This window comes from Paracoccus sp. (in: a-proteobacteria) (genome assembly GCF_039808215.1).
Taxonomy (GTDB): domain Bacteria; phylum Pseudomonadota; class Alphaproteobacteria; order Rhodobacterales; family Rhodobacteraceae; genus Paracoccus.
The window spans coordinates 1-57,671 of the sequence record NZ_JBDHSP010000017.1 but is presented as its reverse complement, the minus strand read 5'-3'; the positions used below and the strand labels follow the sequence as shown (position 1 = coordinate 57,671).

Genomic DNA, 57,671 nt, shown 5'->3' with positions numbered 1-57,671 from the left:
GCCGGAGAATCTTGCCGAAAGGTAAGCGAATCGTCGCCGGAACCGGCCCCGGCGGCGGCTTTTTCGCGATGATTTGTCACAAATGCCCGCGATCTTGCCAGGTGGGGCTGGCCGGGGGCGCGACAGGGCCCGTTTGCGCCGCGCCTGCCACGTTGAACTGGCCGCAGAAGCGGGGCAAGCTTGATTCCCGAGCCGCAGTTACGGGCATGAGATGCACCGATGCACAGACGACATCTTGCCGCAGCCCTGCTTGTCGCCTGTCCCATGACCGGGCCGGCATGGCCCAGCGCAGCAAGCGTCGCCCTGCATTGCCCGGCAGATGCCGGCCCCCAGGTCGCGCAGCTGTGTGAGGACCTGACCGAGGCGCTGCGCCGCGCGGGCTATCAGCCGGCCGGCGGCGATGCCGGGCTGCGCATTGCACTTGCGGCGCATAGCCCGCGGCCCGACACCCTGATCGCGCGGCTGACGGTCGAGGACCGCCAGGGCCGCCGCGAGGGCGAGCTGGCCGAACTTTCGGTCATGGATCGCCCGAGCATCCCCCGGGCGCGCATCAGGGCATTTGCCGGCTTCCTGCTGCAGCAGGCCGGCATTGCCGCCCCGGACAGATAGATAGATCGGAAAGGATTGCCCATGACCCTTGCCTTTTCTGGTTTCAGCGCGCCGCTGCGCGAGGCGATGCCCTCGGGCGGTGCCGAGCGCGCGCTTCGCCGCGAGGGAGCGGATGCGCCGGCCGGCACCGGCACCGGCTACAGCATCGGCGTCGGCGACCAGTTCGACGGCAAGCTGTCGCGTGCCGGTGACGCCGACTGGCTGCGGGTCGATCTGCAGCCGGGCACCTATGTCGTCGCGCTGAAATCGCGCGGCAGCGCCGGCGTCGCCGATCCCTATCTGCGTGTGCTGGATGCCAATGGCGCCACGCTGCTTTACAATGACGACGACGGCAGCAGCCGCAATTCGCGCATCACCCTGACGGTGACGCAGCCGGCCACCTATTACCTCGAGGCCGGCAGCTATGCCGATTACTATGCCGGAGATTACAGCCTGACTCTGGCCAGCCGTGCGCCGCTGCGCAATTTCACCATGCCCCAGATCGCGGCGCAGCTGACCGATGGCTACTGGCAGGATTCAGGGCGCGAGCGGCGCGCCTTCGACGCCGGGCCGGGGGATGTGCTGAACGTCGACCTCTCGGGGCTGACCGCCGAGGGCCGCCAGCTTGCCGCCATGGCGCTGGCCGCCTGGGAGGCGGCGACCGGGCTGCGCTTCGACCTCGCCCCCGCGGCCTCGGCGCCGGTGCATGTTTCGTTCGACGATGTCGACAGCGGCGCCTATTCGACCTCGACGATCAGCGGCGCCCATATCGTCAGTTCGCAGGTGAATGTCGGGCTGGACTGGCTGGCCGACGGCGCAGGCTTCAACAGCTACGCCTATCAGACCTATATCCACGAGATCGGCCATGCCCTGGGCCTGGGCCATGCCGGCAATTACAATGGCCTGGCCACCTACGGCCAGGACAACCTCTATCTGAACGACAGCTGGCAGGCCACGGTGATGTCCTATTTCAGCCAGGAGCAGAACACCTCGGTCAATGCCAGCGAGGCCTTCATCGCCTCACCGATGATCGCCGACATCCTGGCGATGCGCACGCTTTACGGGCCGACATCCCTGCGCACCGGCAACAACACCTATGGCGAGACCACCAATGCCGGCGCAAGCTACGCTGCGATCGCCGGGGTGCTGCGCAATGTCGAGACGCGCGACGACATCGCCTTCACCGTCTTCGATCAGGGCGGCATCGACCTGCTGGACCTCAGCCGGGACAGCCATGACCAGGTGATCACCCTGGTGCCGGGCCGCCACTCCAGCGCCTATGGGCTGGTCGGCAATATCTCCATCGCCTTCGGTACGGTGATCGAACAGGTGCTCAGCGGGCGCGGCAACGATCTGGTCACCGGCAATTCCGCCAACAACCTGCTCTCCACCGGGCTGGGCAACGACACATTGCGCGGCTACGCCGGCAACGACCTGCTTTACGGAGCCGCCGGCCGTGACCGCATGGAGGGCGGGGCGGGCAACGACACCTATGTGACCGACGGCCAGGATCAGATCGTCGAGGCGGCCGGCGGCGGCGTCGACACGGTGAAATCCTATGCCTCGCTGGCGCTGGGCGCCAATCTCGAGAACCTGGTGCTGGTCTCGAATGCGGTGCAGCATGGGTCCGGCAACGGGCTGGCGAACCGGCTGACCGGCAATGCCCATGCCAATATCCTGAACGGCTATGGCGGCAATGACACGCTTTACGGCGGCGGCGGCGCGGATGTCTTCGTGTTCCGCTCCGGCCGCGACGTGGTGCTGGATTTTCGCGACAATGTGGACACGCTGCGCATCGATGATGCGCTTTGGGGTGGCGGAAGTCGCAGCGTGGCACAGGTGTTGCAGGGTGCCGAGCTGCAGGGCGGCAGCACGGTGCTGAGCTTTGCCAATGGCCACAGCCTGACGCTGGCGGGTTTTACCAATATCGCGGCGCTGCAGGACGATCTTGTGATCATCTGACGCGGCGGGCAGGTCTGGACGCGGCGGCGCAAATCGTGACACAAGCGCGGCCGCAAGGCGCGGGCCGGCGGCATGTTTTGCCACCTGCGCCGATGGAACGACCGAAAGGCCCCCCGATGCCGCTTGATCTGGCGCGTCCGCCGCTGAGCGTGTTTCACATGCCGGGCGTGCACCCCGGACTAAGCTATCTGCCGCCGCGCCCCGGCTGGGTGCTGCGCCCGGCCAGGGGTGCCCGCGTCCGCCTGTTCGCCGAAAGCGACGACGAGACGCTGCGCGCGGCGCAGCAGGCCGGTGTCGAAGGTCAGCAACGCCGCCTGCTGACCACGGTCATGGAGATCGGCTCGGCGCCCGTGGTGCTGCGAAACGCGCAGTTTCGCAACTCTTTCGCCATGATCGACGGCCGGATCTGGCTGAACGGCGCCGCCGGCAGCCGCATGCGGCAGCGCTTTGACGCCGAGAATGCCGCCGACTGGCGCCAGAGCCGGCTGACGCATGCCTTCCACCGCATGCGGCAAAGGGCCGAGGTGCCGCTGCCGGTATGGCAGGGACCGGCCACGGACATGCCGGTGGCGATCGAGCTGAAGAACGGCTTCAACTACTATCACTTCACCACCGAGACCCTGGGCAGTCTGGCGCATTTCGCCGCCGATGACAGCGGCCAGCCGATCCGGCTGCACCTGCCCGGCGGCGAGGCGCGGGCCTTTGTCCGGGGCTTTGTCGGCGCGGTGTTCCCCGCGCTTGCCGATCGGCTGGAACTGGTCAGCGCGGGCACGCGCTATGACCGCGTGCGCTCGGTCTATCACCACCAGCATTATCTCTATCAGGTCGAGGACGCACGCGTGGCCGAGATCGTCGGTGCGGCCGGCACCGACCCGCGTTGGGCGGCGCTGCGCCCAGCGGGCAACCAGCGCAAGGCGGTGGCGATGGCGTCATTCGGCTCCAGCCTGCGGCTTTTGCGCGAACATGCGTTGCGGCAGGTTCCGGCGCGCATGGTGGCGCAGATGCCGCGCCTGGTCTGGATGGGGCGCGACGAGGCCGGGGCGGCGCGGGCGCGCGGCGTCACCGGGCATGAGGCGCTGCTGGCCGGGCTGGACGCGCGCGGCTTTGCCCGCGTCGCCTTCGAGCATCTGTCGCCGCTTGAGCCGATCGCCCAGATGCAGGCGGCCGAGATCGTCATCGCGCCGCATGGCGCCGGGCTTGCGAACATGGTCTATGCCCGGCCCGGCGCGCTGGTGATCGAGATCGGCACCCGCCAGACGCAGCGGTATCGCTGGGGAGATTTCCTGCCCTGCGCCCATGTCTCGGGCTGCTGCTATGACACGGTGTTCGCCGATATTTCCCGCGTGGCCCCCGGCGCGGTGCCGCCGATCTCGGCCGGGCTGCTGGGCGTGCATATCGGCCAGCGCGCCACCCACCGCATCCTGTCGCTGGTGGACGCGGCGCTGGCCGTGGCCTGATCGCCCTAGTCCGGCGCCGCCAGCATCGCGCTGAGTTCATAGACCAGATCCAGCGCCTCGCGGGCGCTGATCGTGTCGGGATTCAGCCCGCGCAGGCGTTCCTCGACCGCTGAGGGCGCGGGCCGCGGCGCGGGCGCGGGCTGGCTGCGAAACAGCGGCAGCTCGTCCAGCGCCGCCGTGGGCCGGCCGGCGCCGCTGCGCTCGCCGCTTTCCAGCTGGTGCAGGATGTCGCGGGCGCGCTCGACCACGGCGGCGGGCAGCCCGGCCAGCCGGGCCACCTGCACGCCATAGCTGCGGTCGGCGGCGCCCTTTCGGACCTCATGCAGAAAGATCACCTCGCCTTCCCATTCGCGCACGGCGACGGTGGCGTTCTCGACCCCCTCCAGGCGGGCGGAAAGCGCCGTCATCTCGTGGTAATGGGTGGCAAACAGCGCCCGGCAGCGGTTCTTTGCGTGCAGATGCTCCATCACCGCCCAGGCGATGGACAGCCCGTCCCAGGTGGCGGTGCCGCGGCCGATCTCGTCAAGGATCACCAGTGCGTGGTCGTCGGCCTGGTTGAGGATCGCCGCGGTTTCCACCATCTCGACCATGAAGGTCGAGCGGCCGCGCGCCAGATCGTCGGCCGCGCCCACGCGGCTGAACAGCTGGCTGACCAGCCCGACATGGGCGGCGCGCGCCGGAACAAAGGCCCCGGCCTGGGCCAGGATGGCGATCAGCGCGTTCTGGCGCAGGAAGGTGGATTTCCCGGCCATGTTCGGCCCGGTCAGCAGCCAGATCGCCGGCGTCGCGCCCTGGGTCAGGGCGCAGTCATTGGCGACAAAGGCCTCGCCCTTGCGCCTGAGCGCGCGTTCGACCACCGGATGGCGCCCGGCCTCGATCACGAAGGCGCGGCTCGCGTCCACCTGCGGGCGCACCCAGCCCTCGCCGCCGGCAAGATCGGCGAAGGCGGCGCTGAGGTCGATCTCGGCCAGGGCGCGCGCCGCCAGGCCGATGGCGCCGGCGCGATCCAGCACCGCGCGGGCAAGGCTGGCAAAGATCGCCCGCTCGATCTCCAGCGCGCGGTCGCGGGCGTTCAGGATCCGCGTTTCCAGTTCCGACAGCTCGACCGTGGTAAAGCGGATCTGGTTTGCCGTGGTCTGGCGGTGGATGAAGCGCGCGTTCAGCGGCGGCGCCAGCATGCGTTCGGCATGGGTCGAGGTGGTCTCGATGAAATAGCCCAGCACGTTGTTGTGCTTGATCTTCAGGCTGGGAATGCCGGTCTGGGTGATGAATTCCGCCTGCATGGCGGCGATGACGCCGCGGCCCTCGTCGCGCAGCCGCCGCGTCTCGTCCAGTTCCGCGTCATGGCCCGCGGCGACAAAGCCGCCGTCGCGCGCCAGCAAGGGCGGCTCGGCCACCAGCGCATCGTCAAGCAGACGGGTCAGCGCCTCGTGTCCGGTCAGGTCGCGCGCCGCCCCGGCCAGCACGGCGGGCTCGGTCCCCGACAGGCGCAGGGCGATGGCGGCGCCCTGTGCCAGCCCGGCGCGGATCGCCGCCAGATCGCGCGGCCCGCCGCGATCCAGCGCCAGCCGCGACAGCGCCCGGTCCATGTCGGGCACGCGCGCCAGCGCCTCGCGCAGATCGGCGGCAAGGCGCGGCGCATCCGCCAGATGCGCCACTGCCGCCTGCCGGGCGTGGATCTGGGCCAGATCGCGCGAGGGGGCGCCGATGCGCCGTTCCAGCAGCCGCGCGCCGCCTGCCGTCACCGTGCGGTCGATGGCGGCCAGCAGGCTGCCCTCGCGCCCGCCCGACAGCGCCTGGGTCAGTTCCAGGTTGCGCCGCGTCGCCGCGTCGATCTGCATGGCGCCGCCCGGGGATTCGCGCGCCGGCGCGCGCAGCAGGGGCATGCGGCCCTTCTGCGTCAGCGCCAGATAATCGGCGATCGCCCCCATTGCCGCCAGTTCGGCGCGCGGGAACTGGCCAAAGCCGTCCAGCGTCTCGACGCCGAACAGCGCACACAGCCGGCGGATCGCGGCATTGCTGTCGAAACTGCCGGCGGGCAGTTCGGTCAGGGCGCAGCCGGCCTCGGCCGCCAGTTCGGCCAGGCGCGTGCCTTCGGGGACCAGCAGCTCGCGCGGGGCGTGGCGGGCCAGTTCCGGCGCCAGCCGCGCCGCCGAACAGGGCATGACGCGGAACTCGCCGGTCGAGATGTCCACCCAGGCCAGGGCGGATTCGTCGCGCAGGCTGGCAAAGCTGGCGAGGAAATTGTGCCGCCGCGCCTCGAGCAGCGATTCCTCGGTCAGCGTGCCGGGGGTGACGAGGCGTACCACCTCGCGGGCGACGACGGATTTTGCGCCGCGCTTTCGCGCCTCGGCCGGGTCCTCCATCTGCTCGGCGATGGCGACGCGAAAGCCCTTGCGGATCAGCGCCAGCAGATAGCTTTCCGACGCCTGCACCGGCACGCCGCACATCGGGATCGGCTGGCCCATATGCGTGCCGCGCTTGGTCAGCGCAATGTCCAGCGCCGCGGCTGCGGCCACGGCGTCGTCAAAGAACATCTCGTAGAAATCGCCCATGCGATAGAACAGCAGCGCCCCGGGATTGGCCTCGCGGATCGCCAGGTACTGCGCCATCATCGGGGTCGGTTGCTCGCTCATGTCCTGCCCTGTCGCCTGCGGTGCCGATCTTCTAGGGGATGTGGGGCGCGATGCAAACAGCCGCGGCAGTTTTGCGGTGACAGCCGCGCCGGCATGCGGCATCGTCGGGCAAAGTCATGGCGCGAGGCATTCCCATGAAACCCCTGATCGCGACGATCGCGGCCCTGACGCTGGCCGGCGCGGCCCAGGCGGCCTGTCCGGACGTGTCATTGATGCAGAACGCGGCGCGCGGCTGGATCGCCGGCCAGCGCCTGCCCGATCCTCTGGTGCGCAGCATGGCCGACGGCGCCTGCGCCTATGCCGCCTTCCGCGGCGTGCTGCAATCCGAGATGGGGCCGCCGGTCGGGGTCAAGGTCGGCCTGACCTCGCCGCAGATGCAGCAGCGCTTTGGCACCGACCAGCCGGTTTCGGGGGCGCTGTTCGCGCCCATGCTGGTCCCGGACGGCACGAGGCTGAGCCTGAAGGGCAGCCGCGCGCCGTTCTTCGAGGCGGATCTGGCGGTGACCGTCGGCGACGGCGCCATCATGCAGGCGCGCACGCGCGAGGAGGTGGCGGCGGCGCTGAAGGATGTGCGGCCCTTCATCGAACTGCCCGACATCGCCCTGCGCGAGGGGGTCAGGCCCACGGCGCCGCTGATCGCCGCCTATGGCGCCACGCCCTGGCGCGGCGTGTTGGGCCGCGGCATCGCCATCGCCGATCTGACCGATCCCGTCGCCGATCTGGCGGCGCTGAGCGTCGATCTGCGCCTGGACGGCAAAAGCATCGACAGCGGCAGCGGCGAGATGCTGCTGGGGCATCCGCTGGACGTGGTGCTGTGGCTGGTGCGCCAGGGAAACTACGACCTGAAGCCCGGCTCGGTGATCTCGCTGGGCTCGCTGGGCGGCATGCATCCGGCACTGCCCGGCCAGCGCATCGAGGCCGATTACCGCATCGGCGGCAAGGCGATGAAGGTCGGCGCAACCCTGCTGCCCTGACCCGGGTTTGCCTGCTATCCCTTTAGACAGGTTTGAAAAAAACCTTTGCCTTGCGACGGCCGCTGTCGCAACAATGTCACCCGGGGCTGACAGGTTGCAGCCAACCGCCAATCTGGCGCGTTCTGGAACGGAGTTGACGACATGACGATTCACAAGACTGCGGCGGGTGTGGCCGCCCTGATCGCGCTGGCGGGTTCGGGGGCGGCGACGGCGCAGGATCTGGCGGCGCTGGAAGCGGCTGCCAAGGCCGAAGGCATGCTGACCACCATCGCGCTGCCGCATGACTGGTGCAATTACGGCGGCATCATCGAGGGCTTCAAGAAGAAATACCCGGAAATCAAGGTCAATGAGCTGAACCCCGATGCCGGTTCCGCCGACGAACTCGAGGCGATCCGCGCCAACAAGGACAACAAGGGCCCGCAGGCGCCCGACGTGATCGACGTGGGCCTGTCCTTTGGCCCGCAGGCCAAGACCGAGGGGCTGATCCAGCCCTACAAGGTCGCCACCTGGGACAGCATTCCCGACGCCACCAAGGACGCCGACGGCCATTGGTATGGCGACTATTACGGGGTCATGGCCTTTGGCGTGAACACCGATCTGGTCGATGCCGCGCCCAAGACCTGGAAGGACCTGACCAAGCCCGAATATGCCAATGCCTTTGCGCTGGCCGGCGATCCGCGCGCCTCGGCGCAGGCGATCCTGTCGGTGATGGCGGCGGGCATCGCGAATGGCGGCGAGCCGGGCGAGGCATCGGGGCAAAAGGGCATGGAGCTGATGGCCGAGATCAACAAGGCCGGCAATTTCGTGCCGGTGATCGGCAAGTCGGCGACCATCGCCCAGGGCGCGACGCCGATCGTCACCGCCTGGGACTACAATCTGCTGTCGTGGCGCGACGGGCTGAACGGCAACCCCCCGGTCGAGGTCATCATCCCCGAGGATGGCGTGGTCGCGGGCGTCTATGTGCAGGCGATCTCGGCCTTCGCGCCCCATCCCAATGCCGCGAAACTGTGGATGGAATATCTTTACTCGGACGAGGGGCAGCTGACCTGGCTCAAGGGCTATTGCCACCCGATCCGCTTCAACGACCTGGCCAAGGCCGGCAAGATCCCGCAGGATCTGCTGGACGCGCTGCCGCCGGCGGCCGCCTATGAAAAGGCGATCTTCCCGACGCTCGAACAGCAGGAGGCCAACAAGAAGGTGGTGACCGAGGGCTGGGACAAGGTCGTAGGCGCCGCGGTCAAGGAATAGGCAGCAGCGGCCCCGCGGCATCGTCGCGGGGCCGGGCCTGACGGGGACGGGACCTCACATGCGACAGATCGGCTGGAACTGGCTGGGCGTCCTGCCCTTTTTCGCCTTTGCGGCCCTGTTTCTGGTGCTGCCGACGATGAACATCGTCATCGGCGCCTTTCGCAACCCCGCGGGCGAGTTCACCCTGGCCAATCTGGCCGGGCTGGCCTCGCCGCGGATCGTCGACAGTTTCATCATCTCGATCAAGGTCTCGCTGGCGACGGCGGTGCTGGGCTGCCTGATCGGCTTTGCCATGGCCTGGGCGGTGGTCATGGGCGGGCTGCCTGGCTGGGTGCGCGCGCCGCTGATCACATTCTCCGGCGTGGCCTCGAATTTTGCCGGGGTGCCGCTGGCCTTCGCCTTCATCGCCACGCTGGGGCGGGTCGGGCTGGTCACGCTGCTGCTGCGCCAATGGTTCGGCATCAACATCTATGCGATGGGCTTCAACCTGCTGTCGTTCTGGGGGCTGGCGCTGACCTATCTGTTCTTCCAGATCCCGCTGATGATCCTGATCATCACCCCGGCGCTGGACGGGCTCAGGCGCGAATGGCGCGAGGCTGCCGAGGTGCTGGGCGCCTCGAGCGCGCAATACTGGCGCATGGTGGCGCTGCCGATCCTGATGCCGTCGCTGCTGGGCACATTCGCGTTGCTGTTTGCCAACAGCTTTGGCGCGGTGGCCACGGCCTATGCGCTGACGGGATCCACGCTGTCGATCGTGCCGATCATGCTGTTCGCGCAGATCCGAGGCGATGTGCTGCAGGACCCGCATCTGGGCTATGCCATGGCCTTCGGCATGATCGTCATCACCGGCCTGGCCAATCTGGCCTATGTCATCATGCGCGCCCGCGCCGAGAGGTGGATGCGATGAAACGGCTCTGGGCCTGGGCGGCGCTGCTGGCGGGGGGCTTGTATTTCCTGCTGCCGCTGATCGGCACCATCGAATTCTCGCTCAGGATGCGGCGCGGGGTCTATTCGCTGGACGCCTATCGCTCGGTGCTGGCGGATCCGAATTTCCGCGCCACATTCAGCTATTCGGTGGTGATGGCGCTGCTGACCATCGTGCTGGGGGTGCTGGTGGTGGTGCCGACCGCCTATTGGGTGCGGCTGCGCCTGCCGCGTTTGAAGCCGGTGATCGAGTTCATCACCCTGCTGCCGCTGGTGATCCCGGCCATCGTCGTGGTCTTTGGTTATATCCGGCTTTACAACACCAGTTCGCTTTTGCCGCTGACCGGCAGCGCCACGGGCACGAATGTCCTGCTGCTGTGCGGCTATGCCACGCTGGCGCTGCCCTATATGTATCGCGCCGTCGACACCGGGCTTTCCACGCTCGACGTGAAAAGCCTGACCGAGGCGGCGCAATCGCTGGGCGCCGGCTGGACGCGCATCATCGCCGGGCTGATTCTGCCCAATGTGCTGGCGGCGGTGATGTCGGGGGCGTTCCTGAGCTTTGCCATCGTCATCGGCGAATTCACCATGGCGGCGCTGCTGAACCGGCCCGCCTTTGGCCCCTACATGCAGCTTCTGGGTGCGAACCGTGCCTATGAACCGGCGGCGCTGGCGGTGATCGCCTTTGCCGTGACCTGGGGCTGCATGGGCCTGATGCAACTGACATCGCGCCTGTTCGGCGTGCGAAGGACCACGGCATGAGCTTTCTGACCCTTGACCATCTGCAGAAATCCTTCGGCGCCACCCGGGTCGTGCAGGATTTCGACCTGCAGGTGGAAAAGGGCGAGTTCATCTCGTTTCTCGGGCCCTCGGGCTGCGGCAAGACCACGGTGCTGCGCATGGTCGCCGGCTTTGAGACCCCCAGCACCGGCCGCATCCTGATCGATGGTCAGGAGGTGACGCGGCTGCGCCCGAACCAGCGCCAGATCGGCATGGTCTTTCAGTCCTATGCGCTGTTTCCCAACCTGACCGTGGCCGAGAACGTGGGCTTTGGCCTGCGCGTCGCCGGCGTGGCGCGGGCCGATCGCGGCGCGCGCGTGGCCGAGATGCTGGCGCTGATCGGCCTGCCGGAACTGGGCGGGCGCTATCCCTGGCAGCTGTCGGGCGGCCAGCAGCAGCGCGTGGCGCTGGCCCGCGCCCTGGCGCCGCGGCCGCGGGTGCTGCTGCTCGACGAGCCGCTGTCGGCGCTGGACGCCAAGATCCGGGTCTCGCTGCGCAACCAGATCCGCGAGATCCAGCAGCAGCTGGGCATCACCACCATCTTCGTCACCCATGACCAGGAGGAGGCGCTGTCGATCTCGGACCGGGTGGTGGTCATGCACCGCGGCGTGGCCGAACAGACCGACAGCCCAAGCCAGATCTACAACCGGCCGGCCACCGGCTTTGTCGCGGGTTTCGTCGGCACGCTGAACCGGTTCGAGGCCGATGTGGTCGACCCCGCCACCGGCCATGTCCGCATCGGCGGCGCCGACATCCGCCTGGATCGGCCGCTGCCGCCGGGCCGGGTGACGCTGGCCGCCCGCCCCGAGAACCTGCAGCTGGCCGCCCATGGCATCCCGGCCCAGATCATCGGGGTCGAATTCCTCGGTTCGGTGCAGCGCCTGCGCGCCAGCGTCGCCGGGCAGGAGGTGGTCCTCGACCGCTTCAACGCCCCGGGCAGCGCGCTGCCGCGCAGCGGTGACCGGGTGTTTCTGGCCGTGACGCCGGCCGGCTGGCTGCTGCTGCCGGAGTGAATTGCACGGCACCTGACGAAAAAAACAGGTGAAACTTTCCCCCGGAAGGGTCTTATATCGGCATGAATCTGCCGATTCGACCGCCCGACCGGGCGGAGTTTTGCAAGTTTTTGCGTGAAGATTTTTTGGGGAGGCGATTGATGGCCACGATTGTTGGCACTGCGGGTGACGATTCTCTGCTGGGGACGGGGGGCGCCGATTCCATCTCGGGGCTTGAGGGCAACGACAGCCTGGACGGCGCCGCGGGCAGCGACACGCTGGATGGCGGCCTGGGCCGCGACATCCTCTACTGGGACCAGGACGCCGGCAGCAGCGGCGGGCATGATGTCTATCACGGCGGCACCGGCGGCGAGGATTTCGACCCCAACCCCTATTCTCACAACGGCGGCGACACGCTGAGCCTGGGCGACGGCGGTTTCAACGTCACCTATACCAGCGCCAGTTCCGGCACGGCTGCGGACGCGCATGGCAATACGCTGGAATTCGACGGCACAGAGCGGAGCTTTTTCGGCGCCGGCGGCGATTCCATCGACGCCTCGGGGGCGGTGACACAGGATGATGTCGGAGTGCGGCTTTACACCGGCGCCGGCAATGACACGGTGATCGGCAGTTCCGCCACCGATTTCGTCCGCCTGGGCGATGGCGACGACCTGTTTCATGGCGGCGACGGCAACGATGTCGCCGAGGGCGGCGCCGGCAATGACACGCTCTATGGCGAGGGCGGCAATGACGGCTATCGCTGGGGCGACGGCAATTACGACGGGCAGATCGGCACGGATTACTATTACGGCGGCTCGGGCTACAACACGCTGAACGCCTGGCAGAATGCCAGCGACGGCAGCGGCACGCATGTCGTGCTGGACAGTTCCGACAGCGGTACGGTCACGGCCGCAGGGCAGGGCGTCCTGCATTACCAGGAGTTCCAGAACCTGCTGACCGGCGGCGGCAATGACACCATCGACGCCTCGGGGGCGGGGGTGAACGGGTTTCGGGTCTATGCCAACTGGGGCGACGATTCGATCATCGGCAGCCATGGCAACGACGAGATCGAGGGCGGCTATGGCGCCGACACCATCGACGCCGGCGCCGGCAACGACTGGGTCTCGATGACCTCGGACCTGTTCCGGGGCGGCGAGGCCGAAAAGGATACCGAAGTCGACACGCTGGTGCTGCGCGACGGCTTTGGTCAGGATACCGTGCGTGCCTTCTCGATCACTGCGGGGCAGGATCAGTGGGGCAATGCGGTGCCGGCGGACCGGCTGGATGTCAGCAACCTGCATGACGCCGACGGCAATCCGCTGCGGCTGTCGGATGTGACCGTCGGCAGCTTTACCGACAATCAGGGCACGCATGCGCAGCTGACCTTCCCCAATGGCGAGACGCTGGTGTTCTATCACGTCGACCCCGAGGACCTGACCCCCGAAAAGCTGAACCAGATCGGCATCCCCTGCTTTTGTCAGGGCACGTTGATCCGCACGGATCGCGGCGAAATCGCGGTTGAACAACTTGCGGTCGGCGATCTTGTGGTCACGCGCGATCATGGGTTGCAGCCGGTGCGCTGGATCGGCAGCCGGCATCTGGATGCGATCGACCTGGCGCTGGCGCGCCGGCTGCGCCCGGTCCGCATCCGTGCCGGGGCGCTGGGCCCGAACCGGCCGGCGCAGGATCTGCTGGTCTCGCCGCAGCACCGGGTTCTGGTGCGCTCGTACATCGCGCAGCGCATGTTCGGCTGCGATGAGGTGCTGATCGCGGCCAAGCAGCTGTTGGCGATCAACGGTATCGAGCAGATCGATGTCGAGGCGATCGCCTATTTCCACATCCTGTTCGACCGCCACGAGATCGTCATCTCGAACGGGGCCGAAACCGAGTCGCTGTTCACCGGCGATGAGGCGATGAAGTCGCTTGGCGCGGCGGCCCGCGACGAGATCCGCAGCCTGTTCCCCGAGATCTGCTCCAACCCGGCTGAGGCGGCGCGGCCGTTTGTTCCCGGTGCCCGCGCGCGTCAACTCGCGCAGCGCCATGCGCGGAACGGAAAGGCCCTGTCACGCTGAAAATACAATCATAACGCGAAAATACCTGATTGAACTCACCGTTTCCTGCCTGAAAGGGCAGGTAACGCTGCAAAATGCATTTCTCTCTAATCCGCGCCGATCAGATCGATTCGGGCGGAGCGGCTTGTTGTGCCCGTCGGTTCTGGACTGTCAGGAACTGAACAGAGGGCTACATGGCCGTAATCAACGGAGGCGCGGGCAACAACACCCTGCGCGGAACGACGGGCGCCGACACCATCGGCGGCCATCTTGGCAATGACGTGCTGAATGGCGGGCGCGGCAACGATCGCGTCGATGGCGGCGCCGGTGCCGACATCCTGGTCTGGGATCAGGATCCGCTGTCGCGCGGCCGGCTGGATGTCTATCTGGGCGGCGCGACCGAAGAGCGCTACGATTCCAACATCTACAGCGCGCTCAGCGGCGGCGACCGGCTGGTGCTGAACGGCAGCGGCGCCTTTCGCGTCGGCTTCACCAGCACCGAGAACGGCACCGCCCATGACGCCTGGGGCAACCAGCTGAATTTCGTCGGCATCGAGCGGCTGCAGACCGGGGCGGGCAACGACCGCATTATCGCCTCGAATGCGGTGCTGAACCCCGGCCGCGGCTCGGGCGACAGCCATACGCCGACGCATGGCATCACGGTCAATTCCGGCGCCGGCCGGGATTACATCGTCGGCAGCCGCGGCTCGGACGTGCTGGACCCCGGCGCGGGCAATGACACCGTCTATGGCGGGGGCGGGCTGGACCTGCTGATGCCCTCCGAGGGCAATGACTATGGCCATGCCGGCGCCGGCGACGACAATGTGCGCTGGGGCAACAACGGCAGCATGGGGGTGATCCGCAACATCGGCCATGACACGCTGGTGGGCGGCGACGGCTTTGACCTGCTGAACGTCTGGACCAAGGTCAGCGGCGACAACAGCACCGGCGGCACCGTGGTCTTCACCTCGACCAGCGCCGGCCGCGCCAGCTTTCCGCAGGGCAATGGCACGCTGGTCTTCAGCCAGTTCGAGCAGTTCTGGACCCATGAGGGCAAGGACACCATCGCCGGCGGCAATGCCGTGGTCGGCGCCGATGGCAAGGGCCTGCATGTCAACACCCGCTGGGGCGACGACATGATCACCGCCACCCGCGGCCATGACACGATCGAGGGCGGTGTCGGCGCCGACACCATCGACGGCCGCCAGGGCAATGACATCATCTCGATGTGCGACGGCGTGTTCGAGGGCCGCAACGCCCAGCCCGACGCCGAGCGCGACGTGCTGATCATCCGCGATGGCTCGGGCTCGGACCGCATTCTGGCCTTCCAGGCGGGCGACGCGCGCGGCGCCGGCGGCAGCATCACCCGCCACAGCGACGCGCTGAACGTCAGCGCCCTGCACGATGCCCAGGGCAATCGCGTCGATGTGAACGATGTCCGCGTCACTTCGCAGAACGGCGATGCCGTGCTGACCTTCCCCAATGGTGAGCGCATCGTGCTGGAGGGTGTCGATGCCGGGATCATGGACCGCGCCATGCTGATCAAGCTGGGCATCCCCGCCGCCGGTGCGGCTGCCGGCCGCATGGCCGCGCCCGAGACCGCCGAGCCCGCCGCTGCCGCCGCGCCTGCGTCGCGCGCCCTGCCCGCCGCCGAGGCGGACGAGTTCAACTGGACCGCTGCGTCGCCGGGCGCCACCGGGGAACTGCGCGAACTGGTCGCGACGCATGACGACCAGGCGGCGCGGGATCTGGCGCCGGACGCCGGCGCGGCGCCGGTGAATGATTTCGACTGGGGCTGATCGCCGCCGGTTTGACAGCCGGGCGTCCGCGGGTTGCGGGCGCCCTCAGTCCTGCGCCTTGTGGCGCAGCGCCAGGGCCTGGCGCAGGTGGCCGGGCAGGATGGCAAAGCCCCTGGCATAGCGGGCAAGCAGCCGGCGCGGATTGGACAGCATCCGCCACAGCCATTCCAACTTGATCCGCCGCACCAGTCGCGGTGCGCGCCGCTGGTGGCCCGAAAGAAAGTCCAGTCCGGCCCCGATCGAGGCAAAGCCCACATCGCCCAGCGCGTCGCGGGCCCGGATGGCAAAGATTTCCTGCCGCGGCGCGCCAAGCGCCAGAAAGCACAGCCTTGCCCCCGAGTCGCGGATGCGGGCGATGATGTCCGCGGCTTCTGCGCCCATCGGGTCGAAGGGAAAGCCCGGCGCGACCGTCAGCGCGATCCGCAGCCCCGGCAGGCGGCGCTGCATCTCTTGCGCCGCCAGCGCCAGCGAGTCCTCGCTGCTGCCGATCAGCGCCACGCCCTGGCCGGCGTGCGCCGCCTCGGCCGCCAGCGGCAGCACCAGGTCCGAGCCCGGCGCCAGCGCCACCGGCCGCCGCGCGATGCGCGACAGCCAGACGATGGGATTGCCGTCGGCGCAGACCAGGTCATGCGCGCCATAGGCGCGGCGAAAGGCGCCATCCTCGCCCAGGCGTTGCAGGTGGTCGACATTCAGCGTGGCGATGGCAAAACCCTGCCCGTCCTGCAGGCGCTGGCGCACCGCGGCCAATAGCGCAGCGGAATCGTGACAATTGATCCTGACGGCATTGCCGTCGGGAAAGCTGAAATGCATGATGTGCCTCGGTCCGGTCGGAACTTGCGGCAGGATGGGTCGGGGGCGGCGCGAATGCAACGCCCTTGGCGATGGAATTCAGTGCCGCGGCGCCAGGAGACAGGGCCATGCCCGCTTTCGCCCTGATGATGCTCTTGTCCTGGCCGGTGGTGGTCGGGCTGCTGTTCTCGCGCCTGGACCGGCAGCGGGCGCTGATCTGGTCGCTGTTTGCGGGCTATCTGCTGCTGCCGATGCTGGTGACCATCGACCTGCCGGTGTTCCCGGGCCTGGACAAGTCGGTGATTCCGGCGATCTCGGCCGCGCTCATGGTCTGGTTTTTCATGCGCGACCGCGAGCGCGACGCGCCCAGGGCGCCGCCGATGGGCGGGCCGGTCGTGGTGCTGCTGGCGATGTGCTATCTTTCACCGCTGCTGACCGCGCTGACCAATCCCGATCCGCTGATCGACGGGGTCAACTATCGCCCGCCCATGTCGATCAGCCAGGGGGTGGCGAACCTGATGCTGCAGTTCTTTCAGCTGCTGCCCTTCCTGATGGGCTACAAGCTCTTGTGGAACGCGCGCGGGGCCGAGCTGTGGCTGCGCGCCCTGGTTCTGGGGGTGCTGTGGTATACCATTCCCATGCTGGTTGAGTTGCGCATGAGTCCGCAGATCCACGTCTGGGTCTATGGGTTTTTCCAGCACGATTTCATCCAGACCGTGCGCTATGGCGGCTATCGCCCGATCGTGTTCCTGCAGCATCCGCTGTGGGTGGCGCTGCTGGCGATGACCGCCTTTCTGGCGGCGATCGCCGTCGCCCGTAACCACCCGACCCGGCGCAACCTGCTGATCGCCGTCTATCTTGGGGTGATCGTGTTCCTGTGCAAATCGGCGGGGGCCTTGATGCAGGCGATGATGGCGGCGCCGCTGGTGGCCTTTACGCGGCCGCGCACGATGATGCTGGCGGCGGCGGTGGTTGGCAGCGTGGCCTTCGCCTATCCGACGCTGCGCACCACCTCGTGGATGCCGCTGCAGGGCATCGTCAACCTTGCCATGTCGATCTCGCCCGAGCGCGGCCGCTCGCTCGAGTTCCGGCTGATGAACGAGGAGATGCTGCTCGAACGCGCGATGGAGCGGCCGGCCTTCGGCTGGGGCAGCTGGGGGCGGTCGCTGTTTTACGACCCCTACAGCGGGCTTCTGTCCTCGGTGCCGGACGGGATGTGGGTGATCGTGATCGGCGCCAGCGGCATCTTTGGCTATGTGGCGCTGTTCTTGCTGCTGCTGACGCCGATCTATGCCATGCTGCGCGCCCTGCCGCGCGACCCCCGCCCCGAGCAGCAGCCCGAACTGGTGTTTCTGGGCGCGCTGTCGCTGATCCTGGCGATGAACCTGCTGGACCTGATCCCCAATGCCACGCTGACCCCGCTGACCTGGCTGACGGCGGGGGCGCTGCTGGGCAATGCCAATCGCCTGCGCCAGGGTGTGGACCAGGGGGCGGATCTGGGGGTGGCCCTGCCGGTCCGCCCGCGGATTCTGCCTAAAAAGGCAGGCATCCAGACGGTTTTATAGGTTGGTTGCAGGCGCGGAATTCGCTATTCCGGATACACTTCCGGTTGTTTGAACCATTACGGCCCGCAGGGGCGTTACCAAAGTTGAAAGAGGCGCGCCCATGGCCTTCGACACACCCGCCGTTGGGGAAACGGACATTGCGATCATCGGCATGGCGGCGCAGCTGCCCGGCGCTGCCGGCGTCGCGGAATACTGGGACAACCTGTGCCGCGGCGTCGAATCGATCCGCCCGCTGACCGAGGCCGAGCTGATCGCCCGGGGCGAGGCGCGGGCGCGCCTGTCCGATCCGAATTACGTCGCCTCGGCCGCCATCCTCGAGCATTTCGACGAGTTCGACGCCGAATTCTTTGGCCTGTCGCCGAAAGAGGCGGCGATCATGGACCCGCAGCACCGCAAGTTCCTGGAAACCTGCTGGCATGCGCTTGAGGATGCGGCGCAGGTGCCCGAGCGCTTCAAGGGCAATATCGGCATCTGGGCCGGCTGCGGCATGGGCAGCTATTTTTACTGGAACGTGTGCTCGAACCGCGATCTGGTGGATGGCGTCGGGCATTTCCTGCTGCGCCACACCGGCAATGACAAGGATTTCCTGTCCACGCGCGCCAGCCACGTCTTCGACCTCAAGGGGCCCAGCGTCAATGTGCAGACGGCCTGCTCGACCTCGCTGGTGGCGATCCACATGGCCTGCCAGTCGCTCAACTCGGGCGAGTGCGACATGGCCCTGGCCGGCGGCGTCACCATCGAGATGCCGCACGGGCTGGGCTATATCTACAAGGAAAACGAGATCCTGTCGCCGGATGGGCACTGCCATGCCTTCGACCACCGCGCCCAGGGCACGGTATTCGGCAGCGGCGCGGCGGTGGTGGCGCTGCGCCGGCTTGGCGATGCGCTGGCGGATGGCGACCACATCTGGGCGGTGATCCGGGGCAGCGCCATCAACAACGACGGCGCCGCCAAGGCCGGCTATCTGGCGCCCAGCGTCGAGGGCCAGGCCCAGGCCGTGGCCGAGGCGCTGGTGATGTCGGGCGTGACCTCGGACGGCATCGGCTATGTCGAATGCCATGGCACCGGCACGGCACTGGGCGACCCGATCGAGGTGGCGGCGCTCAACCAGGCCTATGCGCGGGTCTCGGACGGCACGCGGCAGGGGCCCTGCCACATCGGCTCGGTCAAGACCAATATCGGGCATCTGGACACGGCTGCGGGCAGCGCCGGGCTGATCAAGTCGGCGCTGGCCGTGCATCACGGCACGATCCCGGCCAGCCTGGGGTTTCAGCGCCCGAACCCGGCCATCGACTTCGAGGGCGGGCCGTTTCGGGTGAACGACCGGCTGTCGGACTGGCCGCTGCCGGGGGTGCGGCTGGCGGGGGTGAACTCGCTTGGCGTGGGCGGCACCAATGCCCATGTCATCCTGCAGCAGCCGCCCGAGCCTGCGGCCTCGGGTGAATGCGACTGGCCGTTTCACATCATCGCGGTCTCGGGGCGCAGCAAGGCGGCGCTCGATGCCAACAGCGCGGCGCTGGCGGGCTGGCTGGCGGCCAATCCCGGCGTGAACATGGCGGATCTGTCATTCACCCTGACGCAGGGCCGGCGGCAGTTCGACCGCCGCCGGGTGCTGGTCGCGCATGACGCGGCCGAGGCGGCGGCGCTGCTGGGCGGCGCCGATCCGCATCTGGTCTTCGACCATCAGCCGCTGGGCGATCCGGCGCAGGCGGTGTTCATGCTGCCCGGCGGCGGCGCGCAATATGCCGGCATGGCGCGCGACCTATACCAGACCGAGCCGGTGTTTCGCGACTGGATGGACCGCGGGCTTGACCACATGGCGCAGGCGCATGGCGTGGACCTGCGCGCGCTGTGGCTGCCCGAGCCGGGGGCCGAGGCCGAGGCCGATCGCCGGCTGCTGCAACCCTCGCTGCAACTGCCGCTCTTGATGATCACCGAATATGCGCTGGCGCAGCTGTGGATCGGCTGGGGCGTCCAGCCCGCGGCGCTGATCGGCCATTCCATGGGCGAGAATACCGCCGCCTGCATCGCCGGCGTGATCGGTTTCGAGGACTGCATCGGCCTTGTGCGGCTGCGCGGCCTGCTGATGGACCGGGTGCCGGCGGGCGGCATGCTGTCGGTGCCGCTGGAGCCGCAGGATTTCGCCGCGGAACTGGCGGAACTGGGGCTGGATCTGGCGGCGGTGAACGGGCCGGCGATGGCGGTGGTCTCGGGGCCCGATGCGGCGCTGGAGCGCTTCGCCGCCGCCATGGCCGCGCGCGAGATCGAATGCCAGCGCATCGCCATCTCGATCGCCGCGCATTCGCGGCTGCTGGACCCGGTGCTGGAGGAATTCCGCGCCTATCTGGCCGGGATCGCCCTGCAGGCGCCAAAGATCCCGATCATCTCGAACCGCTCGGGCCTGCCGCTGAGCGCCGAAGAGGCGACAAGCCCCGATTACTGGGTCCGCCACCTGCGCGGCACCGTGCATTTTGCCCAAGGTATCGCGCATCTGGCCCAGGAACCGGGGCGGGTGTTTCTTGAGGTCGGGCCGGGCCGCGCCATGCAGGCCATGGCCAAGGCCCATCCGGCGGTCGGCGCGCAGCAGGTGATCTCGACCCTGCGCCACCGCGACCAGGCGGCGGGCGACGACAGCTATTTCATGGCGGCGCTGGCGCGGTTCTGGGCCTGCGGCGGCCAGATCGACTGGGACCAGGTCTGGGGCGAGGGTCGCCGCCAGCGCCTGTCGCTGCCGGTCTATGCCTTCCAGCGCAAGCGCTATTTCATCGAACGCTCGACCAGCCTGGCGCCCGAGGCGGCCGAGGGTCTGGCCCGCATCGAGGAACCCGCGCAATGGGGCTGGCGCCCGGCCTGGCGCCTGGCCGCCCCCGCGGTCGAGATCGGGCCGCAGGGCCCGGTGCTGCCGGGCCGGCAGAACTGGCTGGTGCTGGCCGACGACCTGGGGCTGGCCGATCAGCTTGTCGCACGGCTGCAGGCGGGCGGGCAGCGCGTCGCCGTGGTCCGCCCGGGGGATACCTTTGCCGACAAGGGCGAGGGCCGCTTTACCCTGCCGGTCGAATCCGACCGCGAGGGCTATGAGATGCTGCTGGCGGCGCTGGTGGCGCAGGATCTGGCGCCGGATCGCATCCTGCATCTGTGGTCGGTGACGCAGGGCGTGCAGTTCCGCCCGGGTTCCAGCCTGCTCAACAGCCAGCTCGAGCGCGGCTTCTTCGGCCTCACCCATCTGGCGCAGGCCATCGGCGCGGAACTGCCCGATGCGCGCATCGAGCTGATCGCCTTTTGCAACGATGCCCTGCGGGTGGCGGACGAACCCGCCCCGGTGCCCGAAAAGGCCACGGCGCTGGGCCCGATCCGGGTCATCCCGCGCGAGATGCCCAATGTCTCGGCGCGGCTGGTGGACATCCGCCTGCCCAGGGGCCGGTCTGATGCGCTGATCGCCAACCTGCTGGAGGAGGCGCTGGCCCCCTCGGGCGCGCCGGTGGCGGCCTGGCGCGACGGCCGCCGCTTTGAACAGGGGCTCGAGCGCGTGGCGCTGGCCGATGACGGCATGGCCGGCATCCCACCGGGCGCGACCTGCCTGATCACCGGCGGCTTCGGCGGGCTGGGGCAGGCGATCGGCCGCGAACTGGCGGCGCGCGGCGGCGCAAGGCTGGCGCTGACCACCCGCGGGCGCGTCGATACCCCCGCGGTGCAGGCGGCGGTGCGGCATCTGCAATCGCTTGGCGCCGAGGTGCTGGCGATCCGCGCCGATGTCACCAGCCCCGAGGACATGGCCCGCGCCTGCGCCGAGACGCGGGCGCGCTTTGGCAGTCTCGACGTGGTGCTGCACGCGGCGGGGGTGATCCGCGACAATCTGATCGCCGCCAAGACCGACGACGACGCCTGGGACGTGCTGGCGCCCAAGCTTCTGGGCACGCGGGCGCTGGTGCAGGCGCTGTCGGATCAGCCAGCGGGGCTGACAGTGCTGTTCGCCTCGACCTCCTCGGCGATCGCGCCGGCGGGGCAGGTGGATTACGTCGCCGCCAACGAATATCTGAACGCGCTGGCACGTTCGGCGCCAGCGGCGCTGGGGCGCGTGGTGGCGGTGAACTGGGGCGTCTGGGCCGATGCCGGCATGGCGGCGCGAGCCATGGGGCTGGACAGTGCCTCGGCCGTGACCGCGCCCGAGGGCAGGCCGCTGCTGGAGGCCAGCCTGCCGATGCCCGGCGGGCGCGAGTTCCGCAGCACCCTGGACATCGGGGACTGGATCATCGGCGGCCATCGCACCGCCGCGGGCCAGGCGCTGATGCCGGGCACCGGCTGGATCGAACTGGTGGCCGAGGCAGCGCTGGAATGCGGCCTTGCCCTGCCGCTGGCGATTCGCGAGCTGGAATTCCGCCGCCCGGTGCTGGTCACCGACCGGGCGCTGGTCACCACCCGCGTCCAGCCCGAGGGCGACGTCATGCGCATCGACATCCTCGACGACCCGCAGGGCGAACCGAATGTGACGGCGCTGGTCGCCGCCCTGCACGAGGCCGCGCCGCAGCCGCTGCAGGTGACGGGCGGCTGGGACCGTGACGGGCAGGGGGCGGCGATGCCCTCGGCGCAAGAGGGGCAGATGGATTTCGGCCCGCGCTGGCAGGTGTTGCGCCGTTATCGCGTTGCGGAGGGCGAGGGCGTGGCGGAACTGTCGCTGGCGCCGGAATTCGCCGGCGATCTGGCGCAGGGCTGGCTTGCGCATCCGGCGCTGCTGGACATCGCCACCGGCTGGGCCATGGCGCTGATCAAGGGCTGGAGCCCATCGCATCTGTGGGTGCCCATGGGCTATGACGCCGTCCGCCTTTACCACCCGCTGCCGGCGCAGTTGATCAGCCGCATCCGCAACGCCGGCGAGAACAGCGATGCCCAGGGCCTGGCGCAGTTCGACATCACCCTGGCGGCGCCCGACGGCACGATCTGCGCCGAGATCCGCGGCTTTGCCCTGCGCAAGCTGGCGACGGCGATCTCGGCTGCGGCGCCGGCGCGCGGGCGGGTGGCGCGCAGCCTCTCGCCGGCCGAGCGGCGGCTGCAGCACAATATCGGCCAGGGCATCCCGGCAGCCATCGGTCCCGCCATGCTGAGCCGGGCGATCTCGACCGGGCTGGCGCAGGTCTATGTCTCGTCGCTGGACCTGCCGGCGCTGGTGGCCGAGGCTGGAGTGGCCGAGGACGCAGCGCCCGCCGAGGGCGGCTTTGAACGCCCGGATCTGGACAGCGATTTCGTCGCCCCCGCGCCCGGCACCCAGGCGGAACTGGCGGCGATCTGGTCGGAACTGCTGGGCATCGCCCAGGTGGGGGCCGCGGACAGCTTCTTCGATCTGGGCGGGCACTCGCTGATCGCGGTGCGCATGTTCGGGCAGTTGCGCAAGAAATACGGCGTGGACCTGCCGATCTCGACCCTGTTCGAGGCGCCGACCATCGCCGGGCTTGCGGCGCTGGTCGAGGAACGCACAGGCCCGCGCGAACTGGTCTCGCCCGACAATGTGCGCGCGCTGCCGGTCTCGGCGCAGCCGAAATACCGCTTCCTCGTCGACATGGGCGGGCGCGGCGAAGGTACGCCCTTTTTCATGGTCGCCGGCATGTTCGGCAATATCATGAACCTGCGGCAACTGGCGCAGCGCATGGGCGTGGACCGCCGCTTCTGGGGCATCCAGGCGCGCGGGCTCTTGGGCGACGACAAGCCGCATGAGAGTTTTACCGAGGCCGCCCGCGACTATATCGCCGAATTGCGCCAGGTGCAGCCCGAGGGGCCCTATCTGCTGGGCGGATTCTCGGGCGGCGGGCTGACCGCCTATGAGATGGCGCGGCAATTGCGCGACGCCGGCGAGGAGGTGGCGATGCTGGTGCTGCTGGACACGCCGCTGCCGCTGCGCGAGCCGGTCAGCCAGAAGGACCGGCTGATGATCCGCCTGGGCGAATTGCGCGAGGGCGGGCCGGGATTTGCCTGGAAATGGCTGCGCGACCGCGTCGCCTATGAGGTCTTCCGCCGCCGCAAGGCGCGCGCGGCCGAGGCCGAGGCGGGGGCCGAGGTCTCGGGTGCCTTCCATGACCTGGCGATCGAGGCGGCCTTTCTGGCGGCGCTGCCGGGGCTGCAGCTGTCGGTCTGGGAGGGGCCGGTGGCGATGCTGCGCCCGCCCCTGGACCGGCGCTGGAAGGCCACGGGCGGGCGCTGGATCACCTCGGGGCGCGATTATGTGGTGGCGGACAATGGCTGGACGCCCTGGATGCCCGGTCTGCGGGTGATCGAGGTGCCGGGCGACCATGATTCCATGGTGCTGGAACCCAATGTGCGGCGCATGGCCACGGTCCTGCGCGAGATCCTGCAAGGCGCGGATGCCGGGGCAACGGTCCGCGCCACCGCGGCGGAGTGAGAAAGATGTCCGCAACTGCTCCCAGCGTCCATGTCATCGTGCTGAACTGGCGCACCGCCGGGATGTCCCTGCAGGCCGCCGAGACCGCCCTGCAGGAACTGCAGGGCATCGACGGCGGACTGACCATCGTCGACAACAATTCCGGCGACGGCTCGTTCGAGCGCATGCAGGCCGAGGCGCAGGCGCGCGGCTGGCTGGAATCGGGGCGGGTCGCGGTGGTGCAGTCGGGCTGGAACGGCGGCTTTGGCGCCGGCAACAACCATGGCATCCGCCAGGGCCTGCCGGACGGGCGCCGCGCCGATTTCGTCTATCTGCTGAACTCGGATGCGCTGCCGCAGCCGGGCGCGATCCGGGCGCTGCTCGCGCATCTGCGCGCCCATCCCGAGGCCGGCATCGCCTGTTCGCGCCTGCGCGGCACCGATGACGTGCCCCATACCACCGCCTTCCGCTTTCCCAGCGCCGCAGCCGAATTCGAGGACGCCAGCCGCACCGGCCCGATCACCCGGCTGCTGCGCAACCGCATGGTCACCCTGCCGCAGCCTGCGACATCGTGCCGCGTCGACTGGTCTGCGGGCGCCTCCATGATGATCCGCATGGAGGTGCTGGACCGGATCGGTCTCTTCGATGAGGGCTTCTTTCTCTACTACGAGGAAACCGACCTCTGCCGCCGGGCGGCCGAGGCGGGCTGGCAGACCCATTACGTCGTCGAAAGCCTGGTGCTGCATATCGGATCGGTCAGCACCGGCATGAAGGAATGGAAGCGCGCGCCGGACTACTGGTACGATTCACGCCGGCGCTACTACGAAAAGCATCATGGGCGGCTGGGCGCGCTTTGGGCCACTGCCGCACATCTGGGGGGCGCGGGCATATTCAACCTGCGCTGCCTGTTGTCGGGGCGCAAGCCGGACCAGCCCAGCGGGCATCTGGCACATCTGACGCGCCACGCACTTCGTTCAGGACCAAAGCCTGTGCATGTTGAAAAGGGTAAGCCATGACGCAATTTTCCGCGATTCTGGTTGGTAACGAATCACTTCTGCGCCACGCAGCCGAAACGCTGCTGGCGCGCGGGCACCGCATCATCGCGGTGGTGACGCGCAATCCCGAGCTGCGCGACTGGGCCGCGGGCGCGGGCCTTGCGGTCGAGGACCAGGACGCGCCGCTTTCGGCCACCGCGCCTGCCGCCGACTGGCTGCTGAGCGTGTCGAACCTGTCGATTCTTTCGCCCGAGATGCTGGCCCGCGGCCGGCTGGGCGCGATCAATTTCCATGACGGACCGCTGCCGAAACTGGCCGGGCTGAATGCGCCGGTCTGGGCGATCATCGGCCGTGAGCCGCGGCACGGCATCACCTGGCACCTGATCGAGGGCGGCGTGGACAAGGGTGACATCCTTGCGCAGCGCCTGTTCGACATCGACCCCGAGGATACCGCCCTGACGCTGAACGCGCGCTGCTTTGCCCGCGGCGCGGAAAGCTTTGCCGATGTCGTGGCGCAGCTCGAAGGGGCGGGGCCGCAGCGCACCCCCCAGGACCTGAGCCAGCGCAGCTATGTCGGCCGCGACAAGCGCCCCGAGGCCGCCGCGATGCTGGATTTCGCCCAGCCGGCGGAAAGCATCGGCGCGCTGGTGCGGGCGCTTGACCATGGCGGCTACTGGAACCCGCTGGCCATGCCCAAGCTGCGGCTCGGGGATCGCGTGCTGCTGGTCTCGGGCTTTGACGGCATCGAGCCAAGCCTTGCCGCGCCGGGCACGGTGCTGTCCCAAGACGGCGACACAGCGCTGATCGCGGCTGCGGACGGGGCAGTCAGGCTGCAGTTCGCCGGCGAAAAGCCCGCGGTGGGCGAGGTGATCGCGCCGCTGACCGTCGATGAGCGCGACCGGCTGACCGCGATCGCCGCGCAGGCCGCGAAACACGATGGCTGGTGGCGGGCGCGGCTGGCACGGATGAGCCCGGCAGTGCTGCCCGGCGCGGCCTCGGGGCACAGCCAGCGCGTGCAGCTGCTGCCCGGCGCCGGGCCCGAGCGCATTGCCCTGGCGGCGGCGCTGCTGGCGCGGCTGGCGGGCCAGAACAGCGTCGATCTGGCGCTGCGGACGGCGGATCTGCCCGAGGCGGCGGGAATCGCCGCCGGCTGGCAGCCGCTGGCGGTCGATGCCCAGCCCGGCGACACGCTGGCAGAACTGGCCGAGGCGCTTTCGGCGCGCATCGCCGAACAGGCCCGGCACGGCGGCTTCCTGCTGGACCTGCTGCAGCGCGCCCCCGAATTGCGCGACGTGGCGGTGCCGGAACTGGCGATCAGCCTCGATGGTCGCGGCCCTGTCGCCGGCGCGGCGCTGAGCGTGGTGCTGGACGGTGGCGGCGCCTGCTGGCTGGACCATGATCCGGCGCGCATCTCGGCGGTGCAGGCGCAGCGGTTGGCGCGGGTGCTGGATGCGGGGCTGGCGCTGCCGGCCACCACGGCGCTGCGCGACATCCCGCTGATGGACGCGGCCGAGCGCGAGGATCTGCTGGTCGGGCGCAACGCCACCCAGGCCGAGGTGCGCCTGGCCTGCATCCACGAGTTGATCGCCGAGATGGCCTCGGCCGATCCCGACGCCGTGGCCCTGAGTTTCGAGGACCGCAGCCTGACCCGCGGTCAGCTGGACCGCGCCGCCTCGGCGCTGGCGGCGAAACTGGCGCAGCTGGGCGTCGGGCCGGACCAGCCGGTGGGGCTGTTTGCCAAGCGCTCGCCGGAACTGGTGATCGGCGCGCTGGCGATCTGGAAGGCCGGCGGCGCCTATGTGCCGCTGGACCCCGACTATCCCGCCGACCGCATCGCGCTTTACCTCGAGGACAGCGCCGCGCGGGTGGTGCTGGTGCAGGAGGGTCTTGCCGAACGGCTGCCGGCGCATCAGGCGCAGATGCTGGCCATCCCCTCGGAACTGCCGCATGGCATGGTGGCCGAGCCGGTCAGCCATGTCGGGCCCGAAGATCTGGCCTATCTGATCTATACCTCGGGTTCGACCGGCCGGCCTAAGGGCGTCATGGTCGAACATCGCAACGTGGCGAACTTTCTGGCCGGCATGGATGCGGTCGTGCCGCATCAGCCCGGCGACGCCTGGCTGGCGGTTACCAGCCTGTCCTTCGACATCTCGGTGCTCGAGATCTTCTGGTCGCTGGCGCGCGGCCTGCGCCTGGTGATCGCCGGCGAGGAATCGCGCCTCGCGGTGTCCTCGGGCCCGGTGCCGGTCGGTGCGGCGCGCCGCGACGTGCAGGGCGGCATGGATTTCAGCCTGTTCTACTGGGGCAATGACGACGGGCCGGGGCCGAAGAAATACCAGCTGCTGCTGGACGGCGCGCGCTTTGCCGATCAGAACGGCTTTCTGGCCATCTATACGCCCGAGCGCCATTTCCACGCCTTTGGCGGACCCTATCCGAACCCCTCGGTATCCGGCGCGGCGATTGCGGCGGTGACCAAGAACCTTTCGGTGCGCGCCGGCAGCGTCGTGCTGCCGCTGCATCACCCGGCGCGCGTCGCCGAGGAATGGGCGATGATCGACAACCTGACCTCGGGTCGGGTGGGCCTGGCCATCGCCTCGGGCTGGCAGCCGGACGATTTCGTGCTGCGCCCCGAGAACGCCCCGCCGAGAAACAAGGCGGCGCTGGCCGAAGGCATCGACCAGCTGCGCCGGCTGTGGCGCGGCGAGAAGGTCGATTTCCCGCGCGCCGGCGGCGGCACATTCGGCGTGGTGACGCAGCCGCGCCCGGTGCAGAAGGAACTGCCGCTGTGGATGACCATCGCCGGCAACCCCGAGACCTGGATCGAGGCCGGGCGCCTGGGCATGAACGTGCTGACCCACCTGCTGGGCCAGAGCATCGACACCGTGGCCGCGCGCATCAAGGATTATCATGCGGCGCTGCGCTCGGTCGGGCATGATCCGGCAAGGTTCACCGTCACGCTGATGCTGCACACCTGCCTTGCCGAAGACCGCGAGACCGCGCGCGAGATCGCGCGCCAGCCGATGAAGAACTACCTGGCCAGCGCCACCGCGCTGGTCAAGCAATGCGCCTGGGATTTCCCGGCCTTCCGCCGGCCACCGGGCATGACCAGCCCCATGGCCATCGACCTCGGCTCGCTTTCCGCCGATGAGGTGGACGGCATCCTGGAATTCGCCTTCCTGCGCTATTTCGACGAATCCGGCCTGTTCGGATCGCTTGAGGATGGCATCGCCCGCGTCGAGGAGCTGAAGAAGATCGGGGTGACCGAGGTGGCCTGCCTGGTCGATTACGGCATCGCCCCGGAACAGGTCGTGGCCGGTTTCCCGCTGCTGGCGCAGCTGCGCGCCGCGGTGAACCCGCATTCCGAGGCGCCGGAAGAAGGCGATTTCTCGATCGCGGCGCAGATCCGGCGCTGGGGGGTGACACATCTGCAATGCACGCCCAGCATGGCGCGCATCCTGGTCTCGGACCCGCAGGTGGCGGCGGCCATGACCGGGCTGAAATGCCTGATGGTCGGCGGCGAGGCGCTGCCGCCCTCGCTGCTGGCCGAGATCCGCGCGGTGACCCGGGCGCGGGTGCTGAACATGTATGGCCCGACCGAGACCACGATCTGGTCGACCGTCGCCGACCTGACCTCGGCCAGCGAGGTGACGCTGGGCCGGCCGATCGCCAATACCCAGGTCTATGTCCTCGACGACGAGGGCTTGCCGGTGCCCGCCGGATCGCAGGGGGAGTTGTGGATCGGCGGCCATGGCGTCGCCCGCGGCTACTGGCAGCGCGAGGACCTGACCGCGGCGGCCTTCCGCCCCGATCCCTTCGTGCCCGCCGACCGGGCGGCACCCTGGGGGGCGCGCATGTATCGCACCGGCGATCTGGTGCGCTGGCGCGACGACGGCGGGCTGGATTACATCGGCCGCACCGACCACCAGATCAAGCTGCGCGGCTTCCGCATCGAACTGGGCGAGGTCGAGGCGGCGCTTGCGGCCCGGCCCGGTGTGCGCGAGGCGGTGGCGCTGGTGCGCGAGGATGTGCCCGGTGACAAGCGCCTGGTCGCCTATGTCACCGGCAGTTCCGACCTGTGCGAAAAGGGGCTGCGCGAACATCTGATCGCGCATCTGCCCGGCCATATGGTGCCCGGCCGCATCATCCGGCTCGAGAAGATGCCGCTGACGCCCAACCGCAAGATCGACCGCAAGCACCTGCCGGTTCCCGGCGCGGTGATCGCGCCGATCGGCGGGGTGGCGTCGGTGCCGGCCGTTGAGGCCGCCCCCGCCGCCCCGGTCGCTGCGCCGACCGAGGACCTGGCGACCGCGGTGCGCGCGCTGTGGATGGAGGTGCTGGGTGTCGAGCAGGTCGGTTCGCGCGACAACTTCTTTGCCCTGGGCGGGCATTCGCTGCTGGCGATCCAGTTGCACCGCACCATGCGCGAACGCCTGGCGCTGCCGCGGCTGGGGGTGACGGACATCTTCCGCTTCCCGGTCATGGCCGACTTCATGAAGCATGTGGCCAGCCTGGCGCCGGCCAGCAGCCCGGCGGTCAGCGCCGCCTCGGCTGCGGCGCCGGCCGCGGCCGCGGTGGATGCCTCACCGGTCTCTGGCGACGATGCCGCGGCCCGGCGGCGGGCGCTGCGCGCGCAGCTGCGCGGCTCGGCGTGATCCGGGCCGAGGCGCTGCGCCAGTTGGCGCGGCGCCTGCTGCCCGCGGGCTATGGCCTTGCGGTGCTGGATCTGGGCAGCGACCCGGCGCCGCTGCTGCCAGCGGAGGAGGAGGCGATCGCGCGCGCCGTCCCCAGACGGCGGCGCGAATTTGCCTTGGGGCGCATGGCGCTGCGCGCGGCGATCGCCGAGGCCGGGCACGAACTGCCGGCCACGCGCGCCATCGCCGCCCGGCACGATCGCCAGCCCGACCTGCCGGCCGGGATTCGCGCCAGCCTGTCCCATAGCGGCGATTTCTGCATCGCGATCGCCGCGCCGCGTGGCGGGGCCAGCGTCGGCGTCGATCTGGAGCCCTGCGACCGGCCGCTGCCCGAGGGGCTGGCCGAGACCATCATGCCCTTTCGCTTACAGACGGCCGCTGCGCCGCTACTGGCCTTCTGCGCCAAGGAGGCGATGTTCAAGGCGCAATTCCCGCTGACCGGGCGCATGCTGGATTTCCGCGAGGTTCCCTGCGTCATCCACCCCGACCGCTTTCGCGCCTGCATGGGCAGCCGGCTGATCGGCGGGCGCTGGGGCCGGGCCGCGGGCTGCTGGCTGGCGATCAGCCTGTGGCGCGGCTGAGCCAAGGCATGCGTCGCATCGCGCGCGGACGCTTGGCGCCTCTGGAACCCGGGGCGCGCGATGACCAAGTTCAGGGCAACGCAGGCACAAGAAGGGACATCATGCGCCAGATCCTCGGCATCCACAGCGCCCCGCCCGGACATTGGGTCGGCGACGGCTTTCCGGTCCGCTCGCTGTTCTCACACGCCAGCCATGGCGAACAGCTGAGCCCGTTCCTGCTGCTTGACCATGCCGGGCCGGCGCATTTCGACCCGGCCGGGCAGCCGCGCGGCGTCGGCACGCATCCGCATCGCGGCTTTGAAACCGTGACCATCGTCTATGCCGGCGAGGTCGAGCACCGCGATTCCACCGGCGCCGGCGGGGTGATCGGGCCCGGCGACGTGCAATGGATGACCGCCGCCAGCGGCATCCTGCACAATGAATTCCATTCGCAGGCCTTCACCCGCAGCGGCGGCACGCTTGAGATGGTGCAGCTCTGGGTGAACCTGCCGGCCAAAGACAAGAACGCCCGCCCCGGCTATCAGAACCTGACCGCCGAGCGTATCCCCGCGCTTGACATCGCCGGGGGTTCCGGGCGGCTGCGCGTCATCGCCGGCGAATATGGCGGGCATCGCGGTCCAGCGCGCACATTCACCCCCATCGAGGTCTGGGACCTGCGCCTTGATGCCGGGGCCGAGACCTCGCTGACCCTGCCCGAAGGGCATACGGTGGCGGTGGTGGCGCTGCAGGGCCGGCTGCGGCTGAACGGCACGGCCGGCGTCGGTCAGGCCGAATTCGCGCTGCTCGCGCGCGAGGGCGGCGCCTTTACCCTGGCGGCCGAGGCGGAAAGCCGGGTTCTGGTCCTTGCCGGTGCCCCGATCTTGGAACCGGTGGTCATGCAGGGGCCCTTTGCCATGAACAGCATGGCCGAGATCCGCGATGCGCTGCGCGATTTCCACAGCGGCCGCTTTGGCAAGATCCCGGGTTGAGCGCGGCCTAGCCCGCCAGCGTCCGGCGCAGCGCCGCAAGATGGTGGGCGGGGTCGGTCAGCGGCCGGTATTCCAGCCCGACGGCGGTGAATCCCGCCGCGCGGATGCGGGCGATGATGTCGATGCCCGGCTCGTTGCGGCCGGGCAGAGCGGCCGCCTGCACATGGCCGATCAGCCCGCGATGGCCGACAAGCGCCGCGGCGGCGGCCTTTTCGCCCAGTTCGCTGGCGGCGTGATACCAGTCGAACATCACCCGCAGCCGCGGCCCCAGCCGCTCGGCCAGTTCGCAGGCATGCTCGAGCCGCGACAGGTGATAGCCGGGGATGGCCTGGGCGCAGATCGGCTCGATCAGCAGCAGCCGGTCGGTGGCGGCCAGCGCGCGGCGCAGGTTGGCAAGAAAGGTCGCCTCATCCGTGGCGCCGCGGCCGGCGAGGACATGGATGGCGCGCGCGCCCACCGCCTGCGCCGCCGCCTCGGCCGCGGCGAGATCGGCTGCGAAGGCGGCCTCATGTCCGGGCAGGGCGGCAAGCCCGACAGTCTCGCCCATGCGCATGTTCAGCGAGCCCACCGCCAGCCCGAGCCGCGCCAGCCGGTCGGCGATGGCCGGCGGATCGTGGCGTTGCAGCTCGTCGTGGAACTCGACCCCGTCGAAGCCGGCCGCGGCGGCGGCGTCGAGGCGTTCGGGAAAGGCCAGATCGGTGAACAGGAAGCCGGTATTGGCCAGAAACCTCATGCTTTGCCCCCGCGGTTCAGGCGTCGGAAAACTGCCATTCGCCCTCGCCCAGGGCGGGGGCGGCGCGTTCCAGCACCAGCGGACTGCGCGACAGCCGTAGCGGGCTGCGCAGCCCGGCGATGCCCTCGGGCGCGATCCGCAGCCCGCGCGCGGCGATCTGCGGATCGGCCAGGGCCTCGGCCAGATCGTTGACCGGACCGGCGGGCACGCCCGCGGCGCCAAGCGCGGCGATCAGCGCGGCGCGGTCGAACCGCGCCGTCGCCGCCGAGAGCAGCGGCACCAGCCGCGCCCGGTTGGCCACCCGCGCCGGATTGGTCGCGTAATCGGCATCGGCCGCCACATCCGGCAGATCCAGCACCAAGGCCAGCGCCGCGAACTGGCGGTCATTGCCGCAGGCGATGATCAGATGCCCGTCAAGGGCCGGAAACAGCTGATAGGGCACGATATTGGGATGGGCATTGCCCAGCCGGTGCGGCACCGTGCCGCCCAGCAGGTAATTCGTCGCCTGATTGGCCAGCACCGCCACGCCGCAATCCAGCAGCGACAGGTCCAGATGCTGCCCGCGACCCGAGCGCGCGCGTTCGGCCAGCGCTGCCTGCACGGCGATCACCCCGTAAAGCCCGGTAAAGATGTCGATCCAGGCGACGCCGACCTTCTGCGGCTCGCCCGCGGGATCGCCGGTCAGGTCCATGATGCCGGACATGCCCTGGATCAGGAAGTCATAGCCCGGCTGCGCCGCGCGCGGCCCGTCCTGGCCAAAGCCGGTGACCGAGGCATAGACCAGCCGCGGATTGCGCGCCGCAAGGCTGTCGTAATCGAGACCGAAGCGCCTGAGCCCGCCCAGCTTGAAGTTCTCGATCAGCACATCGGCGCTGTCGATCAGCGCCCGTAGCCGCTGCAGATCGCCCGCCTCGTTGAAATCGCAGACCAGCGAGCGCTTGCCGCGGTTGGCGGCGTGGAAATAGGCCGCCACCCGTTCCGTGCCGCCGTCGGCGCGCGCGCGCGTGATGAAGGGCGGGCCCCAGCGGCGGGTGTCGTCGCCCTCGGGCGCCTCGATCTTGATCACCTCGGCGCCAAGGTCGGCCAGGGTCTGGCCGATCCAGGGACCGGCGAGGATGCGGGCCAGTTCGACGACACGCAGCCCCTTCAGCGCCGGCTCGGCCATCAGCCGAAGGCCTGCAGCCCGGTCTGCGCCCGGCCGAGGATCAGCGCATGCACGTCATGCGTGCCCTCATAGGTGTTCACCGTTTCCAGGTTCTGGGCGTGGCGCATGACGTGATAGCCGATCTGGATGCCGTTGCCGCCATGCATGTCGCGGGCCATGCGCGCGATCTCAAGCGCCTTGCCGCAGTTGTTGCGCTTGACCAGGCTGATCATCTCGGGGGCAAAGCGGCCCTCGTCGAACAGCCGGCCGACGCGCAGGCTGGCCTGCAGGCCCAGGGCGATCTCGGTTTGCATGTCGGCCAGCTTTTTCTGGTAAAGCTGCGTCGCGGCCAGGGGTCGGCGGAACTGCTGGCGGTCCAGCCCGTATTGGCGGGCGCGGTGCCAGCAATCCTCGGCGGCGCCCATCGCGCCCCAGGAAATGCCGTAGCGCGCGCGGTTGAGGCAGCCGAAGGGCCCGCCCATGCCCTCGGCTCCGGGCAGCAGCGCCTCCTCGCCGACCTCGACATTCCTCATCACGATCTCGCCGGTGACCGAGGCGCGCAGGGACAGCTTGCCCTCGATCCGGGGCGCGGCAAGCCCCTTCATGCCACGCTCCAGCACAAAGCCGCGCACCTTGCTGCCATGCGCCTCGGATTTGGCCCAGACCACGAAGACATCGGCGATGGGCGCGTTGGTGATCCATGTCTTGGCGCCGTCCAGCACATAGCCGCCACTGGTGCGGCGCGCGGTGGTGCGCATGCCGGCGGGGTCGGATCCGGCCTCGGGCTCGGTCAGGCCAAAGCAGCCGATCAGCGCGCCGCTGGCCAGGCCCGGCAGATATTTGCGCTTCTGTGCCTCGCTGCCATAGGCCTCGATCGGGAACATCACCAGCGAGCTTTGCACCGAGGCCATCGAGCGATAGCCGCTGTCGACGCGCTCGATCTCGCGCGCGACAAGGCCATAGGCGACATAGGAGGCGCCGGCGCCGCCGAAATCCTCGGCCACGGTGACGCCCAGAAGGCCGGCTGCGCCCATTTCGCGAAAGATCTCGGGGTCGGTGTGCTCGCCCAGATAGGCGGCCTCGACGCGCGGCAGCAGCCTGTCGGCGGCAAAGCCCGCGGCGGCGTCGCGGATCATGCGTTCCTCTCCGGTCAGCTGATCCTCGAGCAGGAAGGGATCGGACCACAGAAACGCGCTGCCCTTGTGGGGAATCATGCTCACGTCATGCCTTTCGTGATGATGCGCCTTGCTGCATTCAGTCGCGCTTTCGCCGCAAGTTCAACTTGAAACGCGCAGACCGAGGGGTGCGACAATGCGCGCATCGACAGGATGGACGATTCCTGTTAGGGTCCGCGAATTCCAAAAATATGGGAGGAGTCCATGTCCTCGCGCGCTCACCTGCCGCTGGTCTATTCCTGCTCGGGCTGCTCAAGCGCAGCGCAGATGGCGAATTATCTTGCCGTCAAGCTTGACCGCCGCGGCCTGGCCGAGATGTCCTGCATCGCCGGGGTCGGCGGCGACGTGCCGAAACTGGTGCGCGTCGCCCAATCGGGCCGCCCGATCATCGCCATCGACGGCTGCGCGCTGGCCTGTGTGCGCAACTGCCTGGCGCGTCACGGGGTCGTGGCCAGCGACTATCACCTGCTCTCGGACCATGGTGTGCGCAAGCGCTACAAGACCGATTTCGATCCCGCCGAGGCCGACCGGGTGCTGGACGCGATGTCCGCCGCCCTGACCGCCAGGGCCGAGGAACCCGTCGCCTGACCAGCGAAAGGCGCGCCGACGGCGCGGGCGCGCAGCCCGCCGCCCTCGCGCAGCAAGAACAGCGCCGCGAGGCCGCGCCGGGCCGCCAGCGCCGCACCCTCCGTTTCCCCCAGCACCGTCAGCGCCGTGGCCCAGGCATCGGCCTCGGCGCAGCTTGCGGCGAGGACGGTGACCGAGGCCGGCGGGGCCGGCAGCGGTGCGCCGCGGCGCGGGTCCATGCTGTGGGCGAGGCGCCGGCCCGAGACTTCGACCCAGTGCCGGTAATCGCCCGATGTCGCCACCGCGGCATCGTGCAATTCCAGCATGGCCTGCGCGGCGCGGCGGTGGCGTTCGGGGGATTCGACGGCGATGGCCCATGCCCGGCCGTCGGGGCGCAGGCCCATGGCGCGCATTTCGCCGTCGATGCCGACCAGGCCGGTCTCGATGCCATGCGCGGCCAGCACCCCGGCCAGCCGGTCGACACCATAGCCCTTGGCGATGCCGTTCAGATCCAGGGTCACCGGCGCCAATTTGCGCAGCCGCTGGTGCTGCGGCTCCAGTTCCAGCAGCTCATGCGCGGGGCGGCGCGGCCGGGCCAACGCCGCGCGGATGGCCTGTGGCCGGACGGGTCGGGGGCCAAAGCCCCATGCGGCGGTGGCGTCGCCCATGCCGATGTCGAAGGCCCCGCCCGAATCGCGACCGATGCGCAGCCCCAGCCGCAGCACCGCCATCAGCTGTGCCGGCACCGGCTGCCAGACCCCGACCGGCGCCGCGTTCAGCCGCATCAGATCGCTTGCGGGTTTCCAGACGGACATCTGCCGGTCCACCTCATCGACCGCGGCCTGCAGCCCGGCCTGCAGCCGCGCCGGGTCGAACCCTGGCGTGACATGGCACAGCGCCGACCAGCGCGTGCCCATGGTGGCGCCGTGCAGGGCCAGGCGGCGCGGATCAGAACAGGTCTTCGACATAGCGTCCCTCGGCTTTCAGCAGCGCGGGCGTCAGCCCGCTGGGGGCCAGGATCTCGGCCAGCGCCTCCGAGACGCCTTGCGCCATCTGGCGGCCACCGCAGACCATGACGCGGGCGCCGCCGCGGATCAGGCCCGCAACCTCGACCGCCTCGCGGCGCAGCGCGTCCTGGACATATTGCGGCTGCTCGCCACGCGAACAGGCGGTCACCAGTCGCCGCAACCGGCTTTCGCCCTGCCAGGTCGCCAGTTCCCGGTCATAGAGGAAGTCGCTGTCGCCGCGGCGCATGCCGAAGAACAGGTGAATCGGACGCTGCTGCCGGTTGTCGCGCACGAATCCCGCCAGCGGCCCGACGCCGCAGCCGGCGCCGATCAGGATCAGCGGCTGCCGACCGCGATCGGCGTGAAAGCCCGGATTGCGGCGCAGGAAGGCCCGCACCGTCTGGCCCGGGCGCAGCGCGATCAGCTGGCCCGAGCACAGCCCGCCGGGATGATGCTTGACCACGATCTCGACAAAGCCGTGGCGTCGGCCCGAGGCCAGCGAATAGAAACGCGGCATCGCCGCGCCCTCGGGCAGGATGCCCAGCAGGTCGCCCGGCTGGAAGCGCCCGAAGCCGCGCCCGCACAGGCGTCGCCACAGCGGCTCTCGCGGCAGGGCAAAGCGCAGGATGGCCGAGGGCGCCGCCACCTCGGCTCCGTAATCGCGGCGCGACAGCAGGCGCAGCGCCTGCACCGCCGGCAGTACCGGCTGGTGCACCAGGTCAAGCGCGAGGCCCATTTCCTTGCCCAGCGCGCGGCCCCAGCGGGCAAAGTCCTGCGGCGACTGGCGGTCCACGCTGTCGAAGGCGATCATCTGCCGCCAGCCGGCGGCCTCGGCGCGCCGCGCCACCTGCCTGGCAAAGCGGCAATAGGCGGGAAAGCTGCGGTCGCCAAAGCCCAGCACCGCGAGGCGCGCCGCGGGCGGGGATTTCATCGCCGCCAGCCGCTCCAGAAACCCCCGAGCCGAGGCGGGCGCAGCGCCGTCGCCATAGGTCGCGGCCAGCAGCACGACCTGCGCCGCGCGGGTGTGGCGGGCCGGGTCAAAGCCCGACATCGGCGCCACATGCACCGCCTGGCCGGCGCGGGTCAGCGCCGCATGCAGCGTGGCGGCAAAGCCCCAGGTGCTGCCGCCCTCGCTGCCGACCAGCAGCACGGTATCGGCGCGGGCGGCGGGGACATTGCCGCGGATGCGCGGCCGGGCGCGGCGGGCGCCCCACCACATGACGACGCCCGTCCCGGCCATCGCCGGCACGCCCAGCGACATCAGACCCAGCACCAGCCCCAGAAGCGCCGCGCCGCGGCCGGTGTGCAGCACGAAGACCAGGCGGCTGGCGCGCTCCCATGCCGTGGCATCGACCCAGGCCAGCAACTGGCCGGTTCCCTGGTCCAGATAGCCGCTGCCCAGGTCGGTCTTCAGCGTGAAGACATCGCTTGCGTCCTGCGGCGCGGGAAAGGACAGTTCGCGCAGCGCCGCCACCGGGGTCTCGGCCAGCACCGCCATCCCGGCCAGGGGATAGCCGGTCTGGCCGCTGACCGCGACGGGAAAAGCCGGGCCCTGCGCGGCATCGGGCAGCAGATCATGGCCCGACGCCACCATCCACAGCGCGGTCGCCGAGGACAGCACCAGCCCCGGCACGCTCAGGCGCGCGATCTCGACATGCAGGCGGCTGGCCAGCGTGCCGCGCATGGGCTGGAGCCAGCGCCGCCAGCCGCCCATGCGCCGCGTCACCAGCACCGCGCCCGAGAGCGACAGCACCAGCATCGCCGCGGCGCCGACGGCCATGGCGATGCGCCCCGACTCGCCCAGAAACAGCGAGCGGTGCAGTCGCGACAGCCAGCGCGCCACGGGGCTGCGGTCGGCCGGGGCGATGCCCTGGCCGGTGGCCGGGTCGATCACTGCCGCGGCGGGCGCGTCGCCCTCGAACCAATAGGCGGTGATCCTGCCCGAGGCCGAGGCGCGAATCTGCTCGACCCCGGGATGTTCGGTCTGCACGCGCGCGGCCAACTCGGCCAGGCTGAGCCCGGCGTCGGCCCCGGGCGTCGAGAGCGCGTCCAGCGCCGGAAACAGCGACAGCGCCGCGCCGCTGAGCGCCAGCACGCAGACAAGGACCAGGGCCAGCAGCCCCGGCCAGCGGTGGATGATGCGCATCATGGCGGCGGGACTCACATGCTGTAGGCCAGGCTTGCGACATAGCGGCGCCCGGCCACCGGACGGCCCGCGCCCGCCGTGGTCAGCCGCACGGCGACATCGTCGGGGCTGGCGCGCATCTCCTCGACCGCGGCATCGACATGCAGCACATAGCCGGCGTCGAACAGCGCATCCTGCAGATCGAGGGTGATTTCCAGCGTGCGTCCCGAACCGAGGCTGGCGCCGGTGATGCCGTCGATCTGCGCCGGGTCGCCGCCGGTGGCGCGATACCAGCCCGCAAGCGAATCGTAATATTTCGACTTGTCCCCGGCCATCCACAGGCTGCCGGCATAGGCACCCTGCGCATCGGTGACATAGATCGCCAGATAGGCGCCCTCGCCGCCGTAATCGGCAAGGGTGGTGGTCAGCGTCACCGGGCGCGCCGCGGCCATGCCGGGCAGGGTCAGGGCGGTGGTCATCGCCAGTGCGGCGACAAGGGTTTTCACGGGTTTCATGGCGGTATGTCCTCTGGATCGTGACCGGGATGCCCGATCTCATGCATCGTCGTCGTCGCGGGTTCTGCGGCTCATTGCTTTCGGGTTGCGCCGCCGTTCGGGCGGCGCGGCAGCGTCACTTCACGGTGACCGCCGGCGGCTGGCTGCCGCTGAACAACCCGTTGGCCGGCGGCGCGCCGGGCGCGGGGGCCGCGTCTGCGCCGTAGGCGGCCGGGCGGCGGCGCTGGAGGCCGTGATCGTCGTTGTCATCATTGTTGCCGCGGTCGCGGCCATGATCGTCGCGATGGTCGTCATCGGCGTCGCGGCGGCGCAGCTTCACCACCTCCAGCGTCGCGGGGTCGATCTTTGCCTTGAAGTCCTGGCCGTTCGCATCGGTGCCGCGGATCTGGTAGCAGCCATCGTGGATCCTGATCCGGCCCACGCGCCAGCCCCGGGACTGCGCCATCTGCTGCAGCGCCTCGCGCGACTGCCATTGCTGCATCGGCACGCGGCAGTCGTCATCGGCCAGCGTCGCCGTCGCCGGCAGCGACATCAGGAGCGCCAGGGTCATCAGCTTGCGGTTCATCGATTCTCTCCTTCTTCGATCACCGCCAATCTGGCCCCTCAGCCTGAGGCCTGACTGACGGCGGCGGATGAACCGCGTCAGCTTGCCGTCAGGAACGGGTTTGCTGCGAAGGGCCGGGCGCACCATGTGCGGTCTTGCCGCCGCGAACCTGTCCAGCCCCGAGCTGGGCGTGGCGGTCGCAAGGTCGCAGTCACGCCCGGCCCGGTGGTCACGGCGCCGCCTGACGGCTGGGGCAGAGCCAAGATGATGAAGGCGCAGGCCAATGGCGCCCTGATGCCGACCAAGGGGGTGGCGGCGATGATCGTCATGCGGTCGCGGCCGCAGGGCGTGGTGACCCGCGACATGGTGATCCCGCCCGACAGCGTCGAACTGCAGGGCAGGGCGGCCATGTCGGAGGATGCGGCCCATCCGGGTGTCGATGTCGGATCCGGCAATGCCCGTGTCGAGATCGTTGACGCCATGCTGTCCGGCCTGTGGCTGAATGCGGGCGGCCAATCCGCAGCCGGGGCGGCTGCGCGTCCTTTGCCGATCCCCAGGCGCGGGCGATCATCGCGGGTCTGGGCATCGGTCCGGATGCTGATTCCGCTGCAGGCAGGGCCGCGGAAGGCTGATGCCGGGAGAGGTTGAGTCTCCGGCGGACGAGGCGGAGGCCTGGCACCGTGCTGATACTGCACCCGGGCCATGAGGGTGGGGGCTGGACCGCCACGCGGCAGGAAAACCGCCGGAACCGGAGAAGGGGGGCGGCTTTCGGCCAGCACGACAGGATGGCAGTTTCGCACCGGGCGGCGAGTGAGGCCACGAAGGCCGCTGGCCCGGAGAGCGGCGGCGCGGAGTTCCGGATCGTCTTTGACGCAACCCGGCAGGGGCGGATGGGCTCTTCCCCCGGGGCAGCGATCACCGGCACAGTGGGCGGCAGACCCTGGCTGCCTGCAATGCCGGAACTGTGCCCGCTGTCATGCGAGAATCAGGCAGACGCGGTTCAGGTGCGGGACCGAAGGCGGGCCTCATCCTCGAATGGCTGCGCAATCCGCACCCTGCACCGGGCTCGACGCGGGTTCCGATGCCGTCAGAAGGGGCGCTTGCCGATGCTGGAAATCGTCGCCGAGATGAAGACGCCGGTGGCTGCACCATCGAACAATGGGCAACACTTGGAAATGGCCTGTGGGCTGGCACATCGGAGCGGTGCCTGGACACCGCTTTTCCCGGCAGGGAAAGCCACAGGCCACAGGTCCGGGACAGGCATTTCCTGACCGCCCGATCCATCGGGAGTCAGGTCTGCTTTCCGGGGTTACCCGCCTCGAACGGCGGGCACAGGATGCGTGTGCCGGACAATAAGGAATCGATCGGCAGGCAGCCCGATCGCAGAGAGGCGGGACATCGGTTTCTTGCGGTCAGCACGACTGGTGCCGGACGCAAAAGAATGCACCCGGCATGCGGACATGCCGGGCGCTGGTCCAGGTCGGATTGCGGGCGTCAGACGAAGAACTGGCCGCCGTTGGCGCTGATCGTCGATCCGGTGATGAAGCCGGCCTCATCCGAGGCGAGGAAGACGACGCAGCGCGCGATTTCCTCGGGCTCGCCCAGGCGCCCGACGGGAATCAGCGGGATGATGCGCTCGTTCAGCACCTTCTCGTCGATGGCGCGGACCATCTCGGTGCCGATATAGCCCGGGCAGATGGCGTTCACGGTGATGCCGGCGCGGGCGCCTTCCTGCGCCAGGGCCTTGGTAAAGCCCAGATCGCCCGCCTTGGCCGCCGAGTAGTTCGCCTGGCCGGCCTGGCCCTTCTGGCCGTTGATCGAGCTGATGTTGATGATGCGGCCGAATTTGCGGTCGCGCATGCCGTTCCAGGCCGGGTGGGTCATGTTGAACAGCCCGGTCAGGTTGGTGTCGATGACCTCTTTCCACTGCTGCGCCGTCATCTTGTGGAACATGGCGTCGCGGGTGATGCCGGCGTTGTTGACCAGCACGGCAATCGGGCCGAGTTCATCCTCGACCTGCTTGATGCCCGCGGCGCAGGCATCATAATCCGCGACCGACCATTTGTAGGTCTTGATGCCGGTTTCCGCGGTGAAGGCGCGGGCTGCATCGTCGTTGCCGGCATAGTTCGCGGCGACGGTGTAACCTGCCTCTTTCAGTGCTTTCGAGATCGCCGCGCCGATACCGCGCGAGCCGCCGGTCACAAGGGCCACTTTAGCCATGTCATTCCCCTTTGAGATGATCGTGAAATAGTGTTACCGATACCGGGTTGCGCGCGCAAGATCATTGCGCGCGCATCTCCGGTCAGCCGCGCTCGAGGCAGAGGGCCACGCCCATGCCGCCGCCGATGCACAGCGTCGCCAGGCCCTTCTTCGCGTCGCGGCGCTTCATCTCGAACAGCAGCGTGTTCAGGATGCGGCAGCCCGAGGCGCCGATCGGGTGGCCGATGGCGATGGCGCCGCCGTTCACGTTCACGATGGCCGGGTCCCAGCCCATGTCGCGGTTCACGGCGATGGCCTGGGCGGCAAAGGCCTCGTTGGCCTCGACCAGATCCAGGTCACCGACCGCCCAGCCGGCCTTTTCCAGCGCCTTGCGGCTGGCCGGGATCGGGCCCGAGCCCATGATCTGCGGATCGACGCCGGCGGTGGCATAGGAGGCGATGCGCGCCAGGGGCGTCAGGCCGCGGCGGGCGGCTTCGGCCTCGGTCATCACCAGCACGGCGGCGGCGCCGTCATTCAGGCCCGAGGCATTGCCGGCGGTGACGGTGCCTTCCTTGCTGAAGGCCGGGCGCAGCTTTTCCATGGCCTCAAGCGTGGCGCCGTGACGGATGTATTCGTCATTCTCGACCACGGTGTCGCCCTTGCGGCCCTTGATGGTGACGGGCACAATCTCATCGGCAAAGCGGCCGGCCTTTTGCGCGGCTTCGGCCTTGTTCTGCGAGGCGACGGCAAAGGCGTCCTGTTCGGCGCGTGAGATGCCCCATTTCGCGGCCACGTTCTCGGCGGTGGTGCCCATGTGATAGTTGTTGAAGGCGTCCCAGAGGCCGTCGCGGATCATGGTATCGAGCATCTTCATGTCGCCCATCTTCTGCCCGGCGCGGATATAGGCGGCATGCGCGGCCAGCGACATCGATTCCTGACCGCCGGCGGCGACCACCGAGGCGTCGCCCAGGATCACCTGCTGCGCTGCCAGCGCAACAGCACGCAGGCCCGAGCCGCAGACCTGGTTGAGGCCCCAGGCCGCGGCGCCCTGGGCATAGCCGGCATGGATGTGCGCCTGGCGGGCGGGGTTCTGGCCCTGGGCCGCAGTCAGCACCTGGCCGAGAATGGTCTCGGACACTTCGGCCGGGTCGATGCCGGCACGTTCGGCGATGGCCCGAAGGACGATGGCGCCCAGTTCATGCGCGGGCAGGTTAGCATAAGAGCCCAGAAAACTGCCGACAGGGGTGCGGGCAGCGGAAACGATCACGGCTTTGGTCATTGCAGGCTCCTTCATTGAGGCCGGAAACGCGACTATCCGCGTTAACTCGCCGTTTCGTGCCGTCACGTCAAGCGGCGTCACGATGTGGCGACCGTGCGCCGCCGGTCATGGCGGCGCCCGGACCGGTCCCGGGGCGGCGCGGCGTCAGTGGCGGCTGGCGGCCGAATGCGGGGATTTCCATGGCGGCACGATGGTCGGCGCGCCGAAATAATAGCCCTGCAGGCAGTCGATGCCCATGTCGATGAGGAACGCCGCCTCATCAGCGGTCTCGACCGCCTCGGCGACGGTGAACATGTCGAAGTGATGGGCGATGGACTGCAACGCCCGGGTCAGCACCTGGTTGTCGCGATGGGCGCCGATCTCGCGGATGAACTGCCCGTCGATCTTGATCATGTCAAAGCAGAAATCGCGCAGATAGCGGAAGGATGTATAGCCGGCGCCAAAGTCGTCCAGCGCGAAACTCACGCCATGTCCCTGCAATTCCTGCATGAATTGCTCGACCAGTTCCGGCATGCCCATGGCCGAGCTTTCAGTGATCTCGAGGATCAGCCGCTCGCCGATGCTTTCGCCCTGGCCGATGCCCTCGCGCAGGGTGCGCAGCCAGGCCGGATAGCCGATCGAGCGCGCCGACATGTTCACCGAAAGCCGCAGCGAGGGTTCCTCGGCCAAAGTCTTCAACCCCAGCGACAGCGACAGGCAGTCGATCTGCCGCCCCAGTTCCGTGGTTTCGGCAAGCGGCATGAAATCGCGCAGGGGCACGATGCGGCCGGTCTCGTCGATGATGCGGATCAGCCCCTCGTGGAAGGCCACATGTTCGGGCCGGTCGGCCTGCACCACCGGCTGATAGGCCAGAACCGCATCCCCGCGCGCGACCGCGCGCCGCACCGCGGCCATGGTCAGGCGGGCCTGCTGCTCGACGGCGAAATCCAGCGGGGATCCGGTTTCATCGGGCGAATCGTAGTGATCGGTCATGCCAAGACTCCTGTCATCGGCGAAACTCTGGCCATCATCTCCTAAGATCGCGTAAATCCCCGATGGTTTCTCCAGACAAGGTTAACGGCAGATGACCCAGGACCAACGCTGCGGCTGGTGCGGCACCGACCCGCTTTACATGGCCTATCACGACGAGGAATGGGGCGTGCCCGAACATGACCCGCGCGCGCTGTGGGAAAAGCTGGTGCTGGACGGGTTCCAGGCCGGGCTGAGCTGGATCACCATCCTGCGCAAGCGCGACGCCTTCCGCGAGGTCTTCGAGGGCTTCGATCCCGAACGCGTCGCCCGCTGGGGCGAGACCGAGATCGGCGCCGCCTTGCAAAATCCCGGCATCATCCGCCACCGCGGCAAGATCGAGGCCGCCGTCACCGGCGCCCGCGCTTACCTCGACATCGAGGCCACCGAGGGCTTTGCCCCCTTCATCTGGTCCTTTGTGGATGGCGCGCCGATCCAGAACTGCCGCATCTCTCTGGCCGATGTCCCGGCCCAGTCACCGCAATCGCGGGCCATGGCCAAGGCCCTGAAGCAGCGCGGCTTCAAGTTCTGCGGCCCGGTCATCACCTATGCCTTCATGCAGGCCTGCGGGCTGGTCAACGATCACCTGGTGACCTGTCACTGTCATGCCAGGATCAGGGCGCTGTCGCCTGCCGGATAAGCGTCTTGGAGGCCTCAGAGGCCCAGTCGGCGCCGCCCATCAGCCGGGCGATCTCATTGCCGCCGCGGTCGATCAGCACCGTCACCGGCATGCCCATCACCCCCATCTCGCGCGCCAAGGCCTGGCGGGGGTCCAGCAGCACCGGCAGGTTCTTGACCTGCGCCTCGGCGAGGAATTTCTCGATCGCCGGCGGCGGGTTGTGGCCGGCGGCGATGGTCACGACCTGAAAATCCTCGCCCCCCAGTTCGGCCTGCAGCGCATCCAGCGAGGGCATCTCCTCGCGGCAGGGGGCGCACCAGGTCGCCCAGAAGTTCAACAGCACCACCTTGCCCCGGTAATCGGCCAGAGAATGCGTGCCGCCCGCAGGATCGGTGAAAGTCGTCTCGGGGACCGGGGCCGCTTCGGATTGCAGCAGTTTCGCCAGACCTCCGTCATGCGCCGCCTGCCAGTCGATTTCCCCGGCAAGCGCACCATTTGCACCGATCAGCAGTGCCGTATAAACAACCAGCGAACGCAGCATTCATTCCCCCCGAAGGACCAGCCATGACCGAGCAGCCCAGCCGCACCGCCAACCAGATGTGGGGCGGACGTTTCGCCGCCGGGCCGGATGCGATCATGGAGGCGATCAATGCCTCGATCGGGTTCGACCGGCGGCTCTATGCCCAGGACATCCGGGGCAGCCGCGCCCATGCGGCGATGCTCGCTGCACAAGGCATCATCAGCAGTAGCGATGCCGAGGCGATCGGGGAAGGGCTGCTCACGGTCTTGTCAGAGATCGAGGCGGGCGATTTCCCTTTCTCGACCGCGCTCGAGGACATCCACATGAATGTGGAATCGCGCCTGAAAGAGGTCATCGGCGAGCCGGCGGGCCGGTTGCACACGGCGCGGAGCCGCAACGATCAGGTGGCGACGGATTTCCGGCTTTGGGTGCGCGACCAATGCGACGCCGCCATTCAGGGGCTGGACGTGCTGATCCGCGCGGCCCTGTCGCAGGCGGAAAAGGGCGCCGATTGGGTGATGCCGGGGTTCACGCATCTGCAAACCGCACAGCCAGTCACCTGGGGCCATCACATGATGGCCTATGTCGAGATGTTCGGCCGTGACCTCTCGCGCTTTCAGGATGCGCGCAGGCGGATGAACGAATCACCTCTCGGCGCGGCGGCGCTGGCGGGGACGGGCTTTCCGATCGACCGCGAGGCGACGGCATCGGCGCTGGGGTTCGAGCGGCCGATGGCCAACAGCCTGGACGCGGTCAGCGACCGCGATTTCGCGCTGGAATTCCTGTCGAGCGCCGCGATCTGCGCCGTGCACCTGTCGCGTCTGGCCGAAGAACTGGTGATCTGGTCCTCGGCCCAGTTCCGTTTCGTCACCATGTCGGACCGATTCTCGACCGGCTCCTCGATCATGCCGCAGAAGAAGAACCCCGATGCGGCGGAGCTGATCCGCGCCAAGATCGGGCGCATCCTCGGCGCGGCCGTGGCGCTGTTCGTGGTGATGAAGGGGCTGCCGCTCGCCTATTCCAAGGACATGCAGGAGGACAAGGAGCAGGTCTTTGACGCCGCCGACAATCTGATGCTGGCCTTGGCCGCGATGAGCGGGATGCTCTCGGACCTGACCGCCAACCGCGACCGGCTGGAGGCTGCGGCGGGGGCGGGCTTTTCCACCGCCACCGACCTTGCCGACTGGCTGGTGCGCGAGGCCGGGCTGCCCTTCCGCGAGGCCCATCACGTCACCGGCGCGCTGGTCGCCATGGCCGAGAAATCGGGCGTCGATCTGCCGGAACTGACGCTGGCGCAGATGCAATCGGTGAACTCCGCGATCACCGAGGACATCTTCGGCGTGCTGGGCGTGCATAACTCGGTCGCCTCGCGCATGAGCTATGGCGGCACCGCGCCCGCGCAGGTGCGCGCCCAGATCGCGCGCTGGAAGGAGAAGCTGGCATGAGACATCCGTTCTTGCTGGCGGCCCTCGCCCTGATGCTGGCGGCGCTGGCCGCCTGCGGCGTCGATGGCCCGCCGACGCGGCCCGAGCCTGCCGCCCAGCCCGGCATCCATGTCAGCGGCGAGGCGCGGGTCGGTGTCGTCTCAAGGCTCTGACCTGACGCCCTTGCGGCTGCTCTGGCTGGCCTTGGCCGTGCTGGGGGCCGTCATCGCGCTGTGGCGCGGCGAGGTACTTTGGCACGGGCTGCGCGGGGGCGAGATCGTCGCGCAAATCACGCTGGCGCTGTGGTGCCTGGTCGAGACCACGGTGCGGCGCAACTGGCTGGCGCTGCTGACCTTGCCGGCGCTGGCGCTGGGCATCGGCGCGGCGCTGCCGCTTTATCTGTTCATCCGCTCTCGCAGGATCATCTGATGGATCATTTCAATTATGTGGACGGGGTGCTTCACGCCGAGGACGTGCCCTTGGCCCGCATCGCGGCCGAGGTCGGAACCCCGGTCTATGTCTACTCCGCCGCCACTCTGACCCGGCATTTCAAGCTGTTCCAGCAGGCGTTGGCCTGGACGGATCATCTGGTCTGTTTCGCGGTCAAGGCGAACTCGAACCTGGCGGTGCTGAAGCTCTTGGGTGATCTGGGCGCGGGCATGGATATCGTGTCGGGCGGGGAATATGCGCGGGCGCGGGCGGCGGGTGTGCCGGGCGAGCGGATCGTGTTTTCCGGCGTCGGCAAGCTTGAAGCCGAGATGCGCATGGTGCTGGAAGGCGGCATCCGCCAGTTCAACGTGGAATCCGAACCGGAGCTGGAATTGCTGTCGCGGGTGGCGTCCTCGATGGGCGTCATGGCCCCGATCGCGGTGCGGGTGAACCCGGATGTGGACGCCAAGACCCATGAGAAGATCGCGACCGGGAAGTCCGAGAACAAGTTCGGTATCCCGATTGCCAAGGCGCGCGAGGTCTATGCCCGCGCGGCGGCGCTGCCGGGGATCGAGGTCGTCGGCATCGACATGCATATCGGCAGCCAGTTGACCGATCTGGAGCCCTACCGCCAAGCCTATGCCAAGATGGCCGATCTGACCCGGGCGCTGCGGGCCGGCGGGCATGACATCCGGCGGCTGGACATGGGCGGCGGGCTGGGCATTCCCTATCGCCGCGACAACAACGCGCCGCCCCTGCCGATCGAATACGGGCAGGTGATCCGCGACGCGGTGGCGAGTCTCGGCTGCGAGATCGAGATCGAGCCGGGGCGCAATATCGCCGGCAATGCCGGGATCCTGCTGTCCAGCGTGATCTATCTGAAAGAGGGTGAGGGCCGGGACTTCCTGATCCTTGATGCCGCCATGAACGACCTGATCCGCCCGGCGATGTATGCGGCCCATCACGACATCGTGCCGGTGGTCGAGCCCGCGCCCGGTGCGGCCGTCGCGCCCTTCGATGTCGTCGGCCCGGTCTGCGAGACCGGCGACACCTTCGAGAAGGCGGTGGAGCTGCCGGCCTTGGCGCCGGGGGATCTGGTGGCGCTGCGCTCGGCCGGGGCTTACGGGGCGGTGATGGCCTCGGAATATAATTCACGGCCGCTGGTGCCGGAGGTGCTGGTCTCGGGCGATCAATTCGCCGTCATTCGCGCGCGACCGACGCTTGAGGAAATGCTGGGACGCGATACCATTCCTGCATGGCTTTGACCCTGCATCCCCGCGATGTCGCAGCCGGGGGTTTCACACCCCCGGACCCCCGTGGAGTATTTTGCGAACGAAGAATACGGGGGCGTCACCATGGTCCCGCCTGAGCCTTTTCGCGTCAGGCGGGCGGTCGGGCTGACCCGCGCCGGCATGTGGTGGGAGGAGATCGCCCGCGCCTTCTGGCCGGCGGCAGTGGTTCTGGCGCTGGCTGCAGTGGCGCTGGCCTTTGGCCTGGCCGAGGTCCTGCCCCCGCATGCGCCGTTCTGGGGTGCCGTGCTGGTGCTGCTGGTGGCGGGGCTTGCCGCGCTGCGCGGCATGCGGCGGTTTCGCCTTCCGCAGGAGCGGGCAGCGCGGTCGCGGGTGGATGCGACCCTGCCGGGGCGGCCGCTGACGGCACTGCGCGACCGCATGGCGCTGGGGGCGGGGGATGCCGGGGCCGACGGGCTGTGGCGGGCGCATCTGCGGCGCATGCGCGCCCAGGCCCTTGCGGCGCGGCCGGTGGCGCCGGATGCGGGGCTGCGCTGGCGCGATCCGCTGGCGCTGCGGCTGGTCGGGTTGGTGGCCTTGGCCATGGCGCTGGTCTTTGCTCCGGCCGGGCGCTTTGGCGCCGGAATTGCCGCCCTGGGTGCGGGTTTTCGGCCGGTGCTGCCGGCGGCGACCGGCGGTCCGGGCACGCCCTCATGGGAGGGATGGGCCGAGCCGCCCGCCTATACCCGACGCCCGACGATCTATCTGAACGGCCTGCCCGAGGGCGAGGTGCTGGAACTGCCCGAGGGCACGCGGCTGAGCTTTCGTCTTTATGGCGAGGGGCTGGCGCTGGTTCAGGACATCGGCGCCGCGCGCGATGATGCCGATGCCCGCGCCCCCGAGATCGCCGCCGAGCGCAGCGGTGTCGTCGAGATCGCAGACCGGCGCTATGACATCGCCGTGTTGGCCGATGCCGCGCCGGAGGTGGCGCCGGGCGTGGCACCGCAGCGGCGTGCCGACGGGCGCCTGGTGCAGGAATTCACCGCCCGCGACGACAATGGCATCGCCTCTGGCGAGGCCGAGATCGTGCTGGACCTTGCGGCGGTGGATCGCCGCTTTGGCCTGACGGTCGAACCGGAACTGCGCGAGCCGCTGCTGCTGGAACTGCCGTTGCCGGGCTCGGGCAGCCGCAAGGACCTGCGCGGGCGGCTGACGGCGGATCTGTCGCGCCACCCCTGGGCCAATCTGCCGGTTACGGTGGCGCTGCGGGTCGAGGACGGCATCGGCCAGCAGGGCAGGGCCACGCCTTTGCACATGGTGCTGCCGGGGCGGCGCTTCTTCGACCCTCTGGCGGCGGCGCTGATCGAGCTGCGCCGTGACCTGCTGTGGTCGCGGGCGAATGCCGCCCCGAGCGCGGAGGTGCTGCGCGCCGTCCGCTGGCAGCCCGAGGGCTTCATGGACGGCGAACTGGCCGGCGGCTTGCAGGGCGTGATCGCGCGGCTTGAGGCCGGCGATCTGGACGACCCGGCCCGCAACAAGCTGGCGCAGGCGCTGTGGGACGCGGCCGTGGCGCTTGAGGATGGCGGCCTTGCCGACGCGCTGGCGCGCATGCAGCAGGCGCAGGAGCGGCTTTCGGAGGCGATCCGCAATGGCGCCAGTCCCGACGAGATCCGGCGCCTGATGGACGAGCTGCGCGCGGCGACCGACGCCTATACCGACATGCTGGCGCAGCGCCAGCAGGATCCGGCCGAGCGGTTCGACCGCTCGCCGCAGGACCGCCAGCAGATCACCGGCGACCAGATCCGGCAGATGATGGACGAGATCCAGCGCCTGATGAACGAGGGCCGCATGGCCGAGGCGCAGGAACTGCTGGAGCAGTTCAACCGCATGATGCAGAACCTGCAGGTGACGCGATCCGAGGGCGGCGAGGGCAGCGGCCAGCGGCCGATGAACCGCCTGGCCGAAACGCTGCGCGAGCAGCAGAAGCTGGCCGACGAGGCCATGCGCCAGATGCAGGACCAATACGGCCAGTGGCAACCCGAGACCCCGCCTGGCCAGGCGGACGGCGACCGGCAGGGTGGTGACAGCCTGGCCGAGCGCCAGCGCGCGCTGCGCGAGGACCTGGGGCGTCAGCGCGGGCTCTTGCCGGGCCGCGGCACCGCCGAGGGCGAGGAGGCGCGCCGCCAGCTTGACGAGGCCGGCCGCGCCATGGAGGGGGCCGAGCAGGCGCTGCGCGAGGGCGATCCATCGGGCGCGATGGAGCGGCAGGCGCAGGCGATCCAGTCCCTGCGCGAGGGCATGCGCGCGCTGGGCGACATGACGGCCGAGAACCGCGCGCCGGGGCAGCAGGGCCGCTCGCCGCAGGCCGGCGAGCAGGGCGAGGGCGAGGGTCCGTCGAACAGCCCCGGCGGCCGGCGCGGCCTGGCGCAGGCCCGTGATCGCGGGCCGCAGACCGACCCGCTGGGCCGGGCGCTTTCGGGCGACGGCTCGGCGATCACCAGCGGCGATCCCCTGGCCGAAGGGCCCGATCCGGCGCGCAAGGCCCGCGACCTGCAGGACGAGATTCGCCGCCGCAGCGGCGAGCGCGCGCGGCCGCAGGACGAGCGCGACTATCTGGGGCGGCTGCTCGACCGCTTCTGATCACTCGCCCAGGATGCGGTCGTGCAGCCAAAGCCGGCCGCGGTCCACCTGACGGCGCATGTCGTCGAGCGCCCCGCCCTCCTTGCCCGGGGCGGGGCGCGGGGCCAGCGCATAGGCGGCCAGCAGCCCCAGCGCCAGCAGCAGTGCAAGCCCGAGGCCCGAGGCATAGCCGCGGCGCCGGGGCGGCGGTGCGGGGGCGGGGGCGGCGACCTGCAGCGCCGGGGCGGGGGGAGGGGCTGCGGGTTTTGTCTGCTCGCCCGGGTCGGGGCGCAAAAGCAGATGCGGCTCGGCACCGGGGGCGTCTTTGGCCACGTTCTCGGCCAGGTCCTCGGCGGCGGGTGCGGAGGGGGCCAGGGTGGCGGCCAGCAGGGCGGCGTCGGGCAGCGATGCGGGTGCGGGCTCAGCGGGCTGCGCCTCGGGCGATCCGGGTGTGGCTGGCGTCCCTGCGGCCCCGGGCTCATCGGGTTCATTTGGCGTGGCGGGGGCGACGCTGGCCAGGGTGCTGTCCAGAGCCGGGCCTGCGTCGGCGGGCTCGGTGTCCGGTGCCTCGCGGGCGCGCAATTCGCGCGCCGTCTCCTCGCGCAGGATCGAAAGAATCGAATCGTCCAGCGGCCGGTGCAGGCGCGGCCGCGCCCCCGCGTCGAAGGCAGCCTCGGGCCCGGCATCGGCGGCTGCGGGCGCCGGCTCGTGCCAGACATGGCCGCAGGCCGAGCATTCGACCTCGCGCCCGCTGGCCGGGATGGCCGAATCCGCGATCTGATACTGGGCGCGGCAGCTGGGGCAGGTCAGGCGCATGGCTGGTCTTTCTTGGTCGTTTCTGCATGGGAACCGCGATGCGGGTATCTCGCATTCGGCGCGCGAGTGTTCTATCAAGCGTTGAACCGCGCGCCAAGCAACCCGCGCGGAAGGGGGCGCGACGTGATCGAGATGCAGAACCTGTCCTTCGGCTATGGCGGCGCCGAGCCGCTCCTGGCCGAGTTGTCGCTGACGCTGCAGCCGGGCTCGTTCCATTTCCTGACCGGGCCTTCGGGGGCGGGCAAGACCACGCTGCTGCGGCTGTGCTATGCCGATCTGCTGCCCAGCAGCGGGCGCATGACCGCCTTTGGCCAGGATGTCAGCACGCTGGACCGCGACGGCATCGCGGCGCTGCGCCGGCGGGTCGGCGTGGTGCTGCAGGACGCGCCCTTCCTCGACCATCTGCCGGTGGCCGAGAACATCGCCCTGCCGCAGGTCGTCGCCGGCGAACAGGTGGACATGGCGGCGCTGGGCGACCTGCTGGCCTGGGTGCAGTTGGCCGGCCAGGCCCGCGCCATGCCGCCGGCGCTGTCGGGGGGCGAGCGGCAGCGCGCGGCGCTGGCGCGCGCAGTGATCATGGCCCCCGACCTGATCCTTGCCGACGAGCCGACGGGCAATCTGGACTGGGAGATGTCGATGCGGCTTTTGCAGCTGCTGATCGAGCTGAACCATTCCGGCAAGGCGGTGCTGATCGCCACGCATGACATGAACCTGATCCGCGCCGCCAAGCAGCAGGTGCAGGCGCGGGTGCTGCGCATCGCCGGCGGCCGGCTGCAACTTGCGGGGATGGACCTGTGAAGAAACCCGATCTGAAATCGCTCGACCTTGCGGCGCTGTGGCGCGGGCTGACCCGGCCCGATCCGGCGGGCACCGACCGCGTGGTGCCGCCGACCGGCCATACCGCGCAGTTGACGCTGTTTTCCGCCGGGGCCATGGCGTTTCTGGCCGTCTTTGCGCTGGCGCTGGCGCTGGCGACCGGGCGGCTGGCCGACCGCTGGTCGCAGGAACTGGCGCAGACGGTGACGGTGCGCGTCTCGGCCCCGGCCGAGCGCATCGACGAGGCCAGTGCCCGCGTCCTCGAGGTGCTGCGGACCACCCCGGGCGTCGCCGAGGCGCGGCCGCTTTCGGATGCCGAGGTGGAAAAGCTGCTCGAGCCCTGGTTCGGCCCCGATGTGCCGGTCGAGGCGCTGCCGGTGCCGCAGCTGATCGAGGTGGCGCGCGCCCCCGAGGGCTTCGATTCCGCGGCGCTGCGCCTGCGCCTTGAGGGCGAGGTGCCCGAGGCGGTGTTGGACGATCACACCGGCTGGCGCCAGCCGCTGGTCTCGGCCGCGCGCCGGCTGCGGCTGATGGGGCTGGTGTCGCTGCTGCTGATCGGCGCCACATCGGCGGCGATGATCACCCTGGCGGCGCGTGCGGCGCTGGCGGCGAACGGGCAGGTGATCCGGGTGCTGCGCCTGATCGGCGCGCGCGACATCACCATCGCCACCGCCTTCGTGCGCCGCTTTACCCGCCGTGCCGCGCTGGGCGCCGGCGCCGGCACGGTGCTGGGGATGCTGGCGGTCTGGCTGCTGCCCTCGGCCGATCCGGCGGGCGGCTTTCTGACCGGGCTCGGGTTTCAGGGCTGGGGCTGGCTGGCGCCGCTCATGATCCCGCCGATCGCGGCGGGCATCGGCTTTGCCGCCACGCGCTCGGCAGCGCTGAAGATGCTGCGCGGGGTGCGGTGATGGACCGCTATCATCCGCGTCCGACGTCGGCCCTGGATTGGCTGCGGGTGGCGATCTACTATCTTTACATCGCGCTGGCGACGGTGGTGCTGGGGCTTTGGGGCCTGCCGCAGGCGCTGCGCGGGCGCAAGGCGGCGCAGCGCGTGGCAACGGTCTGGCTGCGGCAGATGATGGGCGCGGCACGCCTGATCCTGGGCGTCAGCGTCGAGGTTCGGGGCACGCCGCCCGCCGGCGACTGCCTGATCGCCGCCAAGCATCAAAGCTTTCTGGACATTCTGGCGCTGGCCCAGGCCTGCCCGGGCCGCGCCTTCGTGATGAAGCGCGAGGTGATGCGCGTGCCGATCATGGGCTGGTTCGCGCGTCAGGTCGGCTCGATCCCGATCGACCGCGCCCGCGGCAAGGACGCGATGAAGCAGATCGCCGCCGAGGTCGCCGCCGCCCACGCCCGACCCGAAGGGCTGGGCCAGCTGATCTTCTACCCCGAGGGCACGCGCACCCGGCCCGGACAGACCGTGCCCTACAAGCATGGCGTCGGCTCGATCCAGCGCCTGACCGGCCTGCCCATCGTGCCGGTGGCGGTGAATTGCGGGCTGTTCTGGCCCAAGCGCGGCTATCCGATCCGCCGCGGCACCGCGATCATCGAATTCCTGCCGCCGATGCTGCCCGGACCGCGCGCCTCCGAGGTCATGGAGACCCTGGCCGAGCGCATCGAGGGCGCCAGCGACCGGCTGCTGGACGAGGCGGGCTTTCAGCGCTGAGGCGCGGGCGGGCCATGGCGCCGCCGCAGGAACAGGGGAAAGGCCATGTGCCCGATCATCGACATCGACCAGGTCTCGAAACGCTACGACAGCGGCACGGTGGCGCTCAGCGACGTGTCGCTGCAGATCGCCGAGGGCGAGATCCTGGCGCTGCTGGGCCCGAACGGCGCCGGCAAGACCACGCTGATCTCCATCGTCTGCGGGCTGGTGGTGCCGACGGGCGGCACGGTGCGCGTCGGCGGGCATGACATCGGCCGCGACTGGCGCGCCGCGCGCAAGCTGATCGGGCTCGTGCCGCAGGAGATCGCGCTCGAGCCCTTCGAGAAGGTCATCGATTGCGTGCGCTTTACCCGCGGCCTTTACGGCGCGCCCCCGGACGAGGCCTATCTGGAACGGCTTTTGCGCAGCCTGGCGCTGTGGGACAAGCGCCACGCCCGCACGCGCGAGCTGTCGGGCGGCATGAAGCGGCGGGTGCTGATCGCCAAGGCGCTGTCGCACCAGCCGAGGGTGCTGTTTCTGGACGAGCCGACGGCGGGCGTCGACGTGACGCTGCGCCGCGAGATGTGGCAGGTGGTGCGCGAACTGCAGGCCCAGGGCGTGACCATCATCCTGACCACGCATTACCTCGAGGAGGCCGAGGACATGGCCGACCGCATCGGCGTCATCAACCGCGGCCGGCTGCGGCTGGTCAAGCCCAAGGCCGAGCTGATGGGCGAGTTCGGCAAGAAGCACCTGACGATCCAGCTGCAGGCGCCGCTGCCCATGCTGCCGGCATCGCTGTCGGGGCGCGGGCTGACGCTGTCGCCGGACGGGCTGAACCTGGGTTTCGACTATGACACCAGGGCCGAGCGCACTGGCATCGCCCGGCTGCTGGCCGAGATCGCCGAACAGGGCATCGGCGTGCGCGATGTCGCCACCAGGCAAAGCAGCCTCGAGGACATTTTCATGTCGCTGCTGGCCGAGGAGGAAGGGCGATGAACTGGCGTTCGGTCCGCACCATCTTTGGCCATGAAATGGCGCGGTTCTTTCGCACCATCTGGCAATCCGTCGCCTCGCCGGTGCTGTCCACGGTGCTGTATTTCGTGGTCTTCGGCGCGGCGATCGGCGGGCGCATCCAGTCGGTCGAGGGCGTGGGCTATGGCGCCTTCATCGTGCCGGGACTGATGATGCTGACCGTGCTGCAGCAATCGGTCAGCAATGCCAGTTTCGGCATCTATTTCCCCAAGTTCTCGGGGACGATCTATGAATATCTGGTGGCGCCGACCGGCTGGATCGAGGTGGCGCTGGGCTTTGTCGGCGCCGCCGCCGCCAAGGCGGTGCTGATCGCGCTGATCATCCTGCTGACCAGCTTCTGGTTCAACGGCGCCCATATCGCGCATCCGTTCTGGATGCTGGCCTTCCTGCTGCTGACCGCGCTGGCCTTCTCGCTTCTGGGGTTCATCATCGGGCTTTGGGCGAAGAACTTCGAGCAGTTGCAGATCGTGCCGATGATGGTGATCACGCCCCTGGTGTTTCTGGGCGGCGCCTTCTATTCCTCGTCGATGCTGCCGCCCTTCTGGGAGGCGGTGGCCAAGCTCAACCCGGTGCTCTACCTGATCTCGGGGTTTCGCTGGGCGTTCTTCGACCTTGCCGACGTGCCGGTGGGGTTGTCGCTGTTCGCGGTCGTGCTGATGATCCTGGTCTGCATGGCGGTCATCCGCCGGATCTTTCTGACCGGCTGGCGGCTGCGGGAGTGAGGGTTCCGCGGGCGCAGGGGTAATCCCCCCATTTTCTGCGGGGTGCATCCGTAGAATTCACGCGGCCATCTTCAGTTTCTGGGCGGGTGTGATACCGCCGTTGCCCATGTTCGGGCGGTCGTTGTTGTAAGTCCAGAGCCATTGCGTGGCGAAGTCCTGGGCCTCCTCGATGGTTTCGATGATGTATTGGTCCAGTCATTCGTGCCGTAACCGTGCGGCCTGACCGCCCTGCCGCGGCGTGAGAGTGCCGGATAGTGTCCACTATCGATGGTGGACACTATGGTGATGGCGTGGCGCGTCGGACGAAGCGGCTCTGGACGGATGATGAGAAGCGGTCGATCTGTTTCCAGACGGCTGCACCGGGTGTTTCGGTTGCCCGGGTGGCGCGGCGCTACGCGGTGAACGCAAACCTGACCTTCAAGTGGCTGCGCGATCCCCGTTATGCGCCGGACCCTGCCGCGATGGTGTCGCCTGGGGAGGAGCCGCGCTTTCTCCCGGTGGAGATCGTCGCGGAGGCGACGAAGCCCTTGGCCGCACCTGTCGCCGACAATCACATCGAGATCGAGTTGACCGGCGGGGCCCGGATGCGGATCAGTGGCAGCTATGATCCCGAGGCATTGGCACGGCTGATCCGGGGTCTGACGGCGTGATCCCGGTTCCGGCCAGCACGCGGGTCTGGCTGGCGGCGGGCGTCACCGACATGCGCAAGGGCTTTGCGGCTTTGGCGGCGCAAGCCGAGGCCGTGCTGAAGCAGGACCCGTTCGCCGGGCATCTGTTCGTGTTCCGGGGCCGTCGCGGCGATCTGGTGAAGGTGATCTGGTGGGACTGGCAAGGGGCCTGCTTGTTCCTGAAGCGGCTGGAGAAGGGCCGGTTCGTCTGGCCCTCGGCGAAGCAGGGGAAGGTGGCACTGACGCCCGCGCAGTTGTCGATGCTGCTGGAAGGGATCGACTGGCGGGCGCCGGAGCGGACATGGCGGCCCTTGGCAGCGGGATAATCTATTCGCCCTTCAATCACTGATTCCAACAGGGAATACAGTGGGATAAACTTCTTGCATGCTGGATCAGACCCTGACCTTGCCGGAAGACCCCGAGGAGCTGCGCAGCTTCACCGCGCGGCTTCTGGCCGCACCACCCGGCACGGGGGTTATGCGCTGTCGATCTGAAGCGTCCCGGGTTTCCCGGAGGTGGTTTCATTCGGGTCATGCGACCATATCGTGGGTCTCGCTGGCTGCATAGTAGTTCGCCTTGGCTTCGGCCGGCGGGATGTGGCCGATGGGGCCGAAGAGGCGGTGGTTGTTGAACCAGTCTACCCAGCACAGGGTCGCCATTTCGACCGCCGAAGCATTCGGCCAGGACCGCCGCCGCCAGATGATCTCGGCCTTGTAGAGGCCGTTTATGGTTTCGGCCAAGGCGTTGTCGTAGCTGTCGCCGACGCTGCCGACGGACGGGACGAGATTGGCCTCGGCCAGACGCAGGGTGTAGTTCATGGCAAGGTATTGGCTGCCCCTGTCGCTGGGGTGGATCAGATTGTCCTCCGGGCCGGGCCGGCGCGCATGGATTGCCTGCTCCAGAGCATCGAGGACGACGCCCGCGGTGGCCGTGGTGCTGACCTTCCAGCCGACGATCCTGCGGGCAAAGGCGTCGATGACGAAAGCGACGTAGGCGAACCCCGCCCAGGTATGGACGTAGGTGAAGTCGACGACCCACAGCGAGAGTGTCCGATCTTCTGTGTATCGATGATCCGGTCCATGCTTCACCGAAAGGAAGCATGCATGACGATCTCCAAGGAAATACTGGACGCGCTTCTGAAGGGCGTTGAGCGCCCCGAGGATTTTTTCGGCGATTTCGTGCTGATGAAAGAGCTGAAGATCCGGCTGATGGAACGGATGCTCGGGGCCGAGCTGACGGCGCATCTGGGCTATGAAGAGGGCAAGGACGCGCCCCCGGGACAGACGAACCGGCGGAACGGCTCCACGACGAAGGTGCTGAAGGGCCAGGACGGCGAACTGCCGGTGGCGGTGCCGCGCGACCGCGACAGCAGCTTCGAGCCGGAACTGGTGGGCTATGGCTGAAAATGGGTGATGGGGCCTGAGAAGGCGGCGTATCGTGGCGGGTGTCGAAGCCTGCCAGAACCT

The 57,671-nt window shown here is 69.2% G+C and carries 46 protein-coding genes and 2 pseudogenes; 32 read left to right on the top strand and 16 right to left on the bottom strand.

Annotated elements, in window-relative coordinates; translation table 11 throughout:
• Positions 1-219: 219 nt before the first annotated feature.
• The 3 genes from WMK75_RS08250 to WMK75_RS08240 all read left to right on the top strand — a co-directional run bounded on the left by WMK75_RS08250 (position 220) and on the right by WMK75_RS08240 (position 4,007).
• Positions 220-609: a hypothetical protein gene (locus tag WMK75_RS08250; protein WP_347267196.1), complete on the top strand. Its 390-nt coding sequence runs from the start codon at positions 220-222 to the stop codon at positions 607-609.
• A 21-nt stretch (positions 610-630) separates the two neighbouring features.
• Positions 631-2,550, top strand: a complete 1,920-nt coding sequence (locus WMK75_RS08245; protein WP_347267195.1) for a M10 family metallopeptidase — start codon at positions 631-633, stop codon at positions 2,548-2,550.
• 116 nt (positions 2,551-2,666) lie between these two features.
• Complete coding sequence (locus WMK75_RS08240) at positions 2,667-4,007, top strand: glycosyltransferase family 61 protein (protein ID WP_347267194.1); 1,341 nt, start codon at positions 2,667-2,669, stop codon at positions 4,005-4,007.
• 5 nt (positions 4,008-4,012) lie between these two features.
• Here the strand turns inward: WMK75_RS08240 and mutS are convergent, their stop codons facing one another.
• A complete protein-coding gene (gene mutS / locus WMK75_RS08235) occupies positions 4,013-6,643 on the bottom strand; it encodes a DNA mismatch repair protein MutS (protein ID WP_347267193.1) in 2,631 nt (876 codons plus the stop codon).
• 134 nt (positions 6,644-6,777) lie between these two features.
• On the opposite strand from mutS, the gene WMK75_RS08230 reads away from it, so the two are divergent.
• From WMK75_RS08230 to WMK75_RS08200, 7 genes are all read left to right on the top strand, one after another.
• Entirely contained in the window at positions 6,778-7,617 is an 840-nt protein-coding gene (locus tag WMK75_RS08230; RefSeq protein ID WP_347267192.1) for a fumarylacetoacetate hydrolase family protein, read from the top strand.
• Positions 7,618-7,758: 141 nt separating this feature from the next.
• Positions 7,759-8,865: an ABC transporter substrate-binding protein gene (locus tag WMK75_RS08225; protein WP_347267191.1), complete on the top strand. Its 1,107-nt coding sequence runs from the start codon at positions 7,759-7,761 to the stop codon at positions 8,863-8,865.
• 58 nt (positions 8,866-8,923) lie between these two features.
• Positions 8,924-9,772, top strand: coding sequence for an ABC transporter permease subunit (locus WMK75_RS08220; RefSeq protein ID WP_347267190.1), 849 nt, complete (start codon positions 8,924-8,926; stop codon positions 9,770-9,772).
• Positions 9,769-10,551 (top strand): ABC transporter permease, encoded by a 783-nt coding sequence (locus WMK75_RS08215; RefSeq protein ID WP_347267189.1) that lies wholly within the window; start codon positions 9,769-9,771, stop codon positions 10,549-10,551. The genes WMK75_RS08220 and WMK75_RS08215 overlap by 4 nt, the downstream gene beginning before the upstream one ends.
• Positions 10,548-11,582, top strand: coding sequence for an ABC transporter ATP-binding protein (locus tag WMK75_RS08210; RefSeq protein ID WP_347267188.1), 1,035 nt, complete (start codon positions 10,548-10,550; stop codon positions 11,580-11,582). Before WMK75_RS08215 ends, WMK75_RS08210 begins: the two co-directional genes overlap by 4 nt.
• A 140-nt stretch (positions 11,583-11,722) precedes the next feature.
• Entirely contained in the window at positions 11,723-13,633 is a 1,911-nt protein-coding gene (locus WMK75_RS08205) for a Hint domain-containing protein (RefSeq protein ID WP_347267187.1), read from the top strand.
• Between the two features lie 173 nt (positions 13,634-13,806).
• On the top strand, positions 13,807-15,411 hold the full coding sequence (locus tag WMK75_RS08200; RefSeq protein ID WP_347267186.1) for a calcium-binding protein: 1,605 nt from the start codon (positions 13,807-13,809) through the stop codon (positions 15,409-15,411).
• 45 nt (positions 15,412-15,456) lie between these two features.
• Here WMK75_RS08200 and WMK75_RS08195 read toward each other — a convergent pair whose 3' ends face one another.
• On the bottom strand, positions 15,457-16,221 hold the full coding sequence (locus tag WMK75_RS08195) for a WecB/TagA/CpsF family glycosyltransferase (protein ID WP_347267185.1): 765 nt from the start codon (positions 16,219-16,221) through the stop codon (positions 15,457-15,459).
• A gap of 107 nt (positions 16,222-16,328) precedes the next feature.
• On the opposite strand from WMK75_RS08195, the gene WMK75_RS08190 reads away from it, so the two are divergent.
• The 6 genes from WMK75_RS08190 (at position 16,329) to WMK75_RS08165 (ending at position 31,367) form a co-directional block, all read left to right on the top strand.
• On the top strand, positions 16,329-17,765 hold the full coding sequence (locus tag WMK75_RS08190; protein ID WP_347267184.1) for a hypothetical protein: 1,437 nt from the start codon (positions 16,329-16,331) through the stop codon (positions 17,763-17,765).
• A 100-nt stretch (positions 17,766-17,865) separates the two neighbouring features.
• The gene (locus WMK75_RS08185) at positions 17,866-24,153 is read left to right on the top strand and encodes an SDR family NAD(P)-dependent oxidoreductase (protein WP_347267183.1); all 6,288 of its coding nucleotides are present in this window, start codon (positions 17,866-17,868) and stop codon (positions 24,151-24,153) included.
• A gap of 5 nt (positions 24,154-24,158) precedes the next feature.
• Positions 24,159-25,148 (top strand): glycosyltransferase family 2 protein, encoded by a 990-nt coding sequence (locus WMK75_RS08180; protein ID WP_347267182.1) that lies wholly within the window; start codon positions 24,159-24,161, stop codon positions 25,146-25,148.
• The gene (locus tag WMK75_RS08175; protein WP_347267181.1) at positions 25,145-29,779 is read left to right on the top strand and encodes a MupA/Atu3671 family FMN-dependent luciferase-like monooxygenase; all 4,635 of its coding nucleotides are present in this window, start codon (positions 25,145-25,147) and stop codon (positions 29,777-29,779) included. Before WMK75_RS08180 ends, WMK75_RS08175 begins: the two co-directional genes overlap by 4 nt.
• Positions 29,776-30,399, top strand: a complete 624-nt coding sequence (locus tag WMK75_RS08170; RefSeq protein ID WP_347267180.1) for a 4'-phosphopantetheinyl transferase superfamily protein — start codon at positions 29,776-29,778, stop codon at positions 30,397-30,399. The genes WMK75_RS08175 and WMK75_RS08170 overlap by 4 nt, the downstream gene beginning before the upstream one ends.
• Before the next feature lie 101 nt (positions 30,400-30,500).
• On the top strand, positions 30,501-31,367 hold the full coding sequence (locus tag WMK75_RS08165; protein ID WP_347267179.1) for a pirin family protein: 867 nt from the start codon (positions 30,501-30,503) through the stop codon (positions 31,365-31,367).
• 7 nt (positions 31,368-31,374) lie between these two features.
• Here WMK75_RS08165 and WMK75_RS08160 read toward each other — a convergent pair whose 3' ends face one another.
• The 3 genes from WMK75_RS08160 to WMK75_RS08150 are packed head-to-tail and all read right to left on the bottom strand — an operon-like array spanning position 31,375 to position 34,458.
• On the bottom strand, positions 31,375-32,100 hold the full coding sequence (locus tag WMK75_RS08160) for a TIM barrel protein (RefSeq protein ID WP_347267178.1): 726 nt from the start codon (positions 32,098-32,100) through the stop codon (positions 31,375-31,377).
• Positions 32,101-32,116: 16 nt separating this feature from the next.
• A complete protein-coding gene (locus WMK75_RS08155; RefSeq protein WP_347267177.1) occupies positions 32,117-33,265 on the bottom strand; it encodes a CoA transferase in 1,149 nt (382 codons plus the stop codon).
• On the bottom strand, positions 33,265-34,458 hold the full coding sequence (locus WMK75_RS08150) for an acyl-CoA dehydrogenase (protein ID WP_347267200.1): 1,194 nt from the start codon (positions 34,456-34,458) through the stop codon (positions 33,265-33,267). The genes WMK75_RS08155 and WMK75_RS08150 overlap by 1 nt, the downstream gene beginning before the upstream one ends.
• Before the next feature lie 165 nt (positions 34,459-34,623).
• Here WMK75_RS08150 and WMK75_RS08145 point away from each other — a divergent pair, with 165 nt between their 5' ends.
• Positions 34,624-35,007 carry a putative zinc-binding protein gene (locus WMK75_RS08145; protein WP_347267176.1) on the top strand — a complete coding sequence of 128 codons (384 nt, stop codon included), beginning with the start codon at positions 34,624-34,626 and terminating at the stop codon, positions 35,005-35,007.
• On the opposite strand, the gene WMK75_RS08140 is transcribed toward WMK75_RS08145, so the two are convergent.
• From WMK75_RS08140 to WMK75_RS08125, 4 genes are all read right to left on the bottom strand, one after another.
• Positions 34,914-35,954 (bottom strand): FAD:protein FMN transferase, encoded by a 1,041-nt coding sequence (locus WMK75_RS08140; RefSeq protein WP_347267175.1) that lies wholly within the window; start codon positions 35,952-35,954, stop codon positions 34,914-34,916. The two genes, WMK75_RS08145 and WMK75_RS08140, sit on opposite strands and share 94 nt — an antisense overlap.
• Positions 35,935-38,142 (bottom strand): PepSY domain-containing protein, encoded by a 2,208-nt coding sequence (locus tag WMK75_RS08135; protein ID WP_347267174.1) that lies wholly within the window; start codon positions 38,140-38,142, stop codon positions 35,935-35,937. The genes WMK75_RS08140 and WMK75_RS08135 overlap by 20 nt, the downstream gene beginning before the upstream one ends.
• 11 nt (positions 38,143-38,153) lie before the next feature.
• Positions 38,154-38,624 (bottom strand): DUF2271 domain-containing protein, encoded by a 471-nt coding sequence (locus WMK75_RS08130; protein WP_347267199.1) that lies wholly within the window; start codon positions 38,622-38,624, stop codon positions 38,154-38,156.
• Between the two features lie 124 nt (positions 38,625-38,748).
• A complete protein-coding gene (locus tag WMK75_RS08125) occupies positions 38,749-39,198 on the bottom strand; it encodes a PepSY domain-containing protein (RefSeq protein ID WP_347267173.1) in 450 nt (149 codons plus the stop codon).
• 243 nt (positions 39,199-39,441) lie between these two features.
• Here WMK75_RS08125 and WMK75_RS08120 point away from each other — a divergent pair, with 243 nt between their 5' ends.
• Positions 39,442-39,825: a hypothetical protein gene (locus WMK75_RS08120; RefSeq protein WP_347267172.1), complete on the top strand. Its 384-nt coding sequence runs from the start codon at positions 39,442-39,444 to the stop codon at positions 39,823-39,825.
• An 846-nt stretch (positions 39,826-40,671) separates the two neighbouring features.
• Here the strand turns inward: WMK75_RS08120 and phbB are convergent.
• From phbB to WMK75_RS08105, 3 genes are all read right to left on the bottom strand, one after another.
• Positions 40,672-41,397: an acetoacetyl-CoA reductase gene (gene phbB / locus WMK75_RS08115; RefSeq protein WP_347267171.1), complete on the bottom strand. Its 726-nt coding sequence runs from the start codon at positions 41,395-41,397 to the stop codon at positions 40,672-40,674.
• 82 nt (positions 41,398-41,479) lie between these two features.
• Positions 41,480-42,655, bottom strand: a complete 1,176-nt coding sequence (locus tag WMK75_RS08110; RefSeq protein ID WP_347267170.1) for an acetyl-CoA C-acetyltransferase — start codon at positions 42,653-42,655, stop codon at positions 41,480-41,482.
• Between the two features lie 144 nt (positions 42,656-42,799).
• Positions 42,800-43,627 (bottom strand): EAL domain-containing protein, encoded by an 828-nt coding sequence (locus WMK75_RS08105; protein WP_347267169.1) that lies wholly within the window; start codon positions 43,625-43,627, stop codon positions 42,800-42,802.
• A 91-nt stretch (positions 43,628-43,718) separates the two neighbouring features.
• Here WMK75_RS08105 and WMK75_RS08100 point away from each other — a divergent pair, with 91 nt between their 5' ends.
• Positions 43,719-44,303: a DNA-3-methyladenine glycosylase I gene (locus WMK75_RS08100; RefSeq protein WP_347267168.1), complete on the top strand. Its 585-nt coding sequence runs from the start codon at positions 43,719-43,721 to the stop codon at positions 44,301-44,303.
• On the opposite strand, the gene WMK75_RS08095 is transcribed toward WMK75_RS08100, so the two are convergent.
• Complete coding sequence (locus tag WMK75_RS08095) at positions 44,278-44,823, bottom strand: TlpA disulfide reductase family protein (RefSeq protein ID WP_347267167.1); 546 nt, start codon at positions 44,821-44,823, stop codon at positions 44,278-44,280. The two genes, WMK75_RS08100 and WMK75_RS08095, sit on opposite strands and share 26 nt — an antisense overlap.
• Positions 44,824-44,846: 23 nt before the next feature.
• Between WMK75_RS08095 and argH the strand changes: the two genes are divergently transcribed.
• The 5 genes from argH (at position 44,847) to WMK75_RS08070 (ending at position 50,524) form a co-directional block, all read left to right on the top strand.
• Complete coding sequence (gene argH, locus WMK75_RS08090) at positions 44,847-46,247, top strand: argininosuccinate lyase (protein WP_347267166.1); 1,401 nt, start codon at positions 44,847-44,849, stop codon at positions 46,245-46,247.
• Positions 46,244-46,399 (top strand): hypothetical protein, encoded by a 156-nt coding sequence (locus WMK75_RS08085; protein ID WP_347267165.1) that lies wholly within the window; start codon positions 46,244-46,246, stop codon positions 46,397-46,399. The genes argH and WMK75_RS08085 overlap by 4 nt, the downstream gene beginning before the upstream one ends.
• Positions 46,380-46,655, top strand: coding sequence for a DUF2834 domain-containing protein (locus WMK75_RS08080; protein WP_347267164.1), 276 nt, complete (start codon positions 46,380-46,382; stop codon positions 46,653-46,655). Before WMK75_RS08085 ends, WMK75_RS08080 begins: the two co-directional genes overlap by 20 nt.
• The gene (gene lysA / locus WMK75_RS08075; protein WP_347267163.1) at positions 46,655-47,920 is read left to right on the top strand and encodes a diaminopimelate decarboxylase; all 1,266 of its coding nucleotides are present in this window, start codon (positions 46,655-46,657) and stop codon (positions 47,918-47,920) included. The genes WMK75_RS08080 and lysA overlap by 1 nt, the downstream gene beginning before the upstream one ends.
• A gap of 90 nt (positions 47,921-48,010) precedes the next feature.
• Positions 48,011-50,524 carry a DUF4175 family protein gene (locus WMK75_RS08070; RefSeq protein WP_347267162.1) on the top strand — a complete coding sequence of 838 codons (2,514 nt, stop codon included), beginning with the start codon at positions 48,011-48,013 and terminating at the stop codon, positions 50,522-50,524.
• Here the strand turns inward: WMK75_RS08070 and WMK75_RS08065 are convergent, their stop codons facing one another.
• Positions 50,525-51,319 (bottom strand): zinc-ribbon domain-containing protein, encoded by a 795-nt coding sequence (locus WMK75_RS08065; RefSeq protein ID WP_347267161.1) that lies wholly within the window; start codon positions 51,317-51,319, stop codon positions 50,525-50,527.
• Between the two features lie 123 nt (positions 51,320-51,442).
• Between WMK75_RS08065 and WMK75_RS08060 the strand changes: the two genes are divergently transcribed.
• Genes WMK75_RS08060 through WMK75_RS08040 form a run of 5 tightly spaced genes read left to right on the top strand, consistent with a single transcriptional unit; the run spans position 51,443 to position 55,537 of the window.
• A complete protein-coding gene (locus tag WMK75_RS08060) occupies positions 51,443-52,117 on the top strand; it encodes an ATP-binding cassette domain-containing protein (protein WP_347267160.1) in 675 nt (224 codons plus the stop codon).
• A complete protein-coding gene (locus WMK75_RS08055; protein ID WP_347267159.1) occupies positions 52,114-53,043 on the top strand; it encodes a cell division protein FtsX in 930 nt (309 codons plus the stop codon). The genes WMK75_RS08060 and WMK75_RS08055 overlap by 4 nt, the downstream gene beginning before the upstream one ends.
• Positions 53,043-53,801, top strand: a complete 759-nt coding sequence (locus tag WMK75_RS08050; protein ID WP_347267158.1) for a lysophospholipid acyltransferase family protein — start codon at positions 53,043-53,045, stop codon at positions 53,799-53,801. Before WMK75_RS08055 ends, WMK75_RS08050 begins: the two co-directional genes overlap by 1 nt.
• 45 nt (positions 53,802-53,846) lie before the next feature.
• A complete protein-coding gene (locus tag WMK75_RS08045) occupies positions 53,847-54,779 on the top strand; it encodes an ABC transporter ATP-binding protein (protein WP_347267157.1) in 933 nt (310 codons plus the stop codon).
• Positions 54,776-55,537 carry an ABC transporter permease gene (locus WMK75_RS08040; protein ID WP_347267156.1) on the top strand — a complete coding sequence of 254 codons (762 nt, stop codon included), beginning with the start codon at positions 54,776-54,778 and terminating at the stop codon, positions 55,535-55,537. The genes WMK75_RS08045 and WMK75_RS08040 overlap by 4 nt, the downstream gene beginning before the upstream one ends.
• Positions 55,538-55,594: 57 nt before the next feature.
• Here WMK75_RS08040 and WMK75_RS08035 read toward each other — a convergent pair.
• Positions 55,595-55,747: pseudogene (locus WMK75_RS08035) on the bottom strand (integrase core domain-containing protein); the annotation flags it as partial.
• A 44-nt stretch (positions 55,748-55,791) separates the two neighbouring features.
• On the opposite strand from WMK75_RS08035, the gene WMK75_RS08030 reads away from it, so the two are divergent.
• Both WMK75_RS08030 and tnpB read left to right on the top strand, forming a co-directional pair.
• Positions 55,792-56,187 carry a transposase gene (locus WMK75_RS08030; RefSeq protein WP_347267155.1) on the top strand — a complete coding sequence of 132 codons (396 nt, stop codon included), beginning with the start codon at positions 55,792-55,794 and terminating at the stop codon, positions 56,185-56,187.
• A complete protein-coding gene (gene tnpB, locus WMK75_RS08025) occupies positions 56,184-56,531 on the top strand; it encodes an IS66 family insertion sequence element accessory protein TnpB (protein WP_347267154.1) in 348 nt (115 codons plus the stop codon). The genes WMK75_RS08030 and tnpB overlap by 4 nt, the downstream gene beginning before the upstream one ends.
• A gap of 204 nt (positions 56,532-56,735) precedes the next feature.
• Here the strand turns inward: tnpB and WMK75_RS08020 are convergent.
• Positions 56,736-57,350, bottom strand: a pseudogene (locus tag WMK75_RS08020) (IS3 family transposase); the annotation flags it as partial.
• Between WMK75_RS08020 and WMK75_RS08015 the strand changes: the two are divergent.
• Positions 57,273-57,608, top strand: a complete 336-nt coding sequence (locus WMK75_RS08015; RefSeq protein ID WP_347267153.1) for a transposase — start codon at positions 57,273-57,275, stop codon at positions 57,606-57,608. The pseudogene WMK75_RS08020 and the gene WMK75_RS08015 sit on opposite strands and share 78 nt — an antisense overlap.
• Positions 57,609-57,671 lie beyond the last annotated feature (63 nt).

Bases quoted from the DNA above. Each gene is read 5' to 3' on its own strand.
- WMK75_RS08250 (WP_347267196.1), top strand. From the start codon at position 220: ATGCACAGACGACATCTTGCCGCAGCCCTGCTTGTCGCCTGTCCCATG.
- WMK75_RS08245 (WP_347267195.1), top strand. From the start codon at position 631: ATGACCCTTGCCTTTTCTGGTTTCAGCGCGCCGCTGCGCGAGGCGATG.
- WMK75_RS08240 (WP_347267194.1), top strand. From the start codon at position 2,667: ATGCCGCTTGATCTGGCGCGTCCGCCGCTGAGCGTGTTTCACATGCCG.
- mutS (WP_347267193.1), bottom strand. From the start codon at position 6,643: ATGAGCGAGCAACCGACCCCGATGATGGCGCAGTACCTGGCGATCCGC.
- WMK75_RS08230 (WP_347267192.1), top strand. From the start codon at position 6,778: ATGAAACCCCTGATCGCGACGATCGCGGCCCTGACGCTGGCCGGCGCG.
- WMK75_RS08225 (WP_347267191.1), top strand. From the start codon at position 7,759: ATGACGATTCACAAGACTGCGGCGGGTGTGGCCGCCCTGATCGCGCTG.
- WMK75_RS08220 (WP_347267190.1), top strand. From the start codon at position 8,924: ATGCGACAGATCGGCTGGAACTGGCTGGGCGTCCTGCCCTTTTTCGCC.
- WMK75_RS08215 (WP_347267189.1), top strand. From the start codon at position 9,769: ATGAAACGGCTCTGGGCCTGGGCGGCGCTGCTGGCGGGGGGCTTGTAT.
- WMK75_RS08210 (WP_347267188.1), top strand. From the start codon at position 10,548: ATGAGCTTTCTGACCCTTGACCATCTGCAGAAATCCTTCGGCGCCACC.
- WMK75_RS08205 (WP_347267187.1), top strand. From the start codon at position 11,723: ATGGCCACGATTGTTGGCACTGCGGGTGACGATTCTCTGCTGGGGACG.
- WMK75_RS08200 (WP_347267186.1), top strand. From the start codon at position 13,807: ATGGCCGTAATCAACGGAGGCGCGGGCAACAACACCCTGCGCGGAACG.
- WMK75_RS08195 (WP_347267185.1), bottom strand. From the start codon at position 16,221: ATGCATTTCAGCTTTCCCGACGGCAATGCCGTCAGGATCAATTGTCAC.
- WMK75_RS08190 (WP_347267184.1), top strand. From the start codon at position 16,329: ATGCCCGCTTTCGCCCTGATGATGCTCTTGTCCTGGCCGGTGGTGGTC.
- WMK75_RS08185 (WP_347267183.1), top strand. From the start codon at position 17,866: ATGGCCTTCGACACACCCGCCGTTGGGGAAACGGACATTGCGATCATC.
- WMK75_RS08180 (WP_347267182.1), top strand. From the start codon at position 24,159: ATGTCCGCAACTGCTCCCAGCGTCCATGTCATCGTGCTGAACTGGCGC.
- WMK75_RS08175 (WP_347267181.1), top strand. From the start codon at position 25,145: ATGACGCAATTTTCCGCGATTCTGGTTGGTAACGAATCACTTCTGCGC.
- WMK75_RS08165 (WP_347267179.1), top strand. From the start codon at position 30,501: ATGCGCCAGATCCTCGGCATCCACAGCGCCCCGCCCGGACATTGGGTC.
- WMK75_RS08160 (WP_347267178.1), bottom strand. From the start codon at position 32,100: ATGAGGTTTCTGGCCAATACCGGCTTCCTGTTCACCGATCTGGCCTTT.
- WMK75_RS08155 (WP_347267177.1), bottom strand. From the start codon at position 33,265: ATGGCCGAGCCGGCGCTGAAGGGGCTGCGTGTCGTCGAACTGGCCCGC.
- WMK75_RS08150 (WP_347267200.1), bottom strand. From the start codon at position 34,458: ATGATTCCCCACAAGGGCAGCGCGTTTCTGTGGTCCGATCCCTTCCTG.
- WMK75_RS08145 (WP_347267176.1), top strand. From the start codon at position 34,624: ATGTCCTCGCGCGCTCACCTGCCGCTGGTCTATTCCTGCTCGGGCTGC.
- WMK75_RS08140 (WP_347267175.1), bottom strand. From the start codon at position 35,954: ATGTCGAAGACCTGTTCTGATCCGCGCCGCCTGGCCCTGCACGGCGCC.
- WMK75_RS08135 (WP_347267174.1), bottom strand. From the start codon at position 38,142: ATGATGCGCATCATCCACCGCTGGCCGGGGCTGCTGGCCCTGGTCCTT.
- WMK75_RS08125 (WP_347267173.1), bottom strand. From the start codon at position 39,198: ATGAACCGCAAGCTGATGACCCTGGCGCTCCTGATGTCGCTGCCGGCG.
- WMK75_RS08120 (WP_347267172.1), top strand. From the start codon at position 39,442: ATGATGAAGGCGCAGGCCAATGGCGCCCTGATGCCGACCAAGGGGGTG.
- phbB (WP_347267171.1), bottom strand. From the start codon at position 41,397: ATGGCTAAAGTGGCCCTTGTGACCGGCGGCTCGCGCGGTATCGGCGCG.
- WMK75_RS08110 (WP_347267170.1), bottom strand. From the start codon at position 42,655: ATGACCAAAGCCGTGATCGTTTCCGCTGCCCGCACCCCTGTCGGCAGT.
- WMK75_RS08105 (WP_347267169.1), bottom strand. From the start codon at position 43,627: ATGACCGATCACTACGATTCGCCCGATGAAACCGGATCCCCGCTGGAT.
- WMK75_RS08100 (WP_347267168.1), top strand. From the start codon at position 43,719: ATGACCCAGGACCAACGCTGCGGCTGGTGCGGCACCGACCCGCTTTAC.
- WMK75_RS08095 (WP_347267167.1), bottom strand. From the start codon at position 44,823: ATGCTGCGTTCGCTGGTTGTTTATACGGCACTGCTGATCGGTGCAAAT.
- argH (WP_347267166.1), top strand. From the start codon at position 44,847: ATGACCGAGCAGCCCAGCCGCACCGCCAACCAGATGTGGGGCGGACGT.
- WMK75_RS08085 (WP_347267165.1), top strand. From the start codon at position 46,244: ATGAGACATCCGTTCTTGCTGGCGGCCCTCGCCCTGATGCTGGCGGCG.
- lysA (WP_347267163.1), top strand. From the start codon at position 46,655: ATGGATCATTTCAATTATGTGGACGGGGTGCTTCACGCCGAGGACGTG.
- WMK75_RS08070 (WP_347267162.1), top strand. From the start codon at position 48,011: ATGGTCCCGCCTGAGCCTTTTCGCGTCAGGCGGGCGGTCGGGCTGACC.
- WMK75_RS08065 (WP_347267161.1), bottom strand. From the start codon at position 51,319: ATGCGCCTGACCTGCCCCAGCTGCCGCGCCCAGTATCAGATCGCGGAT.
- WMK75_RS08050 (WP_347267158.1), top strand. From the start codon at position 53,043: ATGGACCGCTATCATCCGCGTCCGACGTCGGCCCTGGATTGGCTGCGG.
- WMK75_RS08045 (WP_347267157.1), top strand. From the start codon at position 53,847: ATGTGCCCGATCATCGACATCGACCAGGTCTCGAAACGCTACGACAGC.
- WMK75_RS08040 (WP_347267156.1), top strand. From the start codon at position 54,776: ATGAACTGGCGTTCGGTCCGCACCATCTTTGGCCATGAAATGGCGCGG.
- WMK75_RS08015 (WP_347267153.1), top strand. From the start codon at position 57,273: ATGATCCGGTCCATGCTTCACCGAAAGGAAGCATGCATGACGATCTCC.